The 57,671-nt window shown below is 39.4% G+C and carries 49 protein-coding genes, 1 tRNA gene and 1 pseudogene (1 of these 51 running past the window's edge); 40 read left to right on the top strand and 11 right to left on the bottom strand.

The window, feature by feature from the left end:
* The 9 genes from selB to JZO85_RS16885 form a co-directional block, all read left to right on the top strand.
* Positions 1-74, top strand: the 3' end of a protein-coding gene (gene selB / locus JZO85_RS16925; protein WP_207109695.1) for a selenocysteine-specific translation elongation factor. It extends 1,816 nt beyond the left edge of the window; the window shows 74 of its 1,890 coding nt (coding positions 1,817-1,890); its start codon lies beyond the left edge, outside the window; it ends in the stop codon at positions 72-74.
* Entirely contained in the window at positions 75-1,199 is a 1,125-nt protein-coding gene (locus tag JZO85_RS16920) for an aminotransferase class V-fold PLP-dependent enzyme (protein WP_207109694.1), read from the top strand.
* Between the two features lie 15 nt (positions 1,200-1,214).
* Entirely contained in the window at positions 1,215-2,591 is a 1,377-nt protein-coding gene (gene selA, locus JZO85_RS16915; RefSeq protein WP_207109693.1) for an L-seryl-tRNA(Sec) selenium transferase, read from the top strand.
* Positions 2,592-3,107 carry a CD3072 family TudS-related putative desulfidase gene (locus JZO85_RS16910; protein ID WP_347401805.1) on the top strand — a complete coding sequence of 172 codons (516 nt, stop codon included), beginning with the start codon at positions 2,592-2,594 and terminating at the stop codon, positions 3,105-3,107.
* Entirely contained in the window at positions 3,104-3,649 is a 546-nt protein-coding gene (locus JZO85_RS16905; RefSeq protein ID WP_207109691.1) for a CD3073 family putative ECF transporter S component, read from the top strand. The genes JZO85_RS16910 and JZO85_RS16905 overlap by 4 nt, the downstream gene beginning before the upstream one ends.
* Positions 3,650-4,091: 442 nt before the next feature.
* Positions 4,092-5,672 (top strand): ribosomal protection-like ABC-F family protein, encoded by a 1,581-nt coding sequence (gene abc-f, locus JZO85_RS16900; RefSeq protein WP_207109690.1) that lies wholly within the window; start codon positions 4,092-4,094, stop codon positions 5,670-5,672.
* 154 nt (positions 5,673-5,826) lie between these two features.
* The gene (locus tag JZO85_RS16895) at positions 5,827-6,186 is read left to right on the top strand and encodes a YxeA family protein (RefSeq protein ID WP_207109689.1); all 360 of its coding nucleotides are present in this window, start codon (positions 5,827-5,829) and stop codon (positions 6,184-6,186) included.
* Positions 6,187-6,231: 45 nt separating this feature from the next.
* Complete coding sequence (locus JZO85_RS16890) at positions 6,232-6,984, top strand: ABC transporter ATP-binding protein (protein WP_207109688.1); 753 nt, start codon at positions 6,232-6,234, stop codon at positions 6,982-6,984.
* A 10-nt stretch (positions 6,985-6,994) separates the two neighbouring features.
* Positions 6,995-8,797 carry an FtsX-like permease family protein gene (locus JZO85_RS16885; RefSeq protein ID WP_207109687.1) on the top strand — a complete coding sequence of 601 codons (1,803 nt, stop codon included), beginning with the start codon at positions 6,995-6,997 and terminating at the stop codon, positions 8,795-8,797.
* A gap of 184 nt (positions 8,798-8,981) precedes the next feature.
* Here the strand turns inward: JZO85_RS16885 and JZO85_RS16880 are convergent, their stop codons facing one another.
* Positions 8,982-9,185 carry a helix-turn-helix domain-containing protein gene (locus JZO85_RS16880; RefSeq protein WP_207109686.1) on the bottom strand — a complete coding sequence of 68 codons (204 nt, stop codon included), beginning with the start codon at positions 9,183-9,185 and terminating at the stop codon, positions 8,982-8,984.
* Positions 9,186-9,214: 29 nt separating this feature from the next.
* The gene (locus tag JZO85_RS16875; protein WP_207109685.1) at positions 9,215-9,730 is read right to left on the bottom strand and encodes a DUF2975 domain-containing protein; all 516 of its coding nucleotides are present in this window, start codon (positions 9,728-9,730) and stop codon (positions 9,215-9,217) included.
* Between the two features lie 401 nt (positions 9,731-10,131).
* On the opposite strand from JZO85_RS16875, the gene JZO85_RS16870 reads away from it, so the two are divergent.
* From JZO85_RS16870 to JZO85_RS16860, 3 genes are all read left to right on the top strand, one after another.
* Positions 10,132-12,198: an LTA synthase family protein gene (locus JZO85_RS16870; protein ID WP_207109684.1), complete on the top strand. Its 2,067-nt coding sequence runs from the start codon at positions 10,132-10,134 to the stop codon at positions 12,196-12,198.
* Positions 12,199-12,577: 379 nt separating this feature from the next.
* Complete coding sequence (locus tag JZO85_RS16865) at positions 12,578-12,937, top strand: DUF1622 domain-containing protein (protein WP_207109683.1); 360 nt, start codon at positions 12,578-12,580, stop codon at positions 12,935-12,937.
* 145 nt (positions 12,938-13,082) lie between these two features.
* A tRNA-Sec gene (locus JZO85_RS16860) sits at positions 13,083-13,179 on the top strand.
* Between the two features lie 360 nt (positions 13,180-13,539).
* On the opposite strand, the gene JZO85_RS16855 is transcribed toward JZO85_RS16860, so the two are convergent.
* The 3 genes from JZO85_RS16855 to JZO85_RS16845 form a co-directional block, all read right to left on the bottom strand.
* Positions 13,540-13,965 carry a hypothetical protein gene (locus JZO85_RS16855; RefSeq protein WP_207109682.1) on the bottom strand — a complete coding sequence of 142 codons (426 nt, stop codon included), beginning with the start codon at positions 13,963-13,965 and terminating at the stop codon, positions 13,540-13,542.
* Positions 13,966-14,054: 89 nt separating this feature from the next.
* Positions 14,055-14,426 (bottom strand): hypothetical protein, encoded by a 372-nt coding sequence (locus JZO85_RS16850; RefSeq protein ID WP_207109681.1) that lies wholly within the window; start codon positions 14,424-14,426, stop codon positions 14,055-14,057.
* A 264-nt stretch (positions 14,427-14,690) separates the two neighbouring features.
* Entirely contained in the window at positions 14,691-15,305 is a 615-nt protein-coding gene (locus tag JZO85_RS16845; protein WP_207109719.1) for a YitT family protein, read from the bottom strand.
* 181 nt (positions 15,306-15,486) lie between these two features.
* On the opposite strand from JZO85_RS16845, the gene JZO85_RS16840 reads away from it, so the two are divergent.
* The 6 genes from JZO85_RS16840 (at position 15,487) to JZO85_RS16815 (ending at position 23,497) form a co-directional block, all read left to right on the top strand.
* Positions 15,487-15,771, top strand: a complete 285-nt coding sequence (locus JZO85_RS16840) for a DUF1905 domain-containing protein (protein WP_207109680.1) — start codon at positions 15,487-15,489, stop codon at positions 15,769-15,771.
* A gap of 176 nt (positions 15,772-15,947) precedes the next feature.
* Positions 15,948-17,030: a GntR family transcriptional regulator gene (locus JZO85_RS16835; protein WP_207109679.1), complete on the top strand. Its 1,083-nt coding sequence runs from the start codon at positions 15,948-15,950 to the stop codon at positions 17,028-17,030.
* Between the two features lie 160 nt (positions 17,031-17,190).
* Positions 17,191-18,783, top strand: a complete 1,593-nt coding sequence (locus JZO85_RS16830; protein ID WP_207109718.1) for a xylulokinase — start codon at positions 17,191-17,193, stop codon at positions 18,781-18,783.
* A 14-nt stretch (positions 18,784-18,797) separates the two neighbouring features.
* On the top strand, positions 18,798-19,496 hold the full coding sequence (locus JZO85_RS16825; RefSeq protein ID WP_207109678.1) for an L-ribulose-5-phosphate 4-epimerase: 699 nt from the start codon (positions 18,798-18,800) through the stop codon (positions 19,494-19,496).
* 31 nt (positions 19,497-19,527) lie between these two features.
* The gene (gene araA / locus JZO85_RS16820; RefSeq protein WP_207109677.1) at positions 19,528-20,952 is read left to right on the top strand and encodes an L-arabinose isomerase; all 1,425 of its coding nucleotides are present in this window, start codon (positions 19,528-19,530) and stop codon (positions 20,950-20,952) included.
* A gap of 160 nt (positions 20,953-21,112) precedes the next feature.
* The gene (locus JZO85_RS16815; protein WP_207109676.1) at positions 21,113-23,497 is read left to right on the top strand and encodes a phosphoketolase family protein; all 2,385 of its coding nucleotides are present in this window, start codon (positions 21,113-21,115) and stop codon (positions 23,495-23,497) included.
* 118 nt (positions 23,498-23,615) lie between these two features.
* On the opposite strand, the gene JZO85_RS16810 is transcribed toward JZO85_RS16815, so the two are convergent.
* Genes JZO85_RS16810 through JZO85_RS16800 form a run of 3 tightly spaced genes read right to left on the bottom strand, consistent with a single transcriptional unit; the run spans position 23,616 to position 27,565 of the window.
* Positions 23,616-25,151, bottom strand: coding sequence for a response regulator (locus JZO85_RS16810; protein ID WP_207109675.1), 1,536 nt, complete (start codon positions 25,149-25,151; stop codon positions 23,616-23,618).
* Positions 25,144-26,589, bottom strand: coding sequence for a sensor histidine kinase (locus JZO85_RS16805; RefSeq protein WP_207109674.1), 1,446 nt, complete (start codon positions 26,587-26,589; stop codon positions 25,144-25,146). The genes JZO85_RS16810 and JZO85_RS16805 overlap by 8 nt, the downstream gene beginning before the upstream one ends.
* Before the next feature lie 10 nt (positions 26,590-26,599).
* Positions 26,600-27,565, bottom strand: a complete 966-nt coding sequence (locus tag JZO85_RS16800; RefSeq protein ID WP_207109673.1) for a substrate-binding domain-containing protein — start codon at positions 27,563-27,565, stop codon at positions 26,600-26,602.
* A 220-nt stretch (positions 27,566-27,785) separates the two neighbouring features.
* On the opposite strand from JZO85_RS16800, the gene chvE reads away from it, so the two are divergent.
* The 10 genes from chvE to JZO85_RS16750 all read left to right on the top strand — a co-directional run bounded on the left by chvE (position 27,786) and on the right by JZO85_RS16750 (position 39,986).
* Positions 27,786-28,874 (top strand): multiple monosaccharide ABC transporter substrate-binding protein, encoded by a 1,089-nt coding sequence (gene chvE, locus JZO85_RS16795; protein ID WP_207109672.1) that lies wholly within the window; start codon positions 27,786-27,788, stop codon positions 28,872-28,874.
* A gap of 67 nt (positions 28,875-28,941) precedes the next feature.
* Positions 28,942-30,474, top strand: a complete 1,533-nt coding sequence (gene mmsA, locus JZO85_RS16790) for a multiple monosaccharide ABC transporter ATP-binding protein (protein WP_207109671.1) — start codon at positions 28,942-28,944, stop codon at positions 30,472-30,474.
* Positions 30,474-31,679: a multiple monosaccharide ABC transporter permease gene (gene mmsB, locus JZO85_RS16785; RefSeq protein WP_207109670.1), complete on the top strand. Its 1,206-nt coding sequence runs from the start codon at positions 30,474-30,476 to the stop codon at positions 31,677-31,679. The genes mmsA and mmsB overlap by 1 nt, the downstream gene beginning before the upstream one ends.
* Before the next feature lie 11 nt (positions 31,680-31,690).
* Positions 31,691-32,017 carry a PTS sugar transporter subunit IIB gene (locus tag JZO85_RS16780; RefSeq protein WP_207109669.1) on the top strand — a complete coding sequence of 109 codons (327 nt, stop codon included), beginning with the start codon at positions 31,691-31,693 and terminating at the stop codon, positions 32,015-32,017.
* 259 nt (positions 32,018-32,276) lie between these two features.
* Entirely contained in the window at positions 32,277-33,800 is a 1,524-nt protein-coding gene (locus JZO85_RS16775; RefSeq protein ID WP_207109668.1) for a PTS fructose transporter subunit IIC, read from the top strand.
* Positions 33,801-33,815: 15 nt separating this feature from the next.
* A complete protein-coding gene (locus JZO85_RS16770) occupies positions 33,816-34,271 on the top strand; it encodes a PTS sugar transporter subunit IIA (RefSeq protein WP_207109667.1) in 456 nt (151 codons plus the stop codon).
* A 39-nt stretch (positions 34,272-34,310) separates the two neighbouring features.
* Positions 34,311-36,932, top strand: a complete 2,622-nt coding sequence (locus JZO85_RS16765; RefSeq protein WP_207109666.1) for a glycoside hydrolase family 38 N-terminal domain-containing protein — start codon at positions 34,311-34,313, stop codon at positions 36,930-36,932.
* A gap of 11 nt (positions 36,933-36,943) precedes the next feature.
* Positions 36,944-37,735 (top strand): MurR/RpiR family transcriptional regulator, encoded by a 792-nt coding sequence (locus JZO85_RS16760; RefSeq protein WP_207109665.1) that lies wholly within the window; start codon positions 36,944-36,946, stop codon positions 37,733-37,735.
* Positions 37,736-37,747: 12 nt separating this feature from the next.
* On the top strand, positions 37,748-39,118 hold the full coding sequence (locus JZO85_RS16755) for a glycoside hydrolase family 1 protein (protein ID WP_207109664.1): 1,371 nt from the start codon (positions 37,748-37,750) through the stop codon (positions 39,116-39,118).
* A 10-nt stretch (positions 39,119-39,128) separates the two neighbouring features.
* Positions 39,129-39,986 (top strand): ROK family protein, encoded by an 858-nt coding sequence (locus JZO85_RS16750; protein ID WP_207109663.1) that lies wholly within the window; start codon positions 39,129-39,131, stop codon positions 39,984-39,986.
* A gap of 147 nt (positions 39,987-40,133) precedes the next feature.
* On the opposite strand, the gene JZO85_RS16745 is transcribed toward JZO85_RS16750, so the two are convergent.
* Together JZO85_RS16745 and JZO85_RS16740 are read right to left on the bottom strand one after the other, a co-directional pair.
* Complete coding sequence (locus JZO85_RS16745; RefSeq protein ID WP_207109662.1) at positions 40,134-40,520, bottom strand: hypothetical protein; 387 nt, start codon at positions 40,518-40,520, stop codon at positions 40,134-40,136.
* A gap of 132 nt (positions 40,521-40,652) precedes the next feature.
* Positions 40,653-41,825 (bottom strand): MFS transporter, encoded by a 1,173-nt coding sequence (locus tag JZO85_RS16740; protein ID WP_242550405.1) that lies wholly within the window; start codon positions 41,823-41,825, stop codon positions 40,653-40,655.
* A 303-nt stretch (positions 41,826-42,128) separates the two neighbouring features.
* Between JZO85_RS16740 and JZO85_RS16735 the strand changes: the two genes are divergently transcribed.
* The 5 genes from JZO85_RS16735 (at position 42,129) to JZO85_RS16715 (ending at position 49,015) form a co-directional block, all read left to right on the top strand.
* On the top strand, positions 42,129-44,036 hold the full coding sequence (locus tag JZO85_RS16735) for a beta-glucoside-specific PTS transporter subunit IIABC (RefSeq protein WP_207109661.1): 1,908 nt from the start codon (positions 42,129-42,131) through the stop codon (positions 44,034-44,036).
* Between the two features lie 79 nt (positions 44,037-44,115).
* Positions 44,116-45,519, top strand: a complete 1,404-nt coding sequence (locus tag JZO85_RS16730; RefSeq protein WP_207109660.1) for a glycoside hydrolase family 1 protein — start codon at positions 44,116-44,118, stop codon at positions 45,517-45,519.
* A gap of 23 nt (positions 45,520-45,542) precedes the next feature.
* Positions 45,543-46,394, top strand: a complete 852-nt coding sequence (locus JZO85_RS16725; protein ID WP_207109659.1) for a PRD domain-containing protein — start codon at positions 45,543-45,545, stop codon at positions 46,392-46,394.
* A gap of 284 nt (positions 46,395-46,678) precedes the next feature.
* Entirely contained in the window at positions 46,679-47,740 is a 1,062-nt protein-coding gene (locus JZO85_RS16720) for a hypothetical protein (protein WP_207109658.1), read from the top strand.
* Positions 47,741-47,779: 39 nt separating this feature from the next.
* On the top strand, positions 47,780-49,015 hold the full coding sequence (locus JZO85_RS16715) for a hypothetical protein (RefSeq protein WP_207109657.1): 1,236 nt from the start codon (positions 47,780-47,782) through the stop codon (positions 49,013-49,015).
* A gap of 284 nt (positions 49,016-49,299) precedes the next feature.
* Here JZO85_RS16715 and JZO85_RS16710 read toward each other — a convergent pair whose 3' ends face one another.
* Positions 49,300-51,690, bottom strand: coding sequence for a DEAD/DEAH box helicase family protein (locus JZO85_RS16710; protein ID WP_277988949.1), 2,391 nt, complete (start codon positions 51,688-51,690; stop codon positions 49,300-49,302).
* A 211-nt stretch (positions 51,691-51,901) separates the two neighbouring features.
* On the opposite strand from JZO85_RS16710, the gene JZO85_RS16705 reads away from it, so the two are divergent.
* The 7 genes and pseudogenes from JZO85_RS16705 to JZO85_RS16675 form a co-directional block, all read left to right on the top strand.
* The gene (locus tag JZO85_RS16705) at positions 51,902-52,102 is read left to right on the top strand and encodes a transposase (protein WP_207109655.1); all 201 of its coding nucleotides are present in this window, start codon (positions 51,902-51,904) and stop codon (positions 52,100-52,102) included.
* 474 nt (positions 52,103-52,576) lie between these two features.
* Positions 52,577-52,829: pseudogene (locus tag JZO85_RS23165) on the top strand (transposase); the annotation flags it as partial.
* Positions 52,830-53,108: 279 nt separating this feature from the next.
* Positions 53,109-53,696 (top strand): TetR/AcrR family transcriptional regulator, encoded by a 588-nt coding sequence (locus JZO85_RS16695; RefSeq protein WP_207109654.1) that lies wholly within the window; start codon positions 53,109-53,111, stop codon positions 53,694-53,696.
* A 322-nt stretch (positions 53,697-54,018) separates the two neighbouring features.
* On the top strand, positions 54,019-54,702 hold the full coding sequence (locus tag JZO85_RS16690; protein WP_207109653.1) for a WxL domain-containing protein: 684 nt from the start codon (positions 54,019-54,021) through the stop codon (positions 54,700-54,702).
* Positions 54,703-54,773: 71 nt separating this feature from the next.
* Positions 54,774-55,853 (top strand): WxLIP family cell surface protein, encoded by a 1,080-nt coding sequence (locus JZO85_RS16685; protein WP_207109652.1) that lies wholly within the window; start codon positions 54,774-54,776, stop codon positions 55,851-55,853.
* Positions 55,822-56,223: an LPXTG cell wall anchor domain-containing protein gene (locus JZO85_RS16680; protein ID WP_207109651.1), complete on the top strand. Its 402-nt coding sequence runs from the start codon at positions 55,822-55,824 to the stop codon at positions 56,221-56,223. Before JZO85_RS16685 ends, JZO85_RS16680 begins: the two co-directional genes overlap by 32 nt.
* Positions 56,210-57,671 (top strand): hypothetical protein (locus JZO85_RS16675; protein WP_207109650.1); only part of this gene is annotated, 1,462 nt, incomplete at its 3' end. The genes JZO85_RS16680 and JZO85_RS16675, both read left to right, overlap by 14 nt.

Genomic DNA, 57,671 nt, shown 5'->3' with positions numbered 1-57,671 from the left:
TGGAATATATGGATAAACAAGAAATCACTAAGCGAGTGGACAATTATCGTATATTAGGGGAGAAGGGAAAATAAATGAATATTTACCTGGATAATGCCGCGACGACTGCTCAAAAGCCTGTTGTCGTGGCAGAGGCGATGACACAGATTCTAACTGGCGAGTACGGCAATCCTTCTCGAGGTGCTCACGGCTATTCATTGGCGGGCTTCCGTGTGGCAGAAAAGGCACGTAATCAAATCAAGGAGCTCTTTAATGCTGATCAGCGTTATGAAGTTGCGTTTACTAACAATGCTACAGTTTCTTTAAATGAAGTCTTGAAAGGGTTAATTCGCGCGGGTGACCATGTGATTACGACATCGTGGGAACATAACTCCGTTTTACGGCCGCTGTATCAGTTGGAAGCTCAGGGGGCCAGCTTTGATGTAGTGTCAAGTGAAGCAGTGACAGGGCGTCTGAACTATGAGGAGTTTGCTGAAAAGCTCTGCCCGGAAACAAAAGCTGTCGTCTGTAATCATGCGAGCAATGTGACAGGGAATCTTTTGGACTTGAAATGGGTCAAGGATTTTTGTGAAGAACATGGACTTTACCTGATAATTGATGCTTCGCAAACTGCTGGACTCATTCCTATCGATCTTAGTGACGGGAAAATTGCGGCATTATGCTTTACTGGGCATAAGTCGCTTTATGGTCCGCAAGGTACTGGCGGCGTTTGTTTATTAAAGGATTTGCCTATAGAACCCGTAATCACTGGCGGAGATGGGATGCAGTCCTTTTCCAAAGTGCAGCCGAAAGAGTTGCCGACACTATTAGAAGCAGGAACGATAAATATTCCTGGTATCGCGGGTTTAACCGCTAGTGTTCAGTGGCTGATGAAAAAAGACTCTTCAGAAAAATTAGGAGACTATTTTTATCAAGAGCTGCAAAAAATTGAAGGATTAACAATTTATGGGGATTTCAGCAGTCCGCGTGTGGACGTTTTTTCAGTCAATATTAAAGACGCTGAGTCGGCTATTGTTAGTGATCTGCTGTGGGAAGAATATCAGATTGCTACACGTCCAGGCTATCATTGTGCCCCACTGATGCATGATGCCTTGGGAACAGCGGATCGCGGGACGGTTCGTTTATCATTTTCAACTTTTACCACTAAGGCTGAAGTCGATACAGCTTTGGAAGCATTAAAAAATCTGGCGTCACGCTAAGAAAGCAGGTGGCTTATGTCAAAAGAGATTCAGAATATTTTAGCAAGTTTGCCTTCCGTGGATGTTTTATTGAAACAGATTGATCCAATTTACCCTCATGGAAAAGCGAAAGAAGCAGCCCAACAGGTTGTAGCAAGTCTTCGAGAAGCCGTGGTCGATGGCAGCAGAAAAACGGTAATCGATCAAAAAGAAACCGTGGAAATGATCCACAAGCAATTGGAAGAGAAGCAGTTTTCATTGCGTCGAGTGATCAATGGAACCGGAACTGTGATCCATACGAATTTGGGGCGCTCTTCATTAAGCGCGAAAACACAAGAACAATTATTGGCGACCAGCTTTCATTACTCAAATCTAGAATTTGATTTGGAAAGCGGCAAACGCGGCTCTCGTTATAGTCATTTGGTTTCTATCGTGAAGAAGCTCACAGGAGCGGAAGATGTCTTGGTTGTTAATAACAACGCGGCTGCGGTCTTGTTAGTTTTGAGTACACTGACGCAGGAAAAAGAAGTTTTGGTATCTCGCGGTGAATTAGTTGAAATCGGCGGGGCCTTTCGGATTCCTGATGTGATTACATCAAGCGGCGGAACAATCGTAGAGGTTGGGACAACCAATAAAACACATTTAACCGATTATGAAAAAGCGTTGACTGAAGAGACTGGCGCGGTCTTGAAAGTCCATACCAGCAATTATCGAATCGTTGGTTTTACAGAAAGCCCGGCATTACATGATTTAGCAGAATTAGCCCACAAGAATAATTTGCCGTTGATCAATGACTTAGGCAGCGGGTTGCTGTTAGATATGCGGCCTTTCGGGTTACCTTATGAACCAACCGTAAAAGAGGCTTTAGATCAAGGCTGCGACATTGTGACCTTTAGTGGTGATAAGTTATTAGGCGGTCCTCAGGCGGGAATCATTGTCGGTAAAAAAGAATATATTGAAAAAATGAAGAAAAACCAGTTGTTACGAGCACTACGGATCGACAAGATGACCTTGAGCGCGTTGGAGGCCACCTTGGCCTTGTATCTTGATGAAAAAGAGGCGCTGAAATCTGTGCCAACGCTACAAATGATTGGCTTGAGTGAAGAAGACTGCTTAGGGAAAGCCGCTGAACTTGCGGCAATGCTGCAAGCAATTACTGAGTTAAGCGTGAAGATTGAAAAAGACAGCAGCAAAATTGGCGGCGGATCGTATCCGGAGCATTTGTTGCCAACTTATGCGGTTGTTCTAAGCAGTGAACGTTTTACTGCGGATGACTTGCAAGAGAAGCTACGTTTAGCAGCGACACCAATCATTACACGGATAAAAAATGATTGCAATTTCTTAGATTTGCGGACGATCGCATTAGATGAATTTCCGCTGATTCAAGAAAGCCTGCAAGCTATTTTTAAATAAATTGAAGGAGGTAGGACTATTCAACCACAGAAGCAGTTAGTTGCCGTGTCTCATTGTGTTTTAAATCAAAATGCCGTGATCCATGGTTGGGAACGGGCTCGAGGTGCTTTTCCGTTTGCGATCGAATTATTGAGGCAAGGGATTGCATTGATTCAGCTGCCGTGTCCTGAATTTATCGTGTTGGGCGGTGATCGGCCACCAATGACGTATGAAGAATACCGAGATTTGCCGAACTATCGGCAAAAATGTCAAGAGCTGCTGCATCCGATAATCCAGCAGATACAAGCTTATCAGGCAGAGGGCTATCAATATCTTGGCATTATCGGGATCAATGAAAGTCCGAATTGTTCGATTAGCGGACAACGGGGTGTGTTGATGGAGGAGTTCTTTTCAGAGTGTGAGAAGGCTCAGATCGGCACCAGCTTTTTAGAAGTGCCGACTTGGTACAGTGAGGACGCTCAAGGTGATTTTGAAGAACAGTTGCAAGGATTTTTAGAAAGAGGGGTAAAGAAATGAATAGTAAAGCAAAAGTGATCGCGATGTGCGCCATTGCCGTAGTTTTAAATGTGGTGTTAGGTGAAGCGGTATCGATGATGAAAATTCCGTTGTTGTTCTTAGATACGATGGGAACAATTTATATTGCGGCAAATTTTGGTATGGGGTATGGAATTTTAACAGGTGTGACAACGAACTTATTGATGGGATTTTTTAGCGGACCGTTATCGATTCCGTTTGCCTTGGTAAATGTAGCCGTAGCTATCGTTGTAGCATTATTGGCGAAAAAAGAGTTTGGCTATAAGCAAGCGTTGATTGCTGGGGTCTTATTAGCCTTTATTTGTCCAATGATCGGTGCACCGATTCGCTTAGCGCTATTTGGCGGGTTTACTGGATCGGGAACAGATATTGTGATTCTGGCGCTTAGAGCTTCGGGCAAGGAAATGATCAGTGCGACGTATTGGGGTGCTGTAATGGGCAATGTGGTCGATAAAATCGTATCGTGTTTGTTAGTTGCTTGGTTTATCAAGCTGCCGCAAATGAAGCGTTTCGCCGTAAAATGAGCGTGATTAGATTCTACGACTAAGGTGCTTAGTCTGGAAATTTTAAAGTGAGCTAGCTGTCAACGAAAAAAAGTTGAGGCTAGCTTATTTTTTTGTTTGTGATTAGGTTTGAAGAAAGAAGTATTGCTATTCTGAATGATTATGCTATCCTTTAGGTACTATTATTTGAGAGGAGGGATTTACACATGGTTTGTATGTCAAAAATAACGATGAATCAAGACAGCTTACGATTCCACATCAGCTTTTGTCATACGCTTACCTTTAAATCAGTGATCAAGGGGACCGTTTGCCCAAAAACACTAAAATTTAAAGAGAATACATGACCATGTGGCAGAATCCCGATTTTTTTGGAATTTAAATAATAACAAGGTCATGTTTGGATTTGTCCATACATGACCTTGTTTATGTTTCTGCTATGGTCTGGATCAAGGAGACGAAGACGATGCTGATTCAAGTAAACAATATTACTAAGAATTTTAGTACGAAACCAATTTTTAAAGGATTAACGCTTGCGATTCATTCCGGTGACAAAATAGGATTAGTAGGTATGAATGGCTGCGGCAAGAGTACGCTATTACAGATATTGACGGGGGAAGAAGGGATCAGTGAAGGAACAGTCTCACGCCAAAAAGGATTGACGATTGGCTATGTTCCACAAAAATTATCTACTAGCGATAAAAAGGTCAAAGAGTATTTACTCGACAGCTTTGAAGAAATCGCAAAATTGGGTCAAAAGCTGCATCAAATCGAAAAAGCGATGACTGATCCAGAGGCAGACATCGCAGAGTTATTAACTAAATATGGCCGTTTACAGGAAAGCTATGAAGAAGCTGGCGGGTATACGCTGGAGGATCGGATTTCTGGCACATTAAAAGGTTTGGGTGTTGCGGATAAACTAGAGGTTCCGCTTTCTGCCTTGAGCGGCGGTCAGCGGGTTCGCGTAGAATTGGCGCGAGTCCTTACAGAGCCGGCAGAGGTATTATTATTGGATGAACCGACCAATCATCTGGATATCGCGGGGATCGATTGGCTAGAAAGCTACCTGAGACATAGTAAACAGGCCTATCTGGTGATCTCGCACGATCGAGAATTTCTCGACCAGGTGGTTGATCGGATCGTTGAGATCGAAGGTGAACAGGCTGTCAATTACCCTGGTAATTACAGTAAATTTTCCCAGCTTAAGCAAGAAAGGCTCGTCCTGCTGCAAAAAAATTACGATCTGCAGCAAAAGGAGATCCAGCGGCTGCAGCGAATGAGCGCTCGTTATCGTCAATGGGGCAGAGAAGCAGATAATGAGGATTTTTTCCGCAAAGCCAAGGAGATTGAGCGTCGAATACAAAAGCTGAAACAAGCGCTGTTAGAGCCGCCAAAGTCTGGAAAAAAACGTCTACAGCAGGTTGCGCAGGCGAATCGTTCAGGAAAAGAGGTCCTAATTGCAGAGGGGATTGGGAAGATAGCTGGCGAGCGTATTTTATTCACTGAATCTGATTTTACTATTTATCGGCAAGAGAGACTGGCTCTTATGGGTGCTAATGGCAGCGGAAAAACAACCTTGATTCGCTGCTTGCTAGGAGAAGAATTGTTGGATGAAGGAATGATCAAGCTCGGTGCGAGCGTCAAAATTGGCTATCTCCCGCAAAAATTGGATTTTGCGGACCGGACGCTGCGCATTTTAGATTATGTTCGAGGTTTTCTAGCAGAAGAGCAAAAGGCACGGCGTATATTGGCGCAATTTGGTTTTTTCGCTGAGGATATCTCAAAACGAATCCAAGATATTTCCGGCGGTGAGCAGATGCGGCTGTATCTGCTGAGACTATTCCAGCAGAAAATCAATTTTTTGATTCTAGATGAGCCAACCAATCATTTAGATATTGATGGAAAAGAAGAACTGGAAGCGATTTTAGCGGACTTTGAGGAAACATTATTGGTAGTTTCTCATGACCGATACTTTTTACGAAAGGTTACTACCGGTCAGCTGCTGATTGAAGAGGAAGCGATCAGAAAGGGACCGCAATACAACTGAATTTCTATTTTGAAACTGGCTAGTATCACTAAATAATAGTGATGCTAGTTTTTTTAGATGACAAAAATGTTAGATGAAATCAAGTTGTTTCAATGGTTGATTTTTAAGAAAGTTTGTATAGTGACCTTAGAAAATAATAAAGGAGCACTGAGTCATGAAAAAATTTTTAATTGGTTTTATTAGTTTAATCGTCATCGCCTTGGTTGGCTTACAAATAGCAGATAAAGTTGTAAAAGGCGGGGACGATTATTATGTTCAAGTCACTACAGATGGTGAACGTATTGATGGGAAGGACAGTAGTGGCAACCCTTATGTCGATTATAAATACTCGTTGCCTGGCTACGATAAGGATGGTACAAAAAAGCAATTAGAATTCAATGCCGCAAAAGATCGTCCATTGCGTCGTGAGGCCTTTCTTAAAGTCACCTGGAATAAGAAAAAAGGCGTTACCTCTTATGAAGAGGTTCAACAAAAGCAATTGCCGAAAAAGGCGGCAGAAAAATTAGGCGTTTAGTTTTCTTTAATAGCCGGTTCTTGAAACCGAGACAGGAGTGAAAATATGGAAAAAATTGTATCAGTAAATGAAGTAAAAAAAACCTATGGTAAAGGCAATCAGAAAAAAACACAAGCCTTAAAAGGGATTTCTTTTGAAGTAGAAAAAGGTGAATTCGTTGGGATTATGGGTGCATCTGGCTCAGGTAAATCGACATTACTAAATTTATTAGCGACTTTAGATAAACCGACGGACGGAAAAATTAGAATCAATCAAGCCGATGTCACAAAATTATCTGGCAATCAATTAGCTGATTTCCGTAGTCGTGAAATTGGTTTTATCTTTCAAGATTTTAACCTTTTGGAAAATTTGACTGCTGCAGAAAACATTGCGGTGCCTTTGTCCCTGCAAGGAGTGAGCAGCAAAGTGATTCATCGCCGGGTGACAGAGGTCGCAAAACGATTGTCTATCGACAGTATTTTGACCAGCTATCCTGCGCAAATCTCCGGCGGGCAGAAACAACGAGTCGCCGCTGCACGAGCACTGATTACTCAGCCAACGATTTTGCTAGGGGATGAACCAACTGGTGCGTTGGATTCAAACAGTGCCCGAGATTTATTAGACACGATGGAAGAGCTGAATCAAAAGGATCAAGTGTCGATTCTTCTTGTGACTCATGATCCATTTTCTGCCAGTTATTGCCGCCGTATTCTATTTATCAAAGACGGTGTGATCTACCAAGAGGTCAAACGTGAAAATCAAACGCGGGAAGCTTTTTATCGTCAGATTTTAAGTATTCTCGGTAACTTGGAACAGTAGGAGGAATTCGATGTTTTTAAAACTATCACTTACTGGAATCAAAGGCCGTTTGAGAGATTATGTCGTACTCTTTTCTGGGCTTGTCATGGCTTCCGGGATTTTCTATATGTTTGAAGGTCTGGCTACTAATAAGACCTTTTTAGAAAGTAATTCGATGATTTCATCGGTGGTGATGATCTTTCATCTGGGAACGGTACTATTATCGATCATTACCTTTGTTTATATTCTGTATGCTAATTCCTTCTTGATGACGATGCGGCAAAAAGATTATGCCATGTTCATGATGCTTGGGGCAAAAGGCCGTAAGATCGCACAATTGATTTTTATTGAAACCGTTGTGGTGGGTGTCGGAGCAACCGTGATGGGGATTGTGTTGGGAATCGGCTTGAGCAGTATTGTACAGCAGATGCTGGTGAAACAGCTGGAAATTAAAATCACACATTTTAGCGCGGTTAATACTACAGCAGTGCTGTTTACGATCGTATTTTTTGTAGTTATTTTCTTATTGGCTGCTTTAGTCAATGCGATGACGATCGTAAAGAAACCAATCTTGAGCTTGCTGAAGGCGAGCGAGACGCCTTTGCCGGCTAACCGCAAACCAATAACTTTAGTGATTGAAGTTATTGCTGGCGTCCTCTTCTTAGGAATTGGCTATTTTATGATGACACAAGTGATGAAATTAGCCTTTTTAGCATTGATCATTGCGTTGATCACGATTGTTTTAGGGACGTATTTTGTTTTCCACTCTATTTTGATCTTTGTATTAGATGTATTGAAAAAGCGCGATAGTATCGCCCTGAAGAAGTTGAACAATTTTACTTTATCCCAGTTAAGTTTTCGCATTCAAGATTACACGAGAATTTTGTCGATGGTAGCGATGCTCTTTGCGTTGGCTTTAGGAGCGATCACAGTTGGTTTGGGTTTTCATAACGAGATCATGAAAATGACTGAAGCGACCTCGACCTATGATTTGGTCTTGAACAATGGACAAAACTTTAGTGACTCCGATTTTAAGAAAATCCATCCATCCTCGGAGACGATTTATCAACAAAAAGAGGACGCAAATACTGTTTATTATGATCGTTCGCAATTTGATCAGACTCCTTTAGCAGTGAAAAAATTTACGTCGAACCGCCAAACTAAGGTCGTTCGATATACTGGAGAACAACTGGCTAATGATTTAGCTGCCTCAGATCAATTACGTTCGTTAGAATTACCTGAACAGAGCGCGAAAAAGCATCAATTTTTGACGAATGAGGAGTTCTCGGCGTTACCAATGAAAGCTGCTGAGCTGCGCGTAATCACGGTAAAAGATTTTGTGAAGGATAAAGAGGCATTGAAGGAGTTGGCCAATGAGAATTTCAGTAAAAATCCAACTTTAGATAAAAATATGGGAAGTATGAATCAAAAGTCATTGGTTTATGAGCTGTACAATGCGTTATTCTCAGGCTTTGAATTTATGGGCTTCTTCTTAGGAATCGCCTTTTTAACAATGTTGGCAAGCTGTCTGATGTTTAAGATTTTATCTGGTGCGAAAAGCGATATTCAACGCTATAGTATGCTGGAAAAAATCGGTGTGCGTCGGAAGCTGTTGAAGCAATCCATTCGTAAAGAGATTGGGATTTTATTTTTAGTCCCCGGGTTATTAGGCGTAATACATGTCTTGTTTGGACTACAATTATTCACGACACTATTAAGTGAGTCCTACAGCAACATTTGGCTGCCATTCCTGATATTCTTTGTCCTATACTTTATTTATTATTTATTGACTGTATGGATTTATACAGGAATCGTTATGAAACGAGAAGACTAAAAAAAGTATAAAATTTCCGCATGAATCAATCGCTTTGCAGCAGATATATCCATGTCCGGCTTCACGAACTAGCTCTATTGGCAATAAGCAAGAATATTTCGAAATTTGAGAAGCAAATTAGAAATATTTGGTCTTATGGCTCAAAAGCTGAGCAAGTTCGCGAAGCCTTTCTTTTTGAGTAAAATCATTCTTCAATATATGCCAATAGATCTCCTGGTTGGCATTCCAGGACTTTGCAGATTTCATTGAGCGTCGAAAAACGAACAGCTTTCGCTTTCCCTGTTTTCAAAACAGAAATATTGGCATTGGTCATTCCAACCCTTTTCGCTAGTTCACCAGAAGACATCTTTCTTTTTGCCAGCATAACATCTAAATTTACTTGTATCATTGTGATTGCTCTCCTTTCACGATCTAGCTTTAGATGGTCAATTCATTTTCTTCAGCGATCATATTCGCTTTTTCTAAAATTTTGGCTAACGCCCAAACGATTGATGCACCTACGATATAGGTTAAATCAATAGCAGCGCTGTCGATGGCAAAGCCTTGCATTGAGGCATAGATATCAGGAAGACAAGAAGTCACAGATAAAAGCAATAGGATGCCGGCGATTTTTTTAGCGGTACTAACATTTGTGCGAACAAAAATCTGATCCATTTCAAGATTTTTGAAAAAGCTTCGAACAAAGTAAAAAAGAATACCATACAAGAGAATATTAGCAATCAGCAGTAAAAGAAAAATAGGCGAGGATAGAATGTCAAAAGTATAGGCTCCAAAAGGGAGACTATTGATACTGACTGTTGATAAATCTGGAATAGAAGTGAAATTAAAAATGACGATTAGGATTGCCAGACCCCCAGCTGCAACCACCATTATCCCAATAAAAAAACTAAACAACCATTTCAATACTTTAAAAATACCTTTTTCTGAATTCATTTTGATACACTCCTTTTTTGTTTAACTTGATGAGTTAACTATAAAGTACGAATTAAACTAAGTCAATATATTTTTATCGAATTTCGATAAAAATATATTGATTAAATAGATGCTCGTTTTTTGTGGCAGCTTCTTTAAATGAATAAAAGGGCAAACAGAAAATCAATAGATGTTATTTTATGGATAATTATTAAGATTATGAATTTTTTGTGTCTTAGGAAATTTTCATGTGGGTTTAAAAAACTAGGAAAAAAGCGGATCATTCGTTAAATTTTGAAAGAAAACACGCGATTTAGTTTAAAAATATAAAGTTTCTGCGGTGGCTGTAAATAAAAATGCATATTTTTTAAATCTGATCTATAGTGAGAACGGGTAATTTAATAGAGAAAGAAGTGTTCTGGATGAACCGGGTAAAAAAAGCTTTTACCAACCGTTGGCTGATTTTATTTACAGCCAGTCTGCTATTTTGGGCGAAGACAATCTTAGCCTACTATGTAGATTTTTCGTTAGGAGTGGAAGGGTCTGTTCAATACTTCATCCTGTGGATCAATCCAATCGCTACGACTTTGCTGCTGTTTGGAGTGTTCCTTTATGTAAAAAAATTTAAGTCGGCACTGATCGTATTATTTTTAATGGATCTTTTGAATACGTTGATCCTTTATCTGAATGTGATTTTTTATCGGGAGTTTACGGACTTTGTTACGATTAAATCGATTTTAGGATTTTCCAAGGTGTCTCAAGGAATCTCAGGCAGTTCCTTTGCGTTGATGAAAGCTCATGATATTTTTTATTGGGCAGACTTACTAATATTCTTAGGAATTCTGATCTATCTTTTCGCTAAACGAAAAGAAATCACCAGCAAGCCGGTCAAAAAGACCTTTGCGGTGGCGATAAGCTGTTTAGCAGCATTGACCTTTTCCGTGAATCTATCGTTGAGTGAAGCCAATCGCCCACAATTATTGCAGCGGACATTTGATCGTTCTTATATTGTGAAATATTTGGGGTTAGATGCTTTTACTGTTTACGATGGGATCAAAACCGAACAGACAAATAGTATTCGCGCCCATGCCTCAAGCAACGGGTTAACCGATATTTTGAAATATACGAAGAGCCACTATGCGGCACCTGATCCAAGTAAATACGGCATTGCAAAGGGCAAAAATATCATCGTGATTCACTTGGAAAGCTTTCAACAATTTTTGATCAATATGAAGGTCGATGGACAAGAGGTAACACCGTTTTTAAATAGCTTGGAAAATGACAATAAACAGACTTTAGCCTTCGATAATTTCTTCCATGAAGTTGGTCAAGGAAAGACCAGTGACGCGGAAAATATGTTAGAAACTGGAACGTTTGGGCTGCCTCAAGGATCATTATTTACTCAGCTTGGTTCAGACAATACCTTCCAAGCTGCACCAGCGATTTTAAACCAAGAGGCCGGTTATACGAGTGCTGTTTTTCATGGAAATGTTGGCAGCTTCTGGAATCGCGATCACGTTTATAAAAATCTCGGCTATCAAAATTTCTTTGACCGCTCCTATTTCAATCAAGCAGATGAAAACTTAGGTTATGGAATCTTAGATAAAGAGATGTTGAAGGAAACAGTCGGCCATTTAGAGCACTTACAACAACCGTTTTACACGAAGTTTTTGACTGTAACTAACCATACACCCTACTTGACTGACGATAAGCATTTCAATTTTCCAGCATTAAAAACTGGAAACAGTACGGTCGATGATTATGTGCGGACTGCGCACTATTTGGACGAATCATTGCGTCAATTTTTTGACTATCTAAAAGCTTCAGGAGTTTATCAAAACTCGATGTTTATGATTTACGGCGACCATTTTGGGATATCTGATAGTAATAATAAGGATTTGGCAGCAGCGCTAGGTAAAGACCCAACGACTTGGGATAAATTTGATGATGCACAAATGCAGCGCGTGCCTTTGATGTTCCATATTCCTGGTTACACTAATGGCGGTATTCAGCATCAGTATGGCGGTGAAATTGATGTCTTGCCAACCTTACTGCACTTGATGGGTATCGATAATAAGAAATACATTCAATTCGGTACGGATCTATTTTCACCGCAACATGATCAAACTGTTGCCTTTCGTAACGGGGATTTTGTTTCACCAAATTACACGGAATTAGGCGGAGAGACGTATGACAATAAAACCGGTGAAAAAATCGATCCGAAGGCCATGAAGATTGAATCAGAGATTGATAAAGAACAAAAGCAAGTTAAACAGGCCTTGAGCTTATCTGATAAATTGAATCAAGAAAATCTTTTACGGTTCTATACGCCAGAAGACTTCACACCGGTTGATCCGCAGAAATATGATTATCATGATCTCGATAAGAAAAATACAGCAATAGAACAGCAGCAAGGCAGCAAATCAACGAGTCTGTATTCGAAAAACGGCAACAAAACAACGGCGGCACTTTATCCGCCAATTCAATAGCGAGGAAGAAGTATCCTTAGGTGGATGCTTCTTTTTTTGCAAAAACGGATTCGATTCCCACACATTCCCGCCAATGCTGTATCAATTCAATAATTGGGTGATTATTTGATAAAAAAAGTGTGACAAAAGCAAAATTGTTAAATCATAGAAGGTATCTTTTAAAAAGCTAGGCGCATGTTCCTTTAAGTTTCTCAGCATAATAATCATCCTTTCGCGTGTTCTATAGGTATGAGGGTTACCATAGATAGTGAAGCTTATTGCCGGCTTAAAGAATCCTAAGAAAGTATAAACTGTCTATCAATTCGGCTAGGGGAATATGTTTGATTCGGAACCTATTTCAGCTTAAAATAGGCATATAAAGAGAAAAGGCAGGATTCTTATGGCTATGGTTGAGAATTTTATTCAAACTTTTTTCCACCCGATCGTATTACTATTGGACGTTTTATCAATTGCGATTATTATCATCGGAGCGATTCTTGCTTTTTTTAAGCTGCTTCAGCCTGGAAGCAAAAAAGATTTTTCCTCTGTTTTGCAAAAGAACAAATACATCAAGGCCTATTTAGGCAGTTATATTTTACTGAGTCTAGAATTTTTAATCGTTGCGGATATTATTGAGACAATTATTAATCCAACTTTTCAGGATATTCTCAAATTAGGTTTGATTGTTGTGATCCGAACCATGATCTCCTATTTTTTAAATAAGGAAATCAGTGAATTTTCTGATGAACAGACCAAATGAGAGGAAAAGGCAGACTCATTTCTTGTCAAATAATTTAGTAATTTTAAAAAAGAGAGAAGTATCCAAGAGAAGGCTGTTTCTTTCTTTTTTCTTTGCGATTTGTTATTGATTCCGGCTCAAAGGAATGGTATGATTGTTTTGTTTCGGGAGTGGATGGGTTCTGGTGTTCCCTCTGGTCTTCAAAACCAGTATGAGGAGTTAGGAGCTTCTTGGGTGGGTTCGATTCCCACACATTCCCGCCAATATAGCCTAATAAGTCGATAAATGTTTGTACAGAAGAAATTCTTTCTAGCATTTATCGTTTTTTTTACGGCACTTTTTTATCTGGATCTACTAATGAAAGGCCTCGACAGTTCGTAAACTTTTCAATAGGGATAAATTTTTTGAACAAAGTGAAATTTCTATTTCATTAGAGGAGAGATTGGGGACAAAAAAATACAAGAGAAAATTCTCTTGTATTATCAGTTCTAGAGATGAGCGAAATACTCATCGATAGAACTCTTTATTTTCTCAAAATCTTGAGATAGAAATAATTTTGCAGGCACTCGAATTATCGGAAGATTGTTTTCATTATCAAAAAGCAGGTCTGATATTGAACACCTCTATCTGGTAATAAGATTTAAAAGCGGGAGAACTAGAAATATTGGAAGAACCCCTTTTAGTAAAAAATCGATCACTAGGGGCAGTTGGCTGGAATCAATTTGAACCCTAATATTTCCTGATGCTTTCGTGGTGTTGAGATCAAATATTTTTTCCTGTTTTGAATATGTGCCGCAAACAGGGCAAACAAATTTGTAAAAGGTAGATTGACTTTTTGGTGTAGATTTTTTTATGCGGACAGCACCTTGGACCCGTTTTTTTGTTTCAGGTCCGGATAAAGTATAGGATTGTTCGCAAGAAATACATTTGAAGGAATGCTTTGCATCCTCAGAGTAGGTAAGTCTATGAATTTGCACTAAAAGTCGGATTGCTCTTGAAAAAAAGTTAATTGCTAATAGTGAAAATAAAAGAATTCCGATAACTAGCATGGCTTGCTCCTTTAAGTATATTGAATAAATTTTATCATGAATCGGTTGGCATCCGCTCATTCACTCAGTCTATCAATAAGAGGTAAGAATTACTTTTCGATTATATATCTTCGTCGTAGGACGACAAATAAATTGTAGACATAGTAGGGAAGTGTCGCAAAAAAGCCAAAAATAATAATAGCTTGAATTGTAAACATAAAAAAGACAATTGCCAAAATTTTCGTCTTCTTCGATTGTTTTTTTATAAAGGTAATGAACAAAAGAATTCCAGATAAAGCGGAACCAATTAAGTAACCCCCGAAAAGTATTGAGGCTATAAAATATAATACTTTTGAAAAAGATGATTGCTCAATTGAAGGATCTAGGACCATAAATATAGCCAGAATACTATATAAAAAAGCACCAACAACAAAAGCAATCGAGGTATAAAGCAAGTAATTTTTTCTTTCATTGTAAGTCATTGTTTCGCTCCTTAAGTTGTTTTATTAAGAGTAGCACGATTAAATTGAAGGGACAATCAAAAAAATACAGTAACCGAAGCTACTGTATACATTTGTTATCTAAAAAATCACCTTAAAACCAGCCACACAAATTGGATTCGCATAATAGTAATTTATTGTTTGAGCAGAACGCATGAGCATCCGTGTAAATTTTGTCCATAAAAGATTAATTTCCTTCTATTACGAAAAGTATATCAGACAAGAGCTGAAGGATGCGGATCAAGTTCAATCCTTTACATAGTTTTTACTCACTTTTTTATTGACCAATCGATTGTCAATGGTAGTAAATAGCTGTATTGAAAAGGTGATGATTAAAATCGATAGTGTTGCAAAAAGTCCGTCAATGGGACTTAGGATATAAAAATTCAAAAAGACAATAATGAGGTTTGTTAACAATAGCCCAAGATGGCTTGGAATTTTGAAATATTTTTCAATAATAATAGGCGGGATCGTAACCCCTCCATTAGACGAATTAAATTTATATAGATAAAATACCCCTAAACTGAATAAGGAACTGCCGATTATAAGAGAAGCGGTATAGGATAAGAGCAGCTGATTTGTAGGAATAAAACTTAAATATACAGGGAAAAGCAAGCTCCCAAGAAAAATTTTTGAAAAGAGTTGTTTGTCCAGCAGCAGATAAGTCAATAAAAGCATCAAAAGGTTGATTAGCCAAACAGTGTAGCTGCTGTTAAAGGTGAAATGTACTTCTAATAAATGACCAATTGCGCCGACTCCAGCAGATGCGATGTTGTGCGGCAGCAAAAAGAAATTTAATGCTAGAGAAATAATTGTGACTCCAATCGAGATTCTAATTAGATAGACTATCTGTTTAATGATCATCACCCTCTTCTTAATCGTTGAAATAACTATAGCATTTCACAAGAAAAGGCTACGCTCATCTTTTTCAGCGATGTATGAAATTTCTGCGGAAGACGAAAGGAAAAATTAACGGATAGAATTCTCTTTTCCATTACTATATAATCGTACTCAGGATTGAAGGAAGGAGTGATTCTAAACGATGAAAGAATACAGGTTTGAATCAAAAATCTATGCATCAGAAGTCGGTAAAGGCGGAGCGTACATTATTTTTCCTTACGACATTCGCGAAGAGTTTGGCAAAGGGCGCGTGAAGGTTCATGCGGCTTTTGATGGGGTTGAGTATCAAGGAAGTATTGTAAATATGGGTGTAAAAAATGAAGATGGCAGTATTTGCTATATTTTAGGCTTACGAAAAGATATCAGAAAAGAAATAAAAAAGGACATTGGTGATACCGTAACCGTCAATGTCGTTCCTATTGAGTAAGCTCATTCTTGTAAAAGCTACCTGTCCATTGGTTGGATAGGTTTTTCTTTTTGACGAATCCTGTCAAGTTGTATGGAAAAGACCTCAAATCGGAATATTTGTTCGGACATATATGGCGCTGGGTTAATATTTCTGTTACTCTGTATACAAAGAGTAACAGAAAGAAAGGATAAACTATGAATCAATCGAAATATCAAATGATCGCTGATGAATTGAAGTCAAAGATTTTATCAGGCGAATATGAAGAAAATACCACCATTCCTCCAGAGCTGCAGCTGCAAAAGGATTACCAAGTCAGCAGACACACGATTCGTCAAGCCATTGCATTGTTGGCAAACGAAGGCTTCCTTAGAAAGGAAAAAGGCTCGGGGACTTATGTGGATGTGAAATATAAACGGACAGAAAGCAGCTATTCAGGGCATAAGACCATCGGCGTAGTTACAACCTATTTATCTGATTATATTTTCCCTTCGATCATTCGCGGCATCGAAAAAAAACTGCGGGAGAAGGGCTATTCTTTATTGCTAGCAAGTACGAATAATGATTTTCAGCAGGAAAAGGAATGTATTGAGAAAATGATCACTCAGGGTGTGGAAGGGCTGATCGTTGAACCAACGAAAAGTAATCAATACAATCCCAATCTCGCTCTTTATGTCAGGCTGAGGGAACAGGGGATTCCTATGGTGATGATCAATGCTGTTTATGAAGAGATCAGCGCACCGTTCATCTGTGTGGATGATGTTCAAAGCGGCTTTCTAGCTACCGAACATCTAATCAAAAAAAAGCATAAAAAATTGATGCTGATCACAAAAATTGACGACCTGCAGGGCAAGTATCGAATGAAAGGGTTTATCAAAGCGTGCGAGCAATCTGGCATTCAATTTGCTCCTGAGGATATCCTCACTTATGAGACAGAAACTAGAAAGCAAGTAGTTGATCAAGCACTAGCTCGTTTAAAGTCCGAACCGCAAATTACCGGGATCGTTTGCTATAACGATCAGATTGCCAGCAGTTTACTCGACCGCTTGAGTGAGAAGGGAATCAAAGTTCCTGACGAGCTTTCCGTGGTTGGAAATGATAACTCTGCTTTGAGCAAAATCGGCAGTGTAAAACTGACTACCTTGAATCATCCAAAAGAGCAATTAGGTCTTGATTCCGCGAATTGGATCATCGAAGCGGTCGAAGAAGGGCGCGAACCGGAGAATATCCTTTATACACCAACACTAATTGAACGAGATTCAGTGAAAGAACACGAATAAAAAGCAGCAGCTCATTTCGGTGAGCTGTATTTTTTTTGTCCAAACAGCCATACATGTACGAACAAAAATTTAATATTTTGTTGACATGTACGTACATAAATTGTATGATAGCGATATCAAAGAAAGAACGAAGGAGGAGATTCCTATTAAAACGAAGGAAATGATTGCAAAAACCAAGCTGGATATCATGGATGGACGGACAGCTTTAGGGATTGAGTTTGGTTCTACTCGAATCAAATCGGTCTTGATTGGCTCTGATTTATCGCCGATCGCTGCCGGCAGCTTCGAATGGGAAAACACATTGGAGAATGGGATCTGGACGTATTCCTTAGAGGATATTTGGAAGGGCTTACGCGTAAGCTATCGCAAAATGGCTACAGAAGTATTTGAAGAGTACGGCGAGACCTTGACTACGATCGGCTCAATTGGTTTTAGCGCAATGATGCACGGTTACATGGCTTTTGACCAGCAGGAGGAATTACTAGTTCCCTTTAGAACATGGCGAAATTCGATCACTGCTGACGCGGAGAAGCTGCTGACGGAAGCCTTCGAATACAATATTCCGCAACGCTGGAGTATCGCTCATCTGTATCAAGCGATCTTAAATCAGGAGGAGCACGTCGGAGAAGTTCACTTTTTAACTACCTTAGCAGGCTATATCCATTGGCAGATGACCGGACAAAAAGTATTAGGTGTTGGCGATGCTTCAGGAATGTTTCCAATTGATACGGAAACTAGAAATTACGATCAAAAGATGCTTCAGATTTTTGATGAGCTGACAGAGGGAACGGCCTTTACACAAGATTTGAACAAAATCTTGCCAAAAGTTTTACTGGCGGGCGAGGAAGCCGGCACCTTGACTCAAGAGGGTGCGTATCTTTTGGACCCAACAGGAACTTTGCAGGCGGGAATTCCTCTTTGTCCGCCAGAAGGAGATGCTGGGACTGGAATGGTGGCGACCAATAGTGTTCGCCAAAGAACCGGAAATGTTTCCGCAGGAACTTCTGCATTTGCCATGATCGTTCTAGAGGAAAAGCTAAAGACTGTTCATCCGGAAATTGATTTGGTAACGACACCAATGGGTGACTTAGTGGCAATGGTTCACACAAATAATTGTTCCTCTGAAATCAACGCATGGGTCAATCTGTTTAAAGAGTTTTCGGAATCATTGGGATTAGATGTCAGCGGGGAGAAGCTTTACACGATGCTATTTGAAAAAGCCCTCGAAGGTTCTCCAGATTGCGGCGGGATGCTTTCTTACGGGTATTATTCGGGAGAGAACATTACTGGTATGAATGAAGGTCGTCCCTTATTTGTCCGGACACCTGAGAGTCAGTTTGATTTAGCGAACTTTATGCGTCTGCACCTTTCCAGTGCATTTGGCGCAATGCGAATCGGAATGGAAATTTTGAAAAAGGAAAATATTCAGATCGACAAATTAGTTGGGCACGGAGGCATTTTTAAAACACCTGAGGTAGGACAAAGAATTCTAGCTGCAGCCATGGAGGCGCCTGTCACAGTTATGGAAACGGCTGGTGAAGGAGGCGCTTGGGGAATCGCTCTGCTAGCAGCCTATCAGGCGGAGGAAGAAACCGTCTCATTGGCAGATTTCTTGGAGAAAAGAGTGTTTGCCGAAAGTGAAGGCGTGACACTGGAGCCTAAAGAGGAAGATTTGCAGGGCTATAGTGAGTTTATCGAGCGGTATGAAAAAGGATTGACGATCGAAAAAGAAGCGATCAATGCATTGAAGTAAGGAGCGATTTTTAAATGTTAGAGCAATTAAAAGAAAAGGTTTTTCAGGCGAATCTGGAATTACCTAAGCAAGGATTGATCAAATACACCTGGGGAAATGTTAGTGCCTTCGATAGAGAAACTGGTTATTTTGTGATTAAGCCAAGCGGCGTGGATTATGAAGAAATGAAAGCCTCTGATATGGTGGTGGTCGATTTAGACAATCAGGTGATCGAAGGAGAACTGAATCCTTCTTCAGATACACCAACACATGCGGTTTTGTACAAGGCATTTCCTGAAATTGGCGGCATCTGCCACACCCACTCGACCTGGGCAACGATCTGGGCACAGGCAGGGTTGGATTTACCAGCGATGGGAACCACCCATGCTGATACATTTTATGGCACTGTACCTTGCGCGAGGTTCTTAACACAGAAGGAAATCGATGACGGCTATGAGCATGAAACAGGAAATGTCATTATTGAGACCTTTAAAGAGCGGGACATCGATATCATGGAAGTGCCCGGCGTTTTATTGCATGGACATGGACCATTTACTTGGGGGAAAGAGGCCAAGAGTGCAGTCATGAATGCGGTAGTTTTGGATGAGGTAGCCAAAATGAATTTGTTTGCCCGTCAGTTGAACAGCTTTGCAGAAGAGCTGCCGCAGCGAGTTTTAGACAAGCATTATTTAAGAAAACACGGAAAAAACGCCTACTATGGGCAAGGAAAATAAAGTCAATCATACGAAAAAGGAGCGAACAGATATGTTAGCAGTTAGTAAAAAAGAATTTTGGTTTGTTGTCGGATCACAGCATTTATATGGAGAAGAAGCGTTAAAAAGCGTTAAAGCCGACGCGGAGGCAATCGTCAAAGGCTTAAATGACAGCGGGAAAATGAAGTATCCAATCGTGTTGAAGGAATTGGCAGTCACTTCTGATACAATCACTAAAATCATGAAGGAAGTTAACTATCGTGACGAAGTAGCAGGTGTGATTACTTGGATGCATACCTTCTCGCCAGCAAAAATGTGGATTCGCGGAACCAAATTATTGCAAAAGCCTTTGCTGCATTTAGCAACACAATTCAACGAAAGTATTCCATGGGAGACGATCGATATGGATTTCATGAATTTGAATCAATCCGCTCATGGGGATCGTGAATACGGCTTTATCAATGCACGTTTGAAAAAGCAAAACCAAATCGTTGTCGGTTATTGGCAAGCAACGAGTGTTCAAAAGCAAGTTGCTGACTGGATGGATGTTGCGGTAGCTTACAATGAAAGCTTCAATATCAAGGTCGCTCGTTTTGGCGACAATATGCGAAATGTAGCTGTGACAGAAGGAGACAAGGTCGAAGCACAGATTCAATTTGGCTGGGTAGTTGATTACTTTGGTATTGGTGACCTGGTGCAGTACGTGGATGCTGTTAAAGGCGAAGAAGTCGATGCTTTGTTTGCTGAATATAAAGAACTGTATGATTTCGATTACGGGGATTATGATCATGAAACTTGGGAAGCGCGTGTCAAGGTGCAGGCGAAACAAGAAATTGGTATTCGTCGCTTCTTAGAGGCTGGCAATTATAATGCCTTTACATCGAATTTTGAAGATTTATACGGCATGCAGCAGCTGCCTGGACTAGCAGTTCAACGCTTGATGGCAGAAGGCTATGGCTTTGCTGGTGAAGGAGACTGGAAAACAGCGGCGTTGGATCGCTTAATGAAAGTCATGGCTCACAATCAAAATACCGGCTTCATGGAAGACTATACGTATGAATTGGCTGCTGGAAAAGAAGCGATTTTGCAATCTCATATGATGGAAGTCGATCCGACACTTGCAGTGAACAAGCCTAAAATCGTCGTTTCGCCTTTATCAATGGGAGACCGTGAAGATCCGGCACGTTTGGTTTTTGATGGAAAAGCAGGCGACGGTGTCGTAGTATCCATGGCAGATTTTGGTACACATTACAAATTGTTGATCAATGAGGTGGAAGCCTTTGAACCAACTGAAGAAGCACCGAAATTGCCAGTTGCTCGTGTGCTTTGGAAAGTAAAACCAAACTTCCATGAAGGCGTAGGTAAATGGATTGAAGTTGGCGGCGGACACCATACTGTCGTGTCGTTGAATCTAACGACAGAACAAATCATTACTTGGGCAAAATTAGTTGATTTGGAATACGTAACGATCAAGTAACGCTTGAAATATTGGTCTGGAAATCCCGGACCAATATTTTTATCACCTAATAAAAGTAAAAATCACTATTAATTTTCAAAAAGGTATTTACATCTCTGGCATTTAAAGGTATATTGTACTAAAATAATAAAAGTAAAAATGACTAAAAGGAGTTTTACGAATGGCAGCTAATTTTGATTCAAAAGAGTACCTAGGTAAAGTCGATGCTTGGTGGCGCGCAGCCAACTATATTTCAGTTGCGCAGATGTATTTAAAGGACAATCCATTATTAAGAAAACCACTTGAAAAAGAAGACGTGAAGGCTCATCCAATCGGTCACTGGGGAACGATCGCAGGACAGAACTTCCTTTACGCTCACTTAAACCGAGCAATCAATAAATACGATTTGAATATGTTTTATATCGAAGGTCCAGGTCACGGTGGTCAAGTGATGGTGTCTAACTCATACATCGATGGCAGCTATACCGAGATTTATCCTGAGATCACTGAAGATGAAGACGGATTGAAAAAATTATGCAAAATGTTCTCATTCCCAGGCGGGATCGCTTCCCATGCTGCACCAGAAACACCTGGTTCGATTCATGAAGGCGGCGAGCTTGGCTATGCCTTGTCTCATGCGACCGGTGCGATTTTAGACAATCCAGACGTGATCGCAGCGACAGTCGTAGGTGACGGAGAAGCTGAAACTGGTCCATTGGCTGGCGGCTGGTTCTCAAATGTATTCATCAACCCAGTAAACGATGGGGCAGTATTACCGATCGTTTATCTAAATGGCGGAAAAATTTCTAACCCAACAATCCTATCTCGCAAGAGCGATGAAGATTTACAAAAATACTTTGAAGGCTTAGGCTGGAAACCTTATTTTGTAGAAGGTACAGACCCTGAAAAGGTTCACCCAGTAATGGCTGAAACCTTAGACAAGGTTATTACAGAGATCAAAACGATCCAAGCAGAAGCACGTAAAGGCAAAGCGGAAGATGCTGCGATGCCGCAATGGCCGGTTATCTTGTTCCGTACGCCAAAAGGCTGGACAGGTCCGAAAACGTGGGATGGCGAACAATTAGAAGGAACCTTCCGTGCACACCAAGTGCCAATCCCAGTCGGTTCAGAAGACATGGAACATGCGGATAAATTAGTAGAGTGGTTGAAATCATACCGCCCAGAAGAATTATTCGACGAAAACGGCAAGATCATTGCTGAGTTGAAAGAAATTTCACCAAAAGGCGATCACCGTATGTCAACGAATCCGATCACAAATGGCGGAATCGATCCACAACCAATGAAGATGCCTGATTGGAAGCAATATGCTATTGATACGACCACACCAGGTGCGGTGATGGCTCAAGATATGATCATCTTTGGTCAGCAGGCGCGGGATATGATTACTGAAAATCCGACGAACTTCCGGATTTTTGGACCAGATGAAACAAAATCCAATCGATTGAACAAAGTATTTGATGTGACGAATCGTCAATGGATGGAACCAAAAAACAGTACGGATGAATGGCAATCTTCTGTTGGCCGTGTAATCGATGGCCAATTATCTGAGCACCAAGCGGAAGGCTTTTTAGAAGGCTATGTATTGACTGGACGCCACGGCTTCTTTGCCAGCTACGAATCATTCTTGCGTGTTGTTGATTCAATGTTGACGCAGCATTTCAAATGGATGCGTAAAGCTAGTGCTCACGCATGGCATAAGGAATACCCAGCGTTGAACTTGATCGCCACTTCAACAGTATTCCAGCAAGACCATAACGGCTATACACACCAAGATCCAGGCGTATTGACACACTTGGCTGAGAAGAAACCGGAATTTATCCGCGAATACCTGCCAGCTGATGCCAACAGCTTGATGGCGGTAATGGATAAAGCAATGCAGGACAAGCAAGTAATCAACTTGATCGTTTCAAGTAAACACCCGCGTCCGCAATTCTATTCAGCTGATGAAGCAGAAGAGTTGGTAGAAAAAGGATTGAAGATCATTGATTGGGCAAGTACAGATAATGGAGACGAACCAGATCTTGTGATCGCAGCAGCTGGTACGGAACCGAACCTTGAAGCTTTAGCGGCGGTATCAATCTTGAATAATCAGTTCCCTGATTTGAAGATCCGCTTCGTCAACGTGGTAGACATCTTGAAACTACGTCATCCTGATATTGATCCTCGTGGTCTGACAGACGAAGAGTTCGATGCGATCTTTACTGCGGATAAACCAATTGTCTTTGCTTTCCATGGCTATGAAGGTATGGTGCGCGACATCTTCTTCGATCGTCACAACCACAACCTGCATATTCACGGCTATCGTGAAAATGGAGATATTACGACACCGTTTGATATGCGTGTATTCAGCGAATTGGATCGCTTCCACTTGGCACAAGATGCTGCTAACGCAGTGTATGCTAAGGAAGCAGAAGCATTCTCTGCTCAAATGGATGAAACATTAGCAAAACACCATGACTTTATTCGCACAGAAGGACAGGACATTCCAGAGGTTGAGAATTGGAAATGGGAAGCATTAAAACGTAAAGAATATCATTTCAGTTAAGCTGACAAGAGAAAAGGAACCGAGACATTTATATGTCTCGGTTCCTTTTTTGCGAATAAACGGCGAGAGTGGGCTTCTTTGAAAATCAGACGCCTTTTTTTGTCCCGCTATTTTTTAATTAATGCAATTGTTTCTTCCGAAATTCTTTTGGTGAGATGCCTTCTTTTCTTTTAAAGATATAACTAAAATAATTAGGGTCGTTATAACCGATTTCTGCTGCAATGTTCGACAGCTTCCAATCGGTTTCTCTGAGCAATCGTTTGGCTTCGTTCAATCGCTGCTCAGTCAGAAATTCAATAAACGTTTTTCCAAGGGCCTGAGAAAAAATCGTACTAAAATGAGAACTGCTTAGATTAATATGGGCAGCCACACTGCCTAAGGATAATTCCGTATCAGAAAAATGCTGTTTAATGTAGAGAGTCGCTTGATCCAAGAGATCGCGATATTGTCCCATCCGTTCATCGATAATGGTTCTTTTTAAAAAGCTTAGGATTTGGTTCAGGTAATTTCTAAACAGCATGGGCTCTGAAATGATGGCAGATGCTTTTGTTGGTGACGCTACAGCGAAGGTTTCCTTCACTTGACCATTCTTTTCCTCAGCTAACTGATTCAGCTCATTGAGCAGGATCAGGCGAAACAGCAAAGAATTTTCATCTTTGTCTGTTTTTTCAAGCAGTTCTTCAACGAGTAAAGGGATGTCTTGATTGCTGATCTGGTCGATTTTTTCCTGCAGGTGAATCACTTCCTCGTACTTATTCAATTTCCGATCAAAGTCTTGGTAATGCAGGATTGTTTGCTTTGTCTGGATCAGAGAATATTCCAATAGATTTTTAGCTGTCTCGTAGCTTTTTTGGATCTCACTGATCCGACCAACGGGATTTCCAACTGCGACAACAAGTTTGGATTCCTCAGTATTCAGGTCGGTATACAGTGTGACAGCTACTTGATCCGCTTTGCGCAGGATCTCCTCCTCATCTGTATGAAAGAGCAGAATCTTGATGAAGCGGGAGGAGAGACATGAAAAAAGCATATTCTCATCTTCTTCGAATCGCTCAGCCATTTCTCCTCGAAAGCGCTCATAATCAGCAAAATTTTTGTTGATATGGTTAGCAATCAGCAGGACGAGAAATTTTTTCCCCGCAATTTGTCTATTCAGCTGCCGCGCTTCTTCGATCGCCTCTGATAAGGTGGATTGATTCCCAAACACCGTGTTCAAATACAGATTTTTTTGTACGTCAAAGGAGTAAGAATCCACGACTGCCGGCGTTTTTTTCTGTTCTAAGCGGGAGACCGCCTTTTTCAGACTGTCTGCTAATTCTTCAGGCTTGATCGGCTTTAGCAGGTATTCAGTGACCTGCAGGTGGATAGCAGCCTTGGCATAGGTGAACTCGTCAAAGCCGCTGATAAAAATGATTTGGATATCCGGCAGAGTTTGTCTAACCTCCTGTGAAAGCTCAATGCCAGTCATGAAGGGCATCCGAATATCTGTCAGCAGAATATCTGGGCGCAGCTCAAGAATCATAGACAGTGCGACTTCACCATCCTCGGCTTCCCCAACGACCTCGATCGGTATTTTTTCGGAAAGCTGTATTAAATTTCGTTTTAACGATTCACGAATGAGATATTCATCTTCGGCAATAAAGACCTTATACATGTTCTGAGACTCCTTTTTGCATAGTTGGGATAATCACGTGGACGGTGGTGCCGGTTTCTACAATACTAGTGATCTCGATTTTTGCTTGCTTCCCATAATAGAGCAGCAGCCGCTTGTTGACGTTAAATAGCCCATAACCTTCTTTAAAATCTGTATCGACCCCTTCCTTCAGTTCTTCATTGATTTCCTTTAATTTCTCCGCCGGAATGCCTTTTCCATTGTCAATAATATAGAAATGGATATAATCGTGATCATCTAAAAAGGCTTGAACAATGATTTTCCCTGTTCGGCGAACGAGTTTCGTCCCGTGATAGACCGCATTTTCAATCAGCGGCTGCAGGATCATTTTTAACATGGAATAATTTTTTATTTTCTCCTCAACTTCGATCGAATAGGTCAGTGCATCGCCATAACGGATTTGTAAAATGATGAGATAATCACTGATGTGCTTGATTTCCTTTTCAACTGGAATCCAATCCTGTCCTTGACTTAAGGATATTCTGAAAAAGTCGGAGAGGGCATAGGTCATTTCTTTGACCTTCTCGCTTTCTCCCATCTCGGCTAGCACTAAAATTGCATCCAGACTATTATAGATAAAATGCGGCGTGATCTGGGCTTGCAGGACACGTACTTCACTTTGTGCGAGATTGTATTGCTTCAAGGCATTTTCTTCTAGCAGTACCACCAAGTTATCTGCCATGTCATTCATGCTGGTGCTTAGTTTGCGCAGCTCATTGCCTGGCAAGGTGGTGATCCGATAGTTGAGCTTCCCGTCAGATAAGGAATCCGCCATATTGATCATTTCCTCCATCGGCTGCTGAATCTGCTGGATCAAGCGTTTGTTGGTGTTCCTTGAAAAGAAGATGATAATGACAATGATCGCAGCTTCGATCACGGAAAGAATGATGATTGAGTGCCGGACTTGCTGGCTATGGTTGGCTGCCAGCTTAATCTCAACATTGACAAAATCTTGGAGAATGTCATGGACTAAATTGGTTGCGGACTCGACATGGACCATCAGTTCTTGATTTTCGTCGAAGGGTGTATTTGTTTCAATGTTCTTCACGATTTTCTCTAGATAATTGTTTACATTGTCCAGAGACCGATTGACGATATTCAAGGTCGCACGTTCTTGCGAGCTTTGGGTATTTTTTTTAATTTGGCTGATTTCCTTCTTGATCCGATTGACACTATTGCTTTTTTCGAACTCTGCTGGAGTCAACTGGCCATAGGTGAGGCTCCATGCCTCCTCCATGATCTTTTCTTCCACTTCATTAGCGATTCGGTTAGCTTCAGAGATATTTCCGACACTGCGCTCGTAAGCAAAGAGGTAGCGCGTGTAGATCAAGATGCTGATGATCAAGGGCACGATCGATAGGACCAGCATCAGCCAGCTGATACGTTGAAGGAGTGATTTGATAGTTGTCTGTTTTTTCATCAGCTGCCTCCTAATAATTTCTTGGCGGAATCGTTGATAGAGAGTTTTGATCAGAAAAAACAGTATCCGATACATAGATGTCTTCTGAGATTGTTTTGCCAGCAAAATAACGCTTTACAGTATTGGCGACAAGCTCCCCCATAAAAGGATTGCACTCTACAACACAATTGATTTTACGCTGCTTCAGCAGATCGATCATTTCTTTTTGGGCATCGATGCTCACGATCACGAATTTGTTTTCGAGCTTATGCTCCTCCAACGCGTCCAGCGCTCCAAGTGTCATCTCATCGTTGTGAGAGTAAAGAACGTCAATTCCCTCCAGTTTTCCTGCGTCGATGGCTTTAGAAAATTCTTCCTTTGCCTTCAGACGAATAAAATCCCCTGTGATCGTTTGAGTGATTTGAATACGCGGATCACGACCAACCGTTTCAGTAAATCCGTCATGGCGGAGTCTGGTCGGAGAGGTATTCTCTGTCCCTTTAATCTCGAAAACATCGATCGCTTCTTTTTCCATTTTTTGAAAATGGTTCGTTACATAGAGGCCGGCTCTTCCGCCTTGTGCCTTGAAGCTGGACCCAATGTGAGTCAAAAAGAGATCCGATCTATTTGTAGCAATATTTCGATCAACGATGATTACCGGAATCTTGGCCTCCTTGGCTTCTTCTAAAATGGGCTCCCAGCCGTTTTCTTGGATCGGAGAAAGGATGATCAAATCTACTTGGTAGGCGATGAAGGTCATCACATCCTGAAATTGCTGTTTTGGATCAGAGAAGCTATTGCGATACATCACCTGGTAATTTTGTTTTTCCAGTTCATCGGTAATGGATTGATTTTGGACCTTCCGCCAGTTGCTTTCTGTGCCGGCTTGAGCGAAGCCGATCGTGATTTCTCTAGGGGCTTCTGCCGATTCTTCCTTTTGACACCCTGTAAGCAGGAGACAAAAACAAATCAGAAGAATCACTTTGATTTTTTTCACTCGATCCCTCCTTTCCTTCATTATATAGCGCTTCCACACTTTATTCTAACATGTCCGATCATTTCAAAAGAAAGTCAAGAATCAACCAAAAAAATCCAAGAAAACGTCTCGATTAAAAAAATCTCCCGCTTTTTTTCAAGAAACTAGAAAAAAATATCAATGAAAGCGTTTGCCGCAAAACGTACACTGTATCTATCAAATATGTTTTGGAGGGAAAGATATGAAACGAGGGTTCAAAAAAATGTTAGTTGCCGCAGTTGCATTAGTGGCGCTATCAACATTAGCTGCTTGCGGCAAAGGAAGTGCTTCTGGAGGAGATAAGGGCTATGTCGGAGTCTCAATGCCGACAAAATCGGCTGAACGGTGGATCGCTGATGGGAACAATATCGTGAAGCAATTGAAAAAGAAAGGCTACAAAACCGATTTACAGTATGGAGAAGACAAAGTAGAGAACCAAGTCGCTCAAATCGAAAACATGATCACGAAGGGTGTGGATACATTAGTCATTGCTTCTATTGATGGCTCAGCATTAACAGATGTATTGGAAAAAGCGCATCAGGCAGATATCAAAGTCATCGCCTATGACCGTTTATTGATGAATTCAAAATATGTCGATTATTATGCAACCTTCGATAATTTTAGCGTGGGTGTGTTACAGGCTTCTTATATCGAGGAAAAACTAGGGCTGAAAGAAGGCAAGGGACCTTACAATATCGAACTATTTGGCGGCTCGCCGGATGATAATAATGCACTGATCAATTATAACGGGGTCATGTCTGTCTTCAAGCCGTATTTTGACAGCAAACAGTTAACCGTTCCTTCTGGGCAAACGAAATTCAACCAAATCGCGACACTGCGTTGGGATGGCTCAACAGCCCAATCACGGATGGATAATTTGTTAAGTGCTAACTATACAGACAAGAAATTAGATGCTGTTCTGTCACCCTATGATCCAATCAGTCTAGGAATCATTTCTTCATTAAAAGGCGTGGGCTATGGCTCAGGAGACAAACCACTGCCAGTTATCACTGGACAAGACGCGACAGTTGCCGGTGTGAAGTCAATCATCGCTGGAGAACAAACGGAAACCATTTTCAAAGATACACGAATTTTAGCAGATAACACTGTAGAGATGATTGAAGCAATCCACGACGATAAAAAAGTTCCTGTTAATGACAAGGAAACTTATGACAATGGTGAAAAAGTAGTTCCGACGTATTTAGCCAAACCAGTCTCTGTCGATAAGGAAAACTACAAACAAGAACTGATCGATACAAAATACTACAAAGAAAAAGATTTGAACGAATAGAACAGGACGAGAAAAGTATGAGAGCTGATCATACTTTTCTCGATCCTCTTAATAAGGAAGTGGAGAAATGGCCGATTATATTTTAGAAATGAAAAACATCATCAAGGAATTCTCCGGTGTTCGTGCCTTAGATGACGTAAATCTGAGTATCAAACGAGGAGAGATCCACGCGCTGTGCGGTGAAAATGGTGCTGGAAAGTCGACCCTGATGAATGTTCTAAGCGGGTTGTATTCCTATGGCAATTATTCAGGCGATATTATTTATGACGGTGAGACTTGTCAGTTCAAGGGACTGCGAGACAGTGAGGACAAAGGAATTGTAATCATTCATCAGGAATTAGCGTTAAGTCCGTATCTGTCTATCAAAGAAAACATTTTTTTAGGAAATGAACAAACAAAACACGGCATCATTGATTGGAATCTGACTGAACGAAAAACAGAGAACCTGTTAAAAACAGTAGGCTTAAAAATCAATCCAAATATCCTCGTTTCTCAAATCGGTGTGGGGCATCAGCAATTAGTTGAAATTGCAAAGGCCTTTTCTAAAAATGTCCGTCTGCTCATTCTAGACGAGCCCACCGCTGCCTTGAATGAAGAAGAAAGCGCAAATTTGCTTGAATTGATCAAGGAATTTCGCAATCAAGGAATCACGTCCATCATCATTTCCCATAAATTAAATGAGATCGTTGATGTGGCTGATCGCATTACTATTTTACGTGATGGGCAAACCATTGAGACCCTAGAAAATGAAGACATCAATGAAGAACGAATCATCAAAGGGATGGTAGGGCGAGACCTCACCAATCGTTACCCGGATCGTCATCCGAATATTGGCGAAGTTTCCTTTGAGGTAAGGGATTGGACTGTCCATCACCCGATCGATACAGCGCGGGTAATGAACAATCACATCAACTTCACTATTCGACGGGGAGAAATTGTGGGTATCGCTGGATTGATGGGGGCAGGCAGAACAGAATTCGCCATGAGCATCTTCGGCAATTCATACGGCAGTAATATCAGCGGTGAAATTTATAAAGATGGAAAAGAGATAAAAATCAAAGATGTTTCTCAAGCCATACATAATGGATTAGCTTATGTTTCCGAGGACCGTAAAGCACTGGGCTTGAACTTATTAATGGATATTCGTGAAAATACAACGATTGCCAGCCTAGGGAAAATAAGCAAGAGCGGCATCCTGGATAAGGAAAAGGAAGTCACTGAAGCAGAGGAATACCGCAAGAAAATGCGGACCAAAGCCAATAATGTCTTTCAAAATGTCGGCAGCCTAAGCGGCGGGAATCAGCAAAAAGTTGTATTAGCGAAGTGGCTGATGACAGAACCAGATGTTCTTTTTCTAGACGAGCCGACTCGAGGAATCGATGTGGGAGCGAAATACGAGATTTATACCATTATTGAAGAAATGGCCGCACAAGGAAAATGTGTCTGCATCATCTCCTCAGAGCTGCCAGAAATCATCGGGATGTGTGACCGTATCTATACGATGAATGAGGGAACGATGACTGGCGAAGTGATGCGCGCAGATGCGGATCAAGAAACATTGATGAACTTGATGACGATGGAAGAGGAGGCAGTATCCTAATGGAGAATGCAACGAAGGGAAGTAAAGAAAGAGGCAGTATCAATATAAAAGAAAAGCTATTAGATATTTTTAGTAAATATAGTATGGTCATCATCTTGATCGCATTATTGTTCGCGTTTCAATTAATGACCGGCGGAATTTTTCTACGACCGCTGAATATCACAAATATCGTCTTGCAGAACAGTCATATTTTAGTTTTAGCGGCGGGAATGCTTTTAGTCGTATTGTTAGGATTCGTTGATTTATCAGTTGGATCGGTCATGGCTTTTGTCGGGGCAATCGCTGGGATGATGATGGTCAACAACCACATGAGTCCTTGGATCGCCGTGCCTGTTTGTCTGGCTATTGGCGCTTTGATCGGTGCTTGGCAAGGCTTTTGGGTCGCTTATGTAGGAATTCCCGCATTCATCGTTACCTTAGCCGGGTTATTGATGTTCCGAGGCCTGACACAAGTTGTTCTCGGTGGACAATCGTTAGCACCATTTCCTAGAGCGTTCCAAAAAATCTCAACAGGCTATCTGCCAGAGATCATGGTTTCTTCTTCAGGCATGCACTTTTTGACCCTTCTTTTAGGATTGGTCCTAGCTGTAGGTTTAGTTTTCTTCCAATGGAAGGCGCGAGAAAAACGTAAAAAGAATTTATTCGAAGTCCCTTCCATGAACGCCTTCATTTTCAAATCTATTTTGACTGTAGTGATCGTTTTAGGAATGAGCTATATCTTCGCGTCTTATCAAGGATTCCCGATCATCTTGATCATCTTAGGAGTGATCGTTGGTGTTTACGGATTTTTGACAAATAGTACGGTGGCGGGACGTCAGATTTATGCAACTGGTGGCAATCTTAAAGCCGCTCAGCTTTCCGGGATCAAAACGAAAAAAATCACCTTCTGGGTCTTTGTCAATATGGGAATGATGGCGGCGCTAGCTGGATTAATTCTAGCAGCTCGGTTAAATGCAGCGACACCGCAAGCCGGAACTTCTCTAGAGTTAGATGCGATGGCTTCAGTTTACTTCGGCGGAGCATCAACTTCAGGCGGTATCGGTACCATCACCGGGGCGATCGTCGGCGGCTTGGTAATGGGTGTACTGAATAATGGGATGTCGATCTTAGGAATCGGTGTAGACTGGCAGCAGGCAATCAAAGGCTTGATTTTACTGCTTGCCGTTGTACTAGATATTTATAATAAGAAACGCAAAATCTCATAAGGGGCGACAGTATGACTGAAGAAAAAGCAAAACGTATCCTACTCATTTGTACAGCAGGAATCACCTCCGGCCTGTTAGTAAAAAATATTCAAACAGCCGCAGATGAGCAGCAGATTCCCATTCGAGTCTACTCAGCTCCTGCGATTATCGCGGAACAAGCGATTCAAAATCAGCAAATTGACGGACTAATGATTGGTCCGCAATCAGAATATGAGGTGAACCGCCTGAAAGACTTTTTGAATTATAAGGCCGTCACCTACAAAATGATCAAAAAAGAAGATTATGAAACCTTGGATGGGGAGGCGGTGCTGGAGGATATTGTCGCAAGCTTCATGTGAAAGTAGAATTGATACTGTGTGTTGAATCTGTTCACAGCTAGTTATCTAACAAAAAAAAGACTAATTTTAACACCTGTGATTTAGCATTTTGCGATCACGGGTGTTATTTGTTTATATTTACTGAACAAGATTATATGAAATAAATCTCAATAATAATCTAAATGCTGGTACTAGTACCCAAAAGATCGAAAACGCTTTAATTATAATCAATAATAAGTTACTCTTCATATTGAAAATAAATAGATGGGGGTTCATCAAAATGGAGAGAAAAATTGTTGCGGTGACAGCTTGTGCGGCAGGGATCGCACATACCTACATGGCCGCGGAGTCACTAGAACAAGCAGCTAAACGAATGGGGTATGGGATCAAAGTTGAAACAAATGGAGCTATTGGAGCTGAAAATGTTTTAACAGCCGAGGATATCGAACAAGCAGACGTAGTCATTGTTGCTTCAGATATCAAAATCGATCCAATCCGTTTTACCGGTAAGCGACTTTTTGTGACAAAATCGATTCCAGCGATCGAAGATTCAGAGGCGCTGATCAATCAAGCATTTGAAGAGGCTCAGGTTTTTGGAAAAAAAGGTTCGAAGGTCGGAAAGATCCAAATAGGAAATGATAAGGAAAAAGTCAACTTCTTCACCCATATCATGAGCGGTATCTCTTACATGGTGCCGATGGTTATCGCAGCTGGTTTGATTTTAACAATTGCGAATTTGTATGCGTTTCAAAAAGATGATTTAGGTCGAATTGTTAATTGGGGTTTTGATAATAAAACACAGATGGGCTTTCTGATGTCTAAGCTGTTTTATGTGGGTCAAATTGGTTTCAAGCTGATGATCCCATTATTCGCCGGATTTGTGGCGAATTCGATTGCGGACAAGCCAGCAATTGCTCCAGCGATGATTGGTGCCTATCTTGTAAATGATCCAGAATTTCTTAATACAGAAGCTGGCGGCGGTTTTATTGGTGCGATTGTAGTAGCGTTTATTGTTGGATATCTTGTTAAGGGCTTGAAGAAAATCAAATGGCCAAGATTGCTGGTGCCTATTGTACCGATTATGATTATTCCATTTATCGCGACAGCTATTATTACGTTGATCGTCCTGTACATCATCGGTAATCCGATTGCTATTGGAATGGACGCGATGTATCAAGGGTTAACCAATCTAAACAATAACTATGCAGGGGCGCCGATCTTAATCGGGGCAATCTGTGGAGCGATGATTGGATTTGACTTGGGCGGACCAATCAATAAAACAGCCTTGGTATTTGGAACAGCGATTTTCACTGATACGTTGACAAAATATGGGATTGAGGGTGCGAATTTCGTTCCTGGAACAGCGACGCAAGCTGCTATTTCGGTTGCGCCTTTAGGGGTTTGGTTAGCGACGATCCTATTCAAAAAGAAATTCTCAAAAAATGAGAAGATCGCAGCCAGTGCAGCTTTTGGTATGGGGATCGTAGGTGTGACTGAAGGTGCCATTCCTTTTGTCGCGGCGGACCCAATTCGCATGATTTTCTCTAATGTGGTTGGATCTGCGGTTGCCGGAGGGTTAGCGGCAGCTACCGGATGCAAGTTTTACGGTGGGATCGGGTCGCCCTTAGGAACATTTATTGGTTATATTGAGCAGCCGGTTCCTTTTATCACATGGATTTTATGTGTAAGCGCGGGGATTTTGACAACAGCTTTATTGATTGGTTTCACACGAAAACAGGTAGTAGAAGATAGTATTGTGGAGCAAGAAGAGCAAGATCATTTAATGGAAACAGTAAACGAATAGGCAGGTAGAGGAAAAATGAACAGAGAAGTATTTAATCAAGACCATATATTGTTTGATGAAACATCGACTACTCAGGAGGAGGCTTTTAAAAGGATTGCTACATTTGCGTTTGATTCAGGCTTCGTCTCCGATGAGCAAGTATATTTTGAAGGGCTAAAAGCAAGAGAAAAAGAGGCGACGACAGGCTTCAAGGATCATATTGCAATCCCCCATTGCAAAAGCAGTGTAAACAAGAAACCAGGCTTATTTTTGATCAAATTCAGTCAGGAAATTCCTTGGAACGCATTGGATCAAAAGCCAGTCAAGGTGGCGTTCGGATTGACTATTCCTGAAGAAGGAGCGACCGAGCACTTAAAATTGCTAAGCTTGATCGCTAGAAAATTAATTGATAAAGACTTTCGCGACGGTGTCCTGCAGCAGGATGATCCGGCAGCGTTGACTGAAATCATTGATCAAATTGACTTTAAGTAACGAGTTAAGAAAGAATATTTTACGAGTAGGATGGCATTTATGCAAAGAAAAGTTCATGTAATACATCATACGCATTGGGATTTTGAATGGTATTTCACCACAAATGAATCGTTTGTTCAACTGGCTTATCATTTGGATGAAGTGATGCAGGCATTAGAAGAAGAGCAAATTGATTATTATTTGCTGGATGGTCAAATGAGTATTTTAGAGGATTATTTAACCAGTTTCCCGGAACAAGAAGAACGTTTAGCGCAATTAGTCAAAAGCGGTAAATTAGCTATCGGGCCATGGTACACCCAAACGGATGAGCTGATCGTTCGTGGCGAGTCAATCATCAGAAACTTAAATCTAGGGATGAAACTGGCTGAATCACTAGGTGGCTATATGAATATTGGTTACCTGCCGGATTCCTTTGGACAGAGCAAAGATATGCCAAAAATTTACAATGGATTTGGAATCCAGCAAGCTGTTTTTTGGCGAGGAGTGCCGAATGAGGTCACGACGAAGCGCGAATTTCATTGGAACGCGGAGGATGGCTCACGTGTTTTGACCTCAAATATAAAAAATGGTTATTTTGTGGGAGTTGGTTTGATTTATTCTGAGGACGCTGATTCACTAGTCGAAACGATTTCTGAGGGAGCTACTGGCGAGGACCTCGTATTACCAGTGGGCGGAGATCAACGATATATTGATTTCAATTTACGTGAACGGATAGAGGTATATAACCAAAAATTAAAAAATGTCGAGTTAATTGAGAGTAGTTACGATCGTTTTTTTGACGCAATCAGTGAGAATGAACTTTCGGTGGTCGAAGGCGAATTTATTTCTAGTTCTGTTTCAAAAATTCATCGTTCCATCTATTCCTCACGTTATGATCATAAATACTTAAACGACAAAGTTGAACGCAGAATGATCTATCAAGCAGAACCTTTAATGGTGATGGCGGAAAAATGTGGGATACCCTATAAAAAAGGATTACTAGATCGAATTTGGAAGCTGCTGAATAAGAATCACGCCCATGATTCAGCGGGAGGGTGCAATAGTGATAAGACCAATCAGATTATTACAGATCGCTTTGTAGAAGCAGATCAGCTTTCGTACTCATTAGTTGATTATCTGACTAGAAAAATTTCTGAATCGCGAATGAATCTATCCGAGAATGAGTTGATTGTCTTTAATACGCTGCCTTGGAAAAATAAAAAAGTAATGAAGTGTGAAGTTTCCACGCCATTTGCAGCTATCTCAATGGAGAAGGACGGAAGCATGGTTCCATTTGAACTGATAAGGACTCGAAAGGAGTTTTCCGGCTCCATTCGTCGAGAAGAAACGGATCAAGATCCGGCTAATTATTATTTTATTCATGAATTGCTAGTCGAAGTGGAAATCCCTGCCCTCAGCTTTGTGACCTATCAAGTAGTTGAGAATACGGTGCAGAACAATAAAGAGTCGTCGAAAAAGAGTTCGAGACACTCAATTGAAAACGCCGATTATCAAATCATTTTTGAGGCCGGCGAGTTGTCTTTAATAGATCGAAAAGAAGGAACGACCTACAAAAACTTTTTAGCATTTGAAGATAGCGGCGATGAAGGAGATACCTACGATTATTCGCCTCCTTATACAGATCATAGCTATCGGCTGGATTTAGCTGAAGCAAGCTGTGAAGCGACACAGAACACATTACGGTCTAAATTGGTCTTTAATGGTGAATGGAACATTGCCAAAGATATACAAGAACGTGAATGGAAAAAAAGAACACAAGTGATCCCGTATCAACTGACAATTGAACTGATGAAGAACAGTCATCAGATTCAATTTCATTTAGAGATCGAAAATCAGGCTAGCGATCATCGGATGAGGGTATTAATTGATACACCAAATAAAAATGATTTTTCGTATACAGATACCCCTTTCGGCACCATAAAAAGAGCGGTCGTGGATCGCCACATTGATGATTGGAGGGAATTGGGCTGGCGAGAGGAACCAACCGCGATTTTTCCGATGCTAACGTATGTTAACAGCCATACTCCGACATCCAGCTGGACGGTCTTCAGCAAGGGAATCAAAGAATATCAATTCGTAGGAGAAGACTTCCAGACGATTGCTTTGACACTGTTTCGCTCGGTTGGTTATCTGGGTCGTCCCGACCTGCTTAGACGTCCGGGGATAGCTTCAGGAAATGAGTTCAAGTATATTCCGACACCAGATAGTCAATTAAAGAAAAAACTGACCTTCAAGTTTGCACTTCAGCTGGATAAAAATTATCAGCCAGCCAAACTTAGCAAGGACTATTTAAATTACGCGATGAGCACTCCCTATTATCAGATTCAGGAGTTGAATCGTTTCACTACAACACTGAAATATTTTGTATCAAATCCTTTAAAAAATAAAGTGGCTGTGCAAGAGGGCATCGTCTTTGACAGCGACAAGCTGGTTTTCAGTTCATTGGTAAAAACGATGGATGAAGCCGGATTTGATATTCGCGTGTATAATCCAGATTTTTGCCAGGAAGTTAATGGCGAAATAATTAAAGGATCACATGAAATGAGCTATACATTTGTGGATCTTAAGGGCAATGCTGTTTCTTCAACAGAAAAAAATGATATTATTCCTCTAGGAACCTTTAAACCAGGAGAAATAAAGACGATCCATATCGTTGATTGAGGAGAAATCATATGCAAGAAGACATTTTCATTTTAATTGAGTCCTGTCGGTTGAATTTTACATCTGTAGAGCAGGTGATCGCGGATTATCTTTTAAGTAAACAGGCAGCAATGACGATTGATAAATTATCAGAGCATCTGGCTGTATCAAAATCCTCTATTACAAGATTTTGCAAAAAGATCGGATTGAGTAACTACAAGGAGTTGATCTTTCTATACAAGCTTTCTTTAGATAACGAAGCTTCAAGCCTGTCAGTGTCATCAAAGATAACAGCAGCCTATCACTCGCTCGCGACACGCAGCGACAGCAACTATTCGCAAGAGGTGGTAGATGCCTTCTGCGAACTGCTCCATCAGCATAAAATCATTCATTTTTTTGGCAAAGGCTTTAATTCCTATGCAGGCGCTGATTTTCAATTCAAGTTTTCCAGAGTGGGCAAGTATGTGCGAGTGATCGCGGATGAGAACTCCATTTTAATGTCGGCCAATTTTGCCAATAAAGATGAACTGATTGTGGTTTCAAGTTTGCGTGGAGATGATGAAGAATTGCTGGAGGCGATGAAGATCGCAAAAGGAAGAAATGTCTCGATTTTATTGATCACGTCGAATCGGTATTCGCAGCTGATTCCCCATGCAGATGTCGTCTTGATCGCCGCCAGCTTCACTAGAGAAGAAGCGTTGGGAAATATCTCACCCCAAATTCCGATCCTTATTCAGCTGGATATGGTTTATGAAAGATACATCCATTTATATTCTGATGCCATCGCTCAATGGCTGGAGTCGGAACAAATATTGCACAAGTAAAAAGGAGTACACATGAAGAATTTTCCTGACAACTTTTTGTGGGGAGCTGCAATGTCTGCACCCCAAACAGAAGGACAAAGTTTAAATTTTGGAAAAGCAGCGACAACATGGGACTATTGGTTCCACACAGCGCCTGAGAAGTTTCATCAAAATCAAGGACCGGAAATCACGTCTGGCGTATACGATCATTACTTGGATGATTGCCGTCGAATGCAGGATATTGGATTAAACTCTTTGAGAACCTCCATTTCATGGGCACGCCTACTTCCAGATGGAAAGACAATCAATCAAGAAGCCGTTGATTTTTATCGTCAATTCTTTTCGGCTATGCTTGATCATGGGATAGAAACAATGATTAATCTGTTTCATTTTGATATGCCGATGTGGCTGATGGATCAGGGCGGATGGGAAAATCGACGCTCTATTGAAGCCTTTGCTTTTTATGCGAAAACGTCATTCGAATTGTTTGGTGATCTTGTTAAAAAATGGACAACCTTTAATGAACCGATCGTCCATGTCGAATGCGGATATCTTTATCAGTACCATTACCCAGCGATCGTTGACTTTCGGCGGGCGATCCAAGTTGCTTATCATACATTGCTCGCTCACAAGGCAGCGGTAAAGATATTTAGAGAAGTGACTCAAACTAGCGAGATCGGTATCATCCTGAACATTTCTCCTACTTACCCGAGGAGTGAGGTAGAAGAGGATGTATTGGCAGCTTTTCAATCAGATTTATTGAATACTCGCAGTTTTTTAGATCCGGCGGTGTTAGGCACTATTCCTGAGGAACTAACCGAGCTGCTGGCAGAACATGACCTGCTACCGGAGAGAGAGGCGGGCGATCACGAGTTGATTAAAGAAAACTTAGTTGATTTTATCGGTTTGAATTATTATCAGCCACGGCGTGTGCAGGCACCTATAGCACCGAAAAAGCCTGCAGAAATGCCTGCAGATTTTTATGCAGCATATGACTGGCCGGATAAAAAAATGAATCCTTATCGAGGCTGGGAAATTTATCCCGAAGCTCTGTATGATGTGGCACTCATGATGAAGAAAGAATACAACAACATTCCATGGTATGTGAGTGAAAATGGGATGGGGGTAGCAGATGAGGAACGTTTCATGAATGACTCTGGAGAAATCGAAGATGATTATCGAATCGAGTTCATGAAAGAGCATTTAAGCTATTTGCATCAAGGAATCGTTGAAGGCAGCAACTGCTTTGGGTATCACGCTTGGACATTTGTGGATTGCTGGTCATGGTTAAATGGCTATAAAAATCGGTATGGGTTTTATAGGCTGGATTTAGATACACTGGAACGTTCAATGAAGAAGAGCGGACGCTGGATGAGAGCAGTAAGTGAAAAGAATGGATTTTAGGTGATTACAAATGAGCTTAGCCGTATTTGATATTGGCGGAACAACAGTCAAACATGGGGTATGGATGAATCAAAGAATCAGTCAGGTTTCCGCATTTCAAACCCCAGAAACATTTGAAGAGTTGTTGGAAAAAATGAAACAGACGATCAATGCTTACAACAAACCTTTTGAAGGAATCGCGATCAGCGCACCGGGGGCAGTTGACCAAGAACAAAGAAAAATACTAGGTATCAGTGCAGTCGATTATATTCATCAACGTCCGATTTTCGATGAACTCGAAAAGTATTTTGCGCTTCCTGTATCAATAGAAAATGACGCAAATTGCGCAGGAGTTGCCGAAGTGGAGCTTGGTGTCGGCAAGGATGCACAAAACATTGCTTTTGTTGTTTTAGGGACAGGAGTAGGCGGGGCACTTTTTATTCGACGGGAACTATATAAAGGAAGTCATTTATTTGGCGGTGAAGTAGGACTGTTGAAAAGCCAACATATCCAAACCTTCAGCCAAAACGGTACCTTAGTCAAAGCTGCAAACTTTTACTCTGATCAAACCAATACTAAAATAGAGGGAAAAGAGCTTTACGAGCTAAACCAAAATGGTGACTCACTTGCTGCGGAGCTTCTAAACGATATGTATCAGACCATGGCAAGTAATCTCTATAATATTCAAGTAATGCTTGATCCTGAGCTGATCGTTTTAGGCGGAGGAATCTCTAAGCGGCCAGAGTTAGCAGAAGAGCTTTCCAAGCGATTGTTGGAGCAGCTTGAAGCAGAAGGTGTTGGAGAAATAATGCCTACAATCAAATGCTGCAAATTTCATAACGATGCCAATTTGATCGGTGCGGCATTGAATTTCCAAAAAAGAACTTAGAAGATCTGATGCTTTCTTTTTGAGCCAAAAGGCTGATTTGATTAATTGAATAAAACTAGCTGACACCTGCGATAGTTAGAGTCGCAGGTGTGTTTTTATGTTTTTCAACCGTTTCAAAATCAACTATAGGGTCAAAAGGAAGTTTGTTTACTCATAAATTCCTACTATAGGATCTAAATACTCATTAAGTCCGAAAATTTTTTCTAAGGTTTGTGTATCTAATGATTCAATTTTCGTGGTGATAAGATCCTCATATTCATAGCTGTCTTCCCATATTTTCCACAACTCAAAAGGACTATTTAACGATTTCAAATAGTCTGAGAAATACTCATAGAAATTTTTCCAGCTATAGATATCAATATAGTAAACAAAAGGTTTGGTTGTGTACTTATGAATAACGCCCTCGTCTTGATCCCTCGTTACTGTGAAATTTTCTTGGCATCTAAGATCGTTTAACGACATAAATTCTGAAGAAACAATGTGGGAAGAAACTTTTAATTTATGATTACTAGCTAAATGCATACCTATGGACATGGAAAGCCTCCTATTTGTGCTATTGTTTGTGGACTATTACACAAATTCTTAGTATAGCTTATCATATGACTGTACGTTTTCAAAAATTGACCTAAAGCTAACTTTGGTCGATCAATCCAGAGCTCTTTGATTTTAGGACTTTAGCTTTTGGGAGAAATTGTAATAAATAAGAGCGATTATTCCACCGATGAGTGAAAAGGATGCTAGGACCCAATAGGCGAACTTTAGATTAATAGCATTGTTGATTTCACCGACTAAGACAGGGAAAAGCGTCATGCCAACTGCATAGATTGCTTGAAAGAACCCCATTGCGCTTGATTTTTTATGGAGTTCAATGCCTTCCATGGCTTCAGAAGTTAGTAGTGAGAATAAAATTCCAGTACCAACACCAGGAATGGTTTGTAAAAGATAGAAAATAGGTAATGCATTAGCCAATGGAACAATAAGACAATAAAGTGCGAGAAATCCAAATGACGTGAAGGTCAACCATTTTCTACGTTGGAGATTCAGAGATAAGGTGGAACTAATACGAGAAAAAATAACGGCTGAGAACATATAAATGATCGATGATAATCCAACTTGGAAATCAGTAGCGCCTTGTTCCTTAATCAATTGATTAGTAAATGACATTGTCGTAGACATCTGGATGCCTTGTTGAATTAGTGCTAAAAAAGAGAATAAAATTAATTTTGGTTGTTTACCAACCGCTAATAGTTCTTTTGCATTAACAGCTATTTTAATTTTTGTTTCTGTTTTTTTAAGATTCAATGAAATAACGAATCCGGAAAAACCACTTAAAACACTTAATAAACAAATATTTGCCATACCAATCTGATTATATAAAAGGCTGCTGGTGATAAAACCAACCAGCATACCAATATTATTCGTCATGATAATTTTACTTGTAGCGGCGTTTTGCATGTGATTATCGTGTAGGCTAAGATAGTAAACCATGAAAGAAATCCAGGTAGCACTAGCAAAGCCTGAAAAAATATTTCCTAATAGAAAACCAATGCCGTTTTGAAAGAGGAGGCGAAATAAGGAAGCGACTCCAGCACACAAGGTACCTAGCGAAATAAACAAGCGGTGGTTCGGTCGTAAATCTGCTATTATACCTACTGGCAAACGGAGTGCTAACTGTGAAATACCATACGAGCCAATGATAATTCCGATGAAACTCGCGGATACATTGATTGTTGCTAAGTAAGGAGTTTGATAAGGAATATAAACATATTGGGCAAACCAAAATAACGTAACGATTAACAGTAATAGATTCTTTTCTCGTTTTTTTATGATAACCACCATCCTTCATGATTTAAAAATTCAAGGACAAGCATAACGCAAAATGTGAAAAAAAAGCAAATAAAATTTTATTTGTGAATTCGCTTGCATTTCAAAAAGGAGCATGATATATTGTGGGTGTAAATTTAATAACCGCGTTCGTTTGACGCGTTACTGGTAATGCAGGCGAGATCAAGTGTACGTAAATGATAACCATGTCCTATGGTGTTATTTATGTATATTTGATCTTTTTTTGTCGAATAAGCACGGACCTTTGGCCAAAGGAAATTGACGTTCATACAAACTAAATTTTTGGAGGATTAGAAAATGGATAATCATGATGTTGCAAAACGAATCTTGGAAGAAGTTGGCGGTAAAGAGAATGTTTCAAGTTTGACTCATTGCTTTACTCGTTTGCGCTTTGTGCTTAAGGACAAGAGCAAAGCAAATAAAGAGGTCATTTCAAATACGGAAGGAGTCATCCAAGTAGTCGAGGCTAGCGGTCAATTTCAAGTAGTTTTAGGGAATAAAGTTGAAAAGGTCTATGATGAAATGATTCCAATGGTGGGTGAATTACAGGAAACAAGCAATGAGGAGGATGAAAAAGTAGGGATAGGCACGAAAATTTTAAATACAGTGGCCGCAATCTTTACACCAACAGTTCCTGCAATTGCAGCCTCTGGTATGTTGAAAGGAATTCTGGCGGTGGCGGCGTTGATTGGGCTGAATATGTATCAAGTCGATATTAAGGAATTCAACACCTATATTATTCTTAATGCCGCTTCTGACGCACTATTTTATTTTATGCCGATCATTTTGGCACGTTCGGCGGCCAAAGTCTTTAAAACAAATGATTACATTGCCATGATTTTAGGAGCAACGCTTTGCTACCCTGCAGTTGTTGATTTAATGACTGGAGAAAATCCAGTGACCTTGTTCGGTGTAGGAATTACACAGGCAAACTACGTATCGTCAGTGGTGCCAATCATAATTGCTATTTTTGTATTGGCATATGTTGAGAGATTCGTTAAGAAAATCATGCCAGAAGTGTTAAAAATCATCATGGTTCCAACAGTATCATTATTGGTTATGGTTCCGGCAACTCTAATGGTATTTGGACCGATCGGTATTTATTTTGGAAATATTGTTAACTGGGCATACTACTATATTATGGGGCTAAGCCCAATTTTGTTAGGAGCCTTCATTGGTGGAATCTGGTGTGTTCTAGTTATATTTGGTGCCCATCGAGCAATTATACCAATCGGGATTAATGATGTTGCGAAAACAGGTCGTCAAAATCTACTTGCTTTCGCCGGTGCTGCTAATTTTTCTCAAGCTGGTGCGGCCTTAGGTGTATTTTTAAAAACAAAAAATAAAAACTTAAAAACGGTGGCTGCATCAGCTACTGTAACTGCCTTGTTTGGGATTACTGAACCAGCAATCTATGGGGCCAATTTACGTTTAAAAAAACCAATGATCTATGCTGTGATCAGTGGTGCGTTGGGAGGAGCTTTAATGGGATGGGGCGGTTCTTATGGGAATGCCTTTGCTAATCAAGGTGTCCTGACCATTCCTGTCTATGCTGAAGCTGGCACGAAAGCATTTGTTTGTTATCTATTAGGTTGCTTAATTGCTTTTGGCGGAGCATGTATCATGACGGTTGTTTTAGGTTTTAAAGATATTCCAGAAGAAAATGCGAAAAAAGTTCAAGAAACATTGACGGAAGCAGTTAAGGAAGCAATTAACGATGATTTAGTTTTTGAAGATAGCAATTTAGTAGTAGATTCACCGGTAGAAGGCCGAGCGATCTCATTATCGGAAGTTTCAGATGAAGTTTTTGCTTCTGGTGCGATGGGTAAGGGAATAGCCATTTATCCAAGCAAAGGAGAGATCGTCGCACCAATGGATGCAACAGTCAGTGTACTCTATCCGACGATGCATGCTATCGGCTTAACGTTAGATAATGGTGTTGAAATGTTAATTCATATAGGGATTGACACAGTGAATTTAGATGGGAAATTCTTTGAAAAGCATGCGAATGTTGGTGAACGATTGAAGAAAGGTCAGCGAATCGTTTCCTTTGATATGGAGGGGATTGAAAATGCTGGGTACGATTTAACGACATCAGTGATTATTACTAATTCCAATAACTATGTAGCTATTGGCTCAACGAAAGACAATCACATTGAAACAAGCAGCAATCTATTGTTCTTTCTGACGAAGCCAGCAGTATAAATTGATTTTAAGCTGCAGGGGTTCTGTAGTTTAGTGACAGTTATTCATTTTAAGAGATTAATAAGGAGCGTATAAATACATGAAAAAATTCGATGAAGATTTTTGGTGGGGAGCCTCTTCCTCTGCTTTTCAAATAGAAGGAGCTTGGGAAAAAGATGGTAAGGGAGAGTCCGTTGCAGACCATAATTCTTTTACTCGCTCTGCTCAACAAGCGGATACGAAAGTAGCGAGTGATTTTTATCACCACTATGAAGAAGATATCAAAATGATGAAAGAATTGGGGTTGAAAACGTATCGTTTTTCTTTATCTTGGGCACGGATTATTCCAGATGGAGATGGCGAGGTTAATGAGAAAGGGATTGCATTTTATAATAAGGTTATTGACTGCTTGATCGATAATGAGATTATTCCTTTTGTTACCCTATATCATTTTGATTTACCATATGCACTTGCTGTAAAGTATAATGGATGGGAATCTCGGGCTTGTGTGGATGCTTTTAGAAGATACGCTCAAATATGTTATCAAGCTTTTGGCGATCGAGTGAAGCATTGGCAAGTAAATAATGAACAAAACTTAATGATTCGAGTAGATGAACGTATGAACATGTATGAGGTGAAGCTGGAAGACAAGGAACGAGTGCGTGCTCAAATGGATTATCATATGTTTGTTGCCCATGCTCACGCGACGAATGATTGTCACGAAATGATTTTAGGAAGTAAAATCGGACCAGCAGTTTCTTCAACGATGACCTATCCTGCTTCGAATAAGCCAATGGATGTTTGGGCAGCCAAAATGAATGATAATTTCAAGACAAATTATGCTTTAGAAATGTATTGTTTTGGACAATATCCTGGCTATTATCAAGAGTTTTTAGACAAGGCCGGCATTGCCCCAGTAGTTCTGCCTGAGGACAAGGCGATCCTCGCTGCGGCGAAACCAGATTTTATTGCGTTGAATTATTATCGAACACTGGTGGCTAGCTACTTACCGGTTGACGATACGCATGCATTGGGTGTTCGTGAAAAAGATGTTGACTTTGATCTTTATGGCTATTTCCAAGTTGAAAAGAATCAGAATTTAAGTGCTACAGAGTATGGTGCACAGATTGATCCAATGGGATTACGACTGGTCCTGAATGAATACTATCGTCAATTCCGACTACCACTGATTATTACTGAAAATGGATTAGGAACGGCGGATGTCTTGACTGAAGATGGAAAAGTTCATGATCAGTATCGTATCAATTACATCCGTGATCATATCTCAGCTTGTTATGATGCGATTCAAGATGGTGTTGAATTATTTGGTTACTGCCCTTGGTCAGTCATGGATCTATTAAGTTCGCATCAAGGGTTTAAGAAACGCTATGGATTTGTTTATATAAATAGAGAAGATCATGATTTGAAAGATTTACGACGTATTCCTAAAGATAGTTTTTATTGGTATCAAAAAGTAATTCAGGATCATGGACTGACAGACTAGAGAAAAGATAAGGCGGTGAGTCAATGCAGGTGCTAAAAGTGATGAACAATTCACTCGTTTTAGCCTTAGATGAAGCAGGTACTGAGTGTATTTTGATGGGAAAAGGCATTGGATATAACAAAGCAATTGGCCATGAGATTCAAGAAGATGAAATCGAAAAGGTGTTCATTTTGACGGATAATAAAATGCTAACGAACTTTGTTCAATTAGCCAGCACCTTAGATGATACTTATATAAACTTGGTTAAAAAAATTATTGATTATGCCGCCAGCAGCTATCAAATAGAGGTAAAAGACTACCTCTATTTGTCTTTGTCTGATCATGTTTCATTCGTTGTAAGACGTCTTGAAGCGGGAAATGTTGGTGAGAATTTTAATTACCCTGATGTGATGTTATACCATAAAAATGAGTATCAAATTGGACGATATGCAGTAGAGCTAATAAATAAAGAACTTCAAATTCGATTGCCTGATAGTGAGGCAACAGCTATCGGACTTCATTTTGTCAATGCCAAGATGGAATCCTCTTCACATCAAAGAGGTCAGAGTATCGCAAAACTAATGAATAATTTTGAGAAAATCGTTCAAAGAATCGTGGGTGGAAAGATAAACCGTGATACATTTACTTACTCTCGCTTTTTGACCCATTTAAATTACTTCAGTGAACGGGTCTATGAAGGAAAACTTTTTCCTGATGAAGATAAAGAAGAATTGTACCAAACTTTAGCTACAAAAATGACGAAGGAAGTAGCTATTATTAGAGCCTTTGAAATCTTTATTTACAAAGAATTTGATTTGAATATCACCAAGCAAGAGAAAATCTATTTGCTTGTTCATCTGCATCGAATTGTGGAGGAACAGGAGCAAGAGGAGTAAAAGGAAAACTTATGTTATTCAAATTACTCGTTTCGGACGTTTCGCAATTCAGTTTGCGGAGCGTCCTTTTTTTATGACTCAATCTCACCTAAATAAGATCGGAAATTCTTTTTTATGAAATAAACAAGTGACATGACTAACAAAATGCTTTAAAAAGGGATGTTTTTTTAGAAATTAATACCACAAAAGATATAATTATAGGTCTGTTTTATAGAGACCAAACTGTTTGATGCTATTTCCTGATATACTAATGACAATCGGAAAAAGTGATAAGGAAAAATTACATGAAAAAAGTAATTATGGGTTTGGGTATTTGTCTTTGTTTAGTTAGTATTGCAGGGTGTAAGACTGAAAAAAAGTCGACAAGTAAAGAGAGTAGCGGCGTAGTTAAGGTTTTAGAAAAATACTCAAGTACCAAGATGACCAAGAGCAGTACAGAGGCTAGGGAAGAGGTTAAGAATAGTTCAAGTGACTCAATATCCGAGCTATCAAGTGATCCAAATGCTGCGTTCTTTTCCCAACTGCCAAAAGAGTTTACGTTCACTAGCGGCGCGGGTGGTTGGCAAACTGTCTTAAAAATGGATGGTAAAGGTGGGTTTACCGGTATTTATGCCGATTATGATGCATCAGAAGTTCATCAATGTGATTTTAAGGGGAACTTCAAAAATGTGGAGCAGATTTCGGAGTTTGAATATAAGATGAGTATCGGAAATCTAGAGGTTACCGGTCCTCAAGCTGGTAGAGAAGGAAAATATGAGGTGATACCAACTGATCGTATATACGGATTAGATGATGCAAATGAAATGAGGGTTTATTTACCAGGCAGGTCAACCACTGATTTACCAAAAGAGTTTATTGATTGGATGTATCATCCGATGAAACTTACTTACGACAACCTGGAACCTGAGCTGCCATTTTATGGAATATATAATGTTGGTAGTAAACAAGGATTTTCTAGTGAAGATGTTGAAGGGTACAGAGAAAAGATGACTGCGCAGGTCCAAGAAAAGCAAAATGATGCGCCAGTTAATATGACCGGAAATTGGACAATCAAATATACAGATGATTCTACAATAGGAAGCTTTGAGGTGAAAGAAGACGGTAGTGGAGTCATACACAGTACAACCACATTAATGGGGCAAGAGGGCGACTTACCGTTTGATGAGATAGAATTTAAAAAGGATGTAGATGCAAGTTGGGATAATGGTTATTACATTCGTTTCAAGAAACCTATGGAGCATAACGATTTATTGATGGAGAAACGAGTTGTTTTAGTTGACCAGAATAATTTCCGAATGATTAGTTATACCGAAAGTGGAGTCAATAATGGATCAATTAATAGATAGGAGTATGCTGTCAGACAAATGAACCCAAAGGAGAAATTAGTGAAGAAAAGAAAAAATTGGATAGCCATTTTATCAGTACTAGTGGCTCTATCTATTTGTTTAGTTGGTTATTTTTTTGGTCAGGGATCGTATTCGGTCGAACAACGAGAGAGTATAAAATTACGTAAGATTGATATTAGTAAATTTGCAGATACTGATTTAATCAAGTCGTACGGGCAAGAAGTCCATGAAGTAGGAATCTACCAGGATCAGTTGGTCTATTTCAATAATGATAAGCTATGGAAAGTTGATCCGTATTCTAAAAAAGCCGAAACGATTGAGTTAAATGAAATTCCTGAGGATGAAGAGCTTGAATTTTTTCCTGATTATGAGGATGAAGGAGTTTATGAGCATTATGCAGTTGTTAAAGTGATTGGGGATTTTAAGGATAGACAAACGGACTATACACAGAAGTATTATTTCGGATTAGTAGATTTGAAGTCTGGAAAACAAATTGGCCAATTTGTTGAGTTTGACAGCAAATATCCCGATGTTGTTTTTGATTCAGGAACTTTTTATATTCAGGGGTATGGCTCTCCAACTGCTGAGCGCTCCAATGAGGAAACAGTCCGCTCGTTTATCTTACAGATTGAGGCTTCATCAAATAAGGTCCAAAAAGTGTTGGAAACGGGTAAAGAATATGAGCGATTGTACCAGAAATATTTTGACATCAATAAACGAAGCAATGAATTATTGAAGGAAGAGACAAATAGAGAGAAAACGAAGCAAATTTTGACTACCGACTCGGGCTATACGATTAAAACGCTGAAAACGAATGAAAAGCAAAGCTATACGTTTCCAGATGAGAAGGTGGATTATGCGGAAGCATACTTTGCGTATTCGGATGAATGGATAATTGAAAAATTATTGACGTATGTGAGTCCTTACTCATCGGCAGAGATGGCCGAAAATCCTGACATGGAATATGAGGATATCACTGTTTATCAGTATTACTTGCGAAACATAAAAATGAATACACGAAAGAAGGTTAACTTTGGCCAGACAGATCCATTCATAGAGGAAGCAAATTTTATTAGAAAAAAGGATTATATTCTATGGAACTCAGGTAGGAAAGTAATAAAAGAAACCGTTAGAGGAAACAAACTATATCAAGATTATTTCGAATTGCCTAAGAATGCAGAGGGAGCGAGAGTGCTAGAAAAAAGCGATGGGACATTTTATGTACTTACTTACGATACCTCGACGGATAAATTATTGATATTCGCGGAAAAGTAGTATTGGGAATATAAACATACCGTTGATGGAAGAGCTTGCCTTTTATGCTTTTCGTTAAGCAGTAAGGACAAAATAGAAAGAGAACCTGATGTTTTTCTTTATCATTCTAAAAAAATTTTTGCGTAAACGTCACAGGGGTACAGGGAACAGTGATGCAGAAAATAGCGGTAGAAATATAAATTTCGTTGTTCATTTTTCTGCTAAATGTCCGATTACTCAAAATGGTGGATGGTTTGTTTTTATGTGCCTATCACTATTTTCTGTATGAGCGTTCCAGCGCCCCTTTAATGCCAAATTTTCTGCTCGATAATTTCTAAATTATCAGGATTAATCAAAGTATTTAATCGTGCATTAATCAGGTGTTTCCGACCAGCGAGGTTCTTCGAATAGAAAATTTCTGCCGATGAATAGCTTTTTTGAATCTCTGCTAAGAAAGACTGAGCATCCTTTTTATTCTTGCTGTAACGAGCGGGGACTGCAAAGTAGGCATGTTTAATTTTTAAAAGATACCTAGGATTCTCGATTTCACCCAATGTTTCGCTAACTAAGTTATTAAATAGCTTTTCCTGATGATAGCTGGCAGTAACTTCACAGGAGAAGACAGTCTCATCCCACTTAATTGTTAAGGGGATTTTTTCAGATAGCAGCCCTTCATTTATTAGTAACTGATAAATCGTTTGAACTACTTTTTGTTGGATTCGACAAGAATTTCGCCAAAGCCTTCTCTTTTTTTGTTCTTTAAAATAGAACGCTAGATTCCCTTGAAGCAGAGATTGAAAGAAGTTCAGCGATTTTTCTTTTCTATTCTTAAAGGTAGTTGTTTTAACATCCAATTCTTTTTCTGCAGACTGGTTTCGAATAAACAGGGGCATTGCCAAGCGAGTTCCTTGCTTTAAAGCATCACTCCATAGTGCAAAATATTTTTCACGTTCCTTGGCTTGAAAAAGATTGTGTTGCGTATAGCCGCTTATGGCTTGAATATCCGGAATATCCGGTAATTCAAATCGCTCACTACCCGTTGAAACCAGCGGTACCGTTAGCAAATTTAGGCCTTCGATAAATGATAAACGTTTAAAAATGGAAGCGAAGGAAGGTTGTTCTGCTAACGGAATATTCGGATAGATTACTCCAATATGCCAAATATTCGTCAGCTTTCTTTTTCCATCTTTACGTAATCCTCTACCGCGAATCTGCTGGGTTTGTACGTAGGACCCCGCCGCGTTTCCCATAATTATGGTGTTAATCGAAGGACAATTCCATCCTTCCCCCAACAAACTGACAGTCCCAATTAATAAATTGAGAATTCCAGAATCTAAAAGCTGTGTTGTGAGGGATAATAAACTGCTCTGGTTTTTGTCTGTCATGGTTAGATAAACATAATTGGCTAGATTTTTCTCTTTCTGAAATGCTGAGTAGTTTATGAAGTAATTCTGATAAACCTCCTGACTAATAATGAGGAATTCTCCACAAATAGCAGCTAGAGAAGTTTCAGGTTTAAGCAAGTCCTTGAAATCTAAAAATGCTGGTGCAACACCATATTCTAAGTAGTTTTCTTTCCCATCTAGAACATCCTTTTTGATATGATCGAATAAAAGCACACCACGCAGCATGCTCCCTAAATAGCTCTCTTCTTTTATAACAATATGCTGGATCGCTTCTTTTACTAATGGAATGTTTGCTTGATTCGTACCTTCAAAGTTTGGAAACAGCCTAAGCTTATCGTTATATAGCCAGCCTGCTTTTGATAAATAGTTAAATATATTTAAGCGTGGATTTGCATGATATAAATATTGATATAAATCGATGATACTGTTTCTTGTTTGTTGAGGAATTTCAAATTTTTTTCGTTTTGTCCCTAAAACCTTCCAGTGATCCCTGCCAATTTGGTAATGCTGCTCATTCAGGTAGAATAGGCAACTCAAATAAACGTCAAAATTTTTATAAATAAACGTTGTACAATTCAAAGGCTGTTGAATAAATTCTTGTGCTAACAGATAATCAGTTACTTCTTGATTACAACAAAGCTTAGCTACGATTTGATTTTGATTCTCTAAAAAATCTGAGAATTGTCCCTGTGCTTCTTTTGTCACAGGTACTAAGTAGATATAATCATGATAAGGGGCGAGTACCTCTTCTTTTATCAGCTCGGAAACAGAGATTTCTTCATCAATCGCTCCCGTCAATCGAATGTAGTTTTTCCACTCTTTTTGATTCGCGTCGAACGGAGGTGTTGCGGTTAAGGCTAATGTTTGCAAATCATTCGCATGTTCTCGCAAATGTAGCAAGAGGTCCGACCAACGTTTCTTTAAGTGATGGGATTCGTCTAGCACAAGAAAATTAATGCCATATTCTTCAAAGTAATGCTTCCACTCTTTTCCTTTACCTAATAAATCTTGGTAGGTAGTGATAGTAATTTGAGCTGGTTGAAGCAGATTTTCAGATATTTCCCATTGAGGATAATATTCTTGGATCGTATCAATCCACTGCTTTTTCAACAGTAAGGAGGGAACTAAAATTAATGTTTTTCTCTGTATTTTATCAATAATCGTTATCCCTAGGATTGTTTTGCCTGATCCGGGTGGAGCGACAATATGGATACTGTTATTATCCAAATAATTAACTAATTGATCGATTACTCGTTGTTGATAGGTTCTTAACTCGATAGTCGGCACCATTTTTCTCCTCAAAAATTTTGTTTTTTGCAAGTAGGTTTTTAATTATTTCTCAGCTTATCATAAATTTATTTTAAAAAGAAGAGTGGGGTTCCAGTTTTAGACTATACTCTTATATTAAAAATTTCCGCAACTGTTACACTCTGATATGCTCCCTATAAAGTAGACGAGGAAAAAACAAAAATTCTAAATCTATTTTATAGGGAGTTTTTGTGTGTCTAAGAGAAGCCGTTATTCTCCAGAAGAAAAATATCAAGTTATTTCAGAAGTGATGGATGGACATTATAGTCTGAACAGTGTCGCTAAGAGGTACTCCCTTTCTTGGGCGATGATAAAAGAGTGGATTCATAAATATGATGATGAAATCGAGGGATTAAAAAAGCTGCAACGTGGAATCGGTAAAATAATGAGCTGAGACAGGAAGCTGTTTTAGCAGTCATCAATGATGAGATATTTCTCCATCAGGCAACTACATTTTTTCAGATCTCTGCACACTCCGTTTTAAGAAAATGGATTTCAAGCTATACTAGTGCGGTGGCCCCCGTACTCTAAGTCATCCAATCCCCGAAAGGATCAAAATCGTGTAGACAAATTATAAAATGAATCAACTCACTTTATATATCACAACTTCTTATATTCCAAAAGAAGACAGCACTGTTTGGTTTATCAATCGTTTATAAAAAAAGTGAATATGGCAATCAGATGAACGAAAAGTCTTGAGTTGGACGTATATCGAAAAAGAGGATTATTACATTGATCCAAAAGGTGTTCTTTTAATTTCAATGTGTACAGAACAGAAACGGATAAAGTCGATAGGTTTGTTAGAAACTTCAAAGAGTATAAAGCAGAAAAATATATAGAAAATAAATAAGTAATTCAAGAAGCCTTGAGCCAAGGAAATACACGCATTATTAAGGTCGATCCTTCGCTAGAATACTTTAAAGCAAAACAATGCACCTTGCTTTCAGAGACTGAAAATGGAAAATCTACTCACAAAGAAAAATTGACGTAGAACCGGTTTTCGGATGGATGAAGGCTTGTTTGCATTTCACACGATACCATGTTCGAGGCATAGAAAAAGTAAAAAGGAAACGGGCGTCCTTATCATGGCATTAAATATGAGAAAGTCAGCAGTTAGGAAACGGTTTGACACCTTAAGCACATAGAAATTGGCTCCCAGAAATCAGTAAATGAAATCTGGAAACCAATTTTTTCCGATTAAGAACAACGACTTATGTCACAGCTTCATTTAATTTTTATGCTGATTGAAGCAAGAGAAGCCGTTAAAATCTAAAAATAAAAATTTTGCAAATATTACAGTTGAAACATCTGTGAATAAATTATACAATATATTCATGAATTGATATTGATTTTAATTCATGAATATGTTTTAATGTATATTCACAGGAAGGAGGGAGAGCATGTCAAGAAAATTCTCAGAAGAGGATATTCGGAAGATCAAGACCAACTTACAAAATGTCTGTGAAGAAAGTTGGAAAGTGAGGGGGTATAAGCAGACAAATATTCCACTACTTACAGGCAAAGTTGGAATATCATCAGGTGCATTCTATATAGTTTACAAAAGCAAAGAAGATTTATTTGTTGAAGTTTTAGAAAAAGTTCAAAAGAACTTAATTGACACTTGGATAATGTTTGTAAATGAAAATGAAAGTAAAATTGAAGGATTCAAGTTGGGATTACAATGGGTATTTCATGAATTTCAGAAATATCCTAAGCTATACAATTTTAATAATCCCGATTATGAATTATTTTTAGCAAAGCTACCCAATGAAAAGATAGAGATAGTGAAAAAAAATAGTCAATCTATCTTTTCTAAAACAGTTCAAGATTCTGGTCTAAAATTATTGTTGCCTGAAGAAGAGGTTATTCGCATTCTTAATTCAATTTTAGTATTAGGATTAATGGATGCAAACACAAATGAAGGTAATGATAACACATTTAATTTTTTACTTGATCATTCAATTTACAACCTATTTGAGGAGGGCTAGCAATGAAAATACTTGAATTATTTATTCGGATGATGGACATTACTAACAACCATTTAGGGAGTATTTATTTCATTATGGTAATAATAGCAATCCTTTGCATTATCTGGAGTGTCTATTTACGAATGAGAAAGTGTCGTAATGCAAAATTATGGACAGTTACAGGATTATTATTGTTGGTGAACCCTGTGATACATCTACTATTTAAGTAAATTTTTTTAGAGATCAACAATCAAAAGATTAAAGTTTCTATTTTTGCTAGAGATTAGAACTTTCTAAGCGATTTTAGACACGTCTCAAATTATATTTGTAAGGAGAAATTAGAATGAAAAAATTTGAAGAAAAAATAAGAATAAGCTTAGTTAGCCTTTCAGTTATTGGAATGGCTTTTGCAGGAAGTATTGCGGGATTTGCTGACACATTAGATACGCCAGTAAGGGTCCAGTTTGAAGCTGAAGAACATATTCCAAACCCAAACCCAAATCCAGAAGCATTACAATTACGTTTCGTTCCAAATTTAGTTGATTTTGGTAATACCCATACTGCAGGAAATGCATTGACACAAACAATTGACACTGATGGAAAGTATGTTGCTTTGTATGATGGAAGAAATGATTCGACGACTAATAATGAATGGACTTTGTCTGCAAGTGCATCTAATTTGACTAATCCATTAGACTCTACACAAATCATCAACTCAGGAAAGATTAGTGTCGAAGTGGGAACAATGAAAGATTGGGCAGCACCAAGTGAGCCAAACGCTGACACTGCTACAACTGATGCAACTAATATCACTGTAGGTAATGGTGTAACAGCCGGAGTTACAGAATTAGCTTTAGATGGAACTTCACAAGAATTAGCTAAGACAGATTTAAGTATCAGTGGGCATGGTTACGCACTACCAATTGATTCAATGAAATTGGAGCTGGCTGCTGGTGATACCAGTACTAACTATGCTGGTCAAACATTCCAAGGTAACATTACTTGGGCTCTAACAAATTCATTTTAATAATTTTTATAAAAAGAAAGAGAGAAGGGTGTAATTCTCTTCCCTCTTTCTTTTTATTGAGGAGAACACTAATGGGAAAAATTTTTCGAAAAATTGTCTTTCATTTTTGTACAAAAAGAAAGATTTATTGCATGCTACTCATTTTCAGTTGTCTATTTAGCACTTCGATAGTTTTGGCTGAAGAATCAGGAGGCATAGAAGGGAGTAAAAATCAGCCCGAAAACGACGTAGGATTTGCGGTAGAACCAATACTAACCAAAACTCAAATTGATTCAAAAAAAGGGTTCTATTTTATTAAAGTAGAGCCTAATAAACCTCAAGAATTAACTATAAAAATAAGAAGTACAAATGTAAAACCAGCGACTGTAAGTATCTATGTAAAAGATGCCCATACAAATAAGAATGGGGCTATTGATTATGATAACGAAGATTATAAAAAGGATGCAACATTAAAAAACTCCATCGAAGAAATTACCACAATCTCTGAAAAGAAAGTTACAGTAGAAAATTATGAAGAGAAGAAAGTCACTATAAAAATTACTCCACCGAAAGAACAATTTACTGGAGTAAAAGGTGGAGCTATCTGCATTATGAAGGCAGATACATCAAAAGTTAAAGAGGGTATCAGTTCAACTTTTGGTTATCGTATCGGACTTGTAGTAACAGAGGATTCCGAAGTATACGATGATGGCTCTACATTAAAATTTTTGAATGTTCAACCAACCGTTAGTCAAGGAAGACGAGTAATTCAGGCACGAATGCAAAATCCAGAACCTAAAATATTAAAGGATCTAATGATTGAGACTAAATTGACAGAAAAAGGAGGACGTGAGGTATTAAAAAAACGAAAAATGAACAACATGCGTATGGCACCAAATTCACAATTCGAGTTCTCAACAAACTGGGGTATAGATCCACTTAAAAGTGGTACATATACATTATTTATAAAGGCAAAATCGGGGACGAGTACATGGAAATGGAAACAGGACTTTACTGTTGGTGAGAAAGAGGCAAGAAAAATAAATGAAGATGCTAATTTTACCATTACTTATCAAAGCTGGGTTCCACTAGTAACAATTCTCATCAGCCTAGTTAACGTCATTTTGATAGGCTGTTTATATGTACGCAGTAAAAAGTGGAGAGCAATATAATTTATCTCAGGGAGAAGGTGAAGAGATGAAAAAGGTAATCTTTTTATTGCTTGGTCTAGTGAGTAGTGTTCTACTTTTAATAAATCCGGTCAATTCCAATGCGGACAGTAGCAGTGGTTATAGCACACCGCTAACTATAACTTTTTCGAACCAGGTAGCAACAGAAGATAACTCAATTGAATTACCATTAATTAAAAAAATTGAAAAAAGAAATGATTATGATGCTTCTTATGCAGCAGCATCAGACAAACGATTACCTATGACCGGAGAAGAATACAATTCTACTCTTCTTTATCTTGGTATGATCATCGTTTTACTCTTTTTCTTCATCAGTATTTATGAAAGGATGAGGAATAATGTCAGTGAATAAAAAATGGATCTCTTATATCTTTATTGTTGGATTACTCATTAATCCGTTGGTTAGTTTAGCGACTTCAAAAAATTCAGAAGAATCTAAACAAACAGAAACATCTACTAACGAACTTACCACGATGTCTAGTAGCGTATTGGGTGGATCTAATGAAATGATATCGTCTGAAGAAGATCCGAGTACCGAGGATCAAGAAAAAGAAGTTATCGCAGAGCAAACCTATGAGGAACGTGATTTATCAAAAAAAGATAACGAAGATGATGTTCATCCAATAGTGAAGGTAGAAAGAAATGCAGAATTTCTTGATGGTGAGATTGTTCTAGATTCCAAATCAAAAAATCAATCAAAAACTATTCTCCAGAAAGCGGTATTGGAATCGAAAAGTGACAAATCTGAATGGTACGATGAAAAAGTTTTTGAAGTATCTGAAAACCATGTTCTAAACGAGCGCAGTTTCAGGTTTGAGTCTAACGACCTTACAGATGATCAAAACTATCGTTTGATTTTAGACTATTTTGTGGAAGAGATGAGGGAGGATAAACCTTTAGTTCGGACTATTCACAAGGGATATTTTATTCTTGAGGAATCAGCTTCAGAGAAAGAAAAGTTAGATGCTAGTGTCAGTAAGCTAAATACCCCGCCAGATAGTTCAAATGACAGTAATAATTCTACTACTGTGGAATCTTTCAGGGCAGAAATTCCGAAAAAAGATAATAGTATACAAGTATCTCCAAGAAATGCTCAATTATTAAGTTCAACTCGAGCAGACATACTTTATAATGGTTACCCAGAATATAATTACTCAATTTCTCAAGGATATCAACACGTATATATCCAAAACATAACCAAGAATAGTGCAAAAATAGATGTTTTTTCAAGTGACTTTTCAGGGCTCCCTTCTCTTGGAGGTACTTATAGAGCTTACTTATGTAAAGATAACTCTTCTATACCAACTGGAACATTGAAACTTACAGCAAGTCAGGTATCAACATTAAAGCAAAATGCAGTCGGCTATGTAGATCTTAGAAGGTACAGTAATTATGTAACGGGGGTTGGAACAATTAATAACCTGAAACCAAATACCTATTACCACATATTACTTACTGCGGAAGCCTCTAATGGAACTGCTACTTTCATTCGAGTTCCTGGATTGACATTGCCAGTGGTAGGAGATATGTATACACCCGTTGGTTACTTTTCTTTTGTCACTGCTGATCCAAGCCCGCTGACTATAACTGCACCTACATTCACTCAAGCGAGCGCTACTGCAATAGCCATACCGATGGTTGGAAAATCTTATACTGGAGATATTTTTCAAACTTCTGGACAAGGGAAAGTTCAAGTGACTTCAAATGATGGATCAACTATTCAAGATAAAGTGACTAATGTAGGACATACAATTACTGAAAATGGATCCTATAATAATGCCACAGTATCTGGATTAACTG

This window comes from Candidatus Enterococcus murrayae (genome assembly GCF_017315985.1).
GTDB classification, from domain to species: Bacteria; Bacillota; Bacilli; order Lactobacillales; family Enterococcaceae; genus Enterococcus_A; species Enterococcus_A murrayae.
The sequence above is the reverse complement of the archived record's forward strand: the minus strand, read 5'-3'. Positions and strand labels throughout refer to the sequence as shown.

Excerpts from the sequence above, each read along its gene's own strand:
- mmsA (WP_207109671.1), top strand. The coding sequence starts at position 28,942 with ATGGCCGATTATATTTTAGAAATGAAAAACATCATCAAGGAATTCTCC.
- JZO85_RS16735 (WP_207109661.1), top strand. The coding sequence starts at position 42,129 with ATGGATAATCATGATGTTGCAAAACGAATCTTGGAAGAAGTTGGCGGT.
- JZO85_RS16730 (WP_207109660.1), top strand. The coding sequence starts at position 44,116 with ATGAAAAAATTCGATGAAGATTTTTGGTGGGGAGCCTCTTCCTCTGCT.
- chvE (WP_207109672.1), top strand. The coding sequence starts at position 27,786 with ATGAAACGAGGGTTCAAAAAAATGTTAGTTGCCGCAGTTGCATTAGTG.
- JZO85_RS16765 (WP_207109666.1), top strand. The coding sequence starts at position 34,311 with ATGCAAAGAAAAGTTCATGTAATACATCATACGCATTGGGATTTTGAA.
- JZO85_RS16760 (WP_207109665.1), top strand. The coding sequence starts at position 36,944 with ATGCAAGAAGACATTTTCATTTTAATTGAGTCCTGTCGGTTGAATTTT.
- JZO85_RS16685 (WP_207109652.1), top strand. The coding sequence starts at position 54,774 with ATGGGAAAAATTTTTCGAAAAATTGTCTTTCATTTTTGTACAAAAAGA.
- abc-f (WP_207109690.1), top strand. The coding sequence starts at position 4,092 with ATGCTGATTCAAGTAAACAATATTACTAAGAATTTTAGTACGAAACCA.
- selA (WP_207109693.1), top strand. The coding sequence starts at position 1,215 with ATGTCAAAAGAGATTCAGAATATTTTAGCAAGTTTGCCTTCCGTGGAT.
- JZO85_RS16815 (WP_207109676.1), top strand. The coding sequence starts at position 21,113 with ATGGCAGCTAATTTTGATTCAAAAGAGTACCTAGGTAAAGTCGATGCT.
- JZO85_RS16880 (WP_207109686.1), bottom strand. The coding sequence starts at position 9,185 with ATGATACAAGTAAATTTAGATGTTATGCTGGCAAAAAGAAAGATGTCT.
- JZO85_RS16835 (WP_207109679.1), top strand. The coding sequence starts at position 15,948 with ATGAATCAATCGAAATATCAAATGATCGCTGATGAATTGAAGTCAAAG.
- JZO85_RS16770 (WP_207109667.1), top strand. The coding sequence starts at position 33,816 with ATGAACAGAGAAGTATTTAATCAAGACCATATATTGTTTGATGAAACA.
- JZO85_RS16745 (WP_207109662.1), bottom strand. The coding sequence starts at position 40,520 with ATGTCCATAGGTATGCATTTAGCTAGTAATCATAAATTAAAAGTTTCT.
- JZO85_RS16905 (WP_207109691.1), top strand. The coding sequence starts at position 3,104 with ATGAATAGTAAAGCAAAAGTGATCGCGATGTGCGCCATTGCCGTAGTT.
- JZO85_RS16720 (WP_207109658.1), top strand. The coding sequence starts at position 46,679 with ATGAAAAAAGTAATTATGGGTTTGGGTATTTGTCTTTGTTTAGTTAGT.
- JZO85_RS16725 (WP_207109659.1), top strand. The coding sequence starts at position 45,543 with ATGCAGGTGCTAAAAGTGATGAACAATTCACTCGTTTTAGCCTTAGAT.
- JZO85_RS16850 (WP_207109681.1), bottom strand. The coding sequence starts at position 14,426 with ATGACTTACAATGAAAGAAAAAATTACTTGCTTTATACCTCGATTGCT.
- JZO85_RS16740 (WP_242550405.1), bottom strand. The coding sequence starts at position 41,825 with ATGGTGGTTATCATAAAAAAACGAGAAAAGAATCTATTACTGTTAATC.
- JZO85_RS16780 (WP_207109669.1), top strand. The coding sequence starts at position 31,691 with ATGACTGAAGAAAAAGCAAAACGTATCCTACTCATTTGTACAGCAGGA.
- JZO85_RS16855 (WP_207109682.1), bottom strand. The coding sequence starts at position 13,965 with ATGCTAGTTATCGGAATTCTTTTATTTTCACTATTAGCAATTAACTTT.
- JZO85_RS16875 (WP_207109685.1), bottom strand. The coding sequence starts at position 9,730 with ATGAATTCAGAAAAAGGTATTTTTAAAGTATTGAAATGGTTGTTTAGT.
- JZO85_RS16920 (WP_207109694.1), top strand. The coding sequence starts at position 75 with ATGAATATTTACCTGGATAATGCCGCGACGACTGCTCAAAAGCCTGTT.
- JZO85_RS16680 (WP_207109651.1), top strand. The coding sequence starts at position 55,822 with ATGTACGCAGTAAAAAGTGGAGAGCAATATAATTTATCTCAGGGAGAA.
- JZO85_RS16825 (WP_207109678.1), top strand. The coding sequence starts at position 18,798 with ATGTTAGAGCAATTAAAAGAAAAGGTTTTTCAGGCGAATCTGGAATTA.
- JZO85_RS16695 (WP_207109654.1), top strand. The coding sequence starts at position 53,109 with ATGTCAAGAAAATTCTCAGAAGAGGATATTCGGAAGATCAAGACCAAC.
- JZO85_RS16755 (WP_207109664.1), top strand. The coding sequence starts at position 37,748 with ATGAAGAATTTTCCTGACAACTTTTTGTGGGGAGCTGCAATGTCTGCA.
- JZO85_RS16710 (WP_277988949.1), bottom strand. The coding sequence starts at position 51,690 with ATGGTGCCGACTATCGAGTTAAGAACCTATCAACAACGAGTAATCGAT.
- JZO85_RS16805 (WP_207109674.1), bottom strand. The coding sequence starts at position 26,589 with ATGAAAAAACAGACAACTATCAAATCACTCCTTCAACGTATCAGCTGG.
- JZO85_RS16690 (WP_207109653.1), top strand. The coding sequence starts at position 54,019 with ATGAAAAAATTTGAAGAAAAAATAAGAATAAGCTTAGTTAGCCTTTCA.
- JZO85_RS16890 (WP_207109688.1), top strand. The coding sequence starts at position 6,232 with ATGGAAAAAATTGTATCAGTAAATGAAGTAAAAAAAACCTATGGTAAA.
- JZO85_RS16830 (WP_207109718.1), top strand. The coding sequence starts at position 17,191 with ATGATTGCAAAAACCAAGCTGGATATCATGGATGGACGGACAGCTTTA.
- JZO85_RS16840 (WP_207109680.1), top strand. The coding sequence starts at position 15,487 with ATGAAAGAATACAGGTTTGAATCAAAAATCTATGCATCAGAAGTCGGT.
- JZO85_RS16750 (WP_207109663.1), top strand. The coding sequence starts at position 39,129 with ATGAGCTTAGCCGTATTTGATATTGGCGGAACAACAGTCAAACATGGG.
- JZO85_RS16810 (WP_207109675.1), bottom strand. The coding sequence starts at position 25,151 with ATGTATAAGGTCTTTATTGCCGAAGATGAATATCTCATTCGTGAATCG.
- mmsB (WP_207109670.1), top strand. The coding sequence starts at position 30,474 with ATGGAGAATGCAACGAAGGGAAGTAAAGAAAGAGGCAGTATCAATATA.
- araA (WP_207109677.1), top strand. The coding sequence starts at position 19,528 with ATGTTAGCAGTTAGTAAAAAAGAATTTTGGTTTGTTGTCGGATCACAG.
- JZO85_RS16870 (WP_207109684.1), top strand. The coding sequence starts at position 10,132 with ATGAACCGGGTAAAAAAAGCTTTTACCAACCGTTGGCTGATTTTATTT.
- JZO85_RS16865 (WP_207109683.1), top strand. The coding sequence starts at position 12,578 with ATGGCTATGGTTGAGAATTTTATTCAAACTTTTTTCCACCCGATCGTA.
- JZO85_RS16885 (WP_207109687.1), top strand. The coding sequence starts at position 6,995 with ATGTTTTTAAAACTATCACTTACTGGAATCAAAGGCCGTTTGAGAGAT.
- JZO85_RS16895 (WP_207109689.1), top strand. The coding sequence starts at position 5,827 with ATGAAAAAATTTTTAATTGGTTTTATTAGTTTAATCGTCATCGCCTTG.
- JZO85_RS16775 (WP_207109668.1), top strand. The coding sequence starts at position 32,277 with ATGGAGAGAAAAATTGTTGCGGTGACAGCTTGTGCGGCAGGGATCGCA.